The sequence below is a fragment of the Parvimonas sp. C2 genome (assembly GCF_035282405.1).
Classification (GTDB): domain Bacteria; phylum Bacillota; class Clostridia; order Tissierellales; family Peptoniphilaceae; genus Parvimonas.
In genome coordinates, this window is sequence record NZ_JAYKBP010000006.1 from 1 (window position 1) to 53,061 (window position 53,061).

At 28.7% G+C, this 53,061-nt stretch carries 47 protein-coding genes and 1 pseudogene; 11 read left to right on the forward strand and 37 right to left on the reverse strand.

The features are described from left to right. Positions 1-175 precede the first annotated feature (175 nt). From VJI95_RS07260 to VJI95_RS07280, 5 genes are read right to left on the reverse strand one after another with little or no spacing between them, the layout of a single operon-like run. Complete coding sequence (locus VJI95_RS07260; protein WP_324010893.1) at positions 176-1,546, reverse strand: ABC transporter ATP-binding protein; 1,371 nt, start codon at positions 1,544-1,546, stop codon at positions 176-178. Further along, positions 1,540-2,229: an energy-coupling factor transporter transmembrane component T family protein gene (locus tag VJI95_RS07265; protein WP_324010895.1), complete on the reverse strand. Its 690-nt coding sequence runs from the start codon at positions 2,227-2,229 to the stop codon at positions 1,540-1,542. The genes VJI95_RS07260 and VJI95_RS07265 overlap by 7 nt, the downstream gene beginning before the upstream one ends. Beyond that, positions 2,229-2,816 (reverse strand): MptD family putative ECF transporter S component, encoded by a 588-nt coding sequence (locus tag VJI95_RS07270; RefSeq protein WP_324010896.1) that lies wholly within the window; start codon positions 2,814-2,816, stop codon positions 2,229-2,231. The genes VJI95_RS07265 and VJI95_RS07270 overlap by 1 nt, the downstream gene beginning before the upstream one ends. A 19-nt stretch (positions 2,817-2,835) precedes the next feature. Next, positions 2,836-4,560, reverse strand: coding sequence for an ABC transporter ATP-binding protein (locus tag VJI95_RS07275; RefSeq protein ID WP_324010897.1), 1,725 nt, complete (start codon positions 4,558-4,560; stop codon positions 2,836-2,838). Positions 4,561-4,563: 3 nt separating this feature from the next. After that, positions 4,564-6,321 (reverse strand): ABC transporter ATP-binding protein, encoded by a 1,758-nt coding sequence (locus tag VJI95_RS07280; RefSeq protein ID WP_324010899.1) that lies wholly within the window; start codon positions 6,319-6,321, stop codon positions 4,564-4,566. Positions 6,322-6,575: 254 nt separating this feature from the next. Here VJI95_RS07280 and VJI95_RS07285 point away from each other — a divergent pair, with 254 nt between their 5' ends. Further along, positions 6,576-7,538, forward strand: coding sequence for a helix-turn-helix domain-containing protein (locus VJI95_RS07285; RefSeq protein ID WP_324010901.1), 963 nt, complete (start codon positions 6,576-6,578; stop codon positions 7,536-7,538). A 335-nt stretch (positions 7,539-7,873) separates the two neighbouring features. Here VJI95_RS07285 and VJI95_RS07290 read toward each other — a convergent pair whose 3' ends face one another. From VJI95_RS07290 to VJI95_RS07355, 14 genes and pseudogenes are all read right to left on the reverse strand, one after another. Beyond that, positions 7,874-9,220 carry a DUF4026 domain-containing protein gene (locus VJI95_RS07290; protein ID WP_324010903.1) on the reverse strand — a complete coding sequence of 449 codons (1,347 nt, stop codon included), beginning with the start codon at positions 9,218-9,220 and terminating at the stop codon, positions 7,874-7,876. A 330-nt stretch (positions 9,221-9,550) separates the two neighbouring features. Next, positions 9,551-10,933 carry a DUF4026 domain-containing protein gene (locus tag VJI95_RS07295; protein ID WP_324010907.1) on the reverse strand — a complete coding sequence of 461 codons (1,383 nt, stop codon included), beginning with the start codon at positions 10,931-10,933 and terminating at the stop codon, positions 9,551-9,553. Between the two features lie 306 nt (positions 10,934-11,239). Next, a complete protein-coding gene (locus VJI95_RS07300; RefSeq protein WP_324010909.1) occupies positions 11,240-12,004 on the reverse strand; it encodes a SigB/SigF/SigG family RNA polymerase sigma factor in 765 nt (254 codons plus the stop codon). A 4-nt stretch (positions 12,005-12,008) separates the two neighbouring features. Continuing rightward, positions 12,009-12,356: an ATP-binding protein gene (locus tag VJI95_RS07305; RefSeq protein WP_041953162.1), complete on the reverse strand. Its 348-nt coding sequence runs from the start codon at positions 12,354-12,356 to the stop codon at positions 12,009-12,011. A 2-nt stretch (positions 12,357-12,358) separates the two neighbouring features. Next, the gene (locus VJI95_RS07310; protein ID WP_293439793.1) at positions 12,359-12,664 is read right to left on the reverse strand and encodes an STAS domain-containing protein; all 306 of its coding nucleotides are present in this window, start codon (positions 12,662-12,664) and stop codon (positions 12,359-12,361) included. A gap of 9 nt (positions 12,665-12,673) precedes the next feature. After that, the gene (gyrA, locus tag VJI95_RS07315; RefSeq protein ID WP_324010918.1) at positions 12,674-15,103 is read right to left on the reverse strand and encodes a DNA gyrase subunit A; all 2,430 of its coding nucleotides are present in this window, start codon (positions 15,101-15,103) and stop codon (positions 12,674-12,676) included. A gap of 9 nt (positions 15,104-15,112) precedes the next feature. Continuing rightward, the gene (gyrB, locus tag VJI95_RS07320; protein WP_324010925.1) at positions 15,113-17,029 is read right to left on the reverse strand and encodes a DNA topoisomerase (ATP-hydrolyzing) subunit B; all 1,917 of its coding nucleotides are present in this window, start codon (positions 17,027-17,029) and stop codon (positions 15,113-15,115) included. Next, positions 17,022-18,122, reverse strand: coding sequence for a DNA replication/repair protein RecF (gene recF, locus VJI95_RS07325; RefSeq protein ID WP_324010930.1), 1,101 nt, complete (start codon positions 18,120-18,122; stop codon positions 17,022-17,024). Before recF ends, gyrB begins: the two co-directional genes overlap by 8 nt. Before the next feature lie 2 nt (positions 18,123-18,124). Beyond that, entirely contained in the window at positions 18,125-18,346 is a 222-nt protein-coding gene (locus VJI95_RS07330) for an RNA-binding S4 domain-containing protein (RefSeq protein ID WP_324010933.1), read from the reverse strand. Between the two features lie 9 nt (positions 18,347-18,355). Further along, the gene (dnaN, locus tag VJI95_RS07335) at positions 18,356-19,462 is read right to left on the reverse strand and encodes a DNA polymerase III subunit beta (RefSeq protein WP_324010938.1); all 1,107 of its coding nucleotides are present in this window, start codon (positions 19,460-19,462) and stop codon (positions 18,356-18,358) included. Between the two features lie 275 nt (positions 19,463-19,737). Next, positions 19,738-21,153: a chromosomal replication initiator protein DnaA gene (gene dnaA, locus VJI95_RS07340; protein WP_324010942.1), complete on the reverse strand. Its 1,416-nt coding sequence runs from the start codon at positions 21,151-21,153 to the stop codon at positions 19,738-19,740. A 489-nt stretch (positions 21,154-21,642) separates the two neighbouring features. After that, positions 21,643-23,190, reverse strand: coding sequence for an ABC transporter ATP-binding protein (locus VJI95_RS07345; RefSeq protein ID WP_324010947.1), 1,548 nt, complete (start codon positions 23,188-23,190; stop codon positions 21,643-21,645). A 332-nt stretch (positions 23,191-23,522) separates the two neighbouring features. After that, a pseudogene (locus VJI95_RS07350) lies at positions 23,523-23,633 on the reverse strand (KilA-N domain-containing protein); the annotation flags it as partial. An 89-nt stretch (positions 23,634-23,722) separates the two neighbouring features. Continuing rightward, complete coding sequence (locus VJI95_RS07355; RefSeq protein WP_041953177.1) at positions 23,723-24,268, reverse strand: GNAT family N-acetyltransferase; 546 nt, start codon at positions 24,266-24,268, stop codon at positions 23,723-23,725. 230 nt (positions 24,269-24,498) lie between these two features. Between VJI95_RS07355 and rpmH the strand changes: the two genes are divergently transcribed. From rpmH to VJI95_RS07390, 7 genes are all read left to right on the forward strand, one after another. After that, a complete protein-coding gene (gene rpmH / locus VJI95_RS07360; protein WP_004832453.1) occupies positions 24,499-24,633 on the forward strand; it encodes a 50S ribosomal protein L34 in 135 nt (44 codons plus the stop codon). 70 nt (positions 24,634-24,703) lie between these two features. Next, complete coding sequence (gene rnpA, locus VJI95_RS07365) at positions 24,704-25,045, forward strand: ribonuclease P protein component (RefSeq protein WP_324010951.1); 342 nt, start codon at positions 24,704-24,706, stop codon at positions 25,043-25,045. A gap of 8 nt (positions 25,046-25,053) precedes the next feature. Next, positions 25,054-25,254: a membrane protein insertion efficiency factor YidD gene (yidD, locus tag VJI95_RS07370; protein ID WP_416384092.1), complete on the forward strand. Its 201-nt coding sequence runs from the start codon at positions 25,054-25,056 to the stop codon at positions 25,252-25,254. A gap of 9 nt (positions 25,255-25,263) precedes the next feature. Next, the gene (locus tag VJI95_RS07375; protein ID WP_323999869.1) at positions 25,264-25,962 is read left to right on the forward strand and encodes a YidC/Oxa1 family membrane protein insertase; all 699 of its coding nucleotides are present in this window, start codon (positions 25,264-25,266) and stop codon (positions 25,960-25,962) included. Between the two features lie 16 nt (positions 25,963-25,978). Then, a complete protein-coding gene (gene jag / locus VJI95_RS07380; RefSeq protein ID WP_324010953.1) occupies positions 25,979-26,686 on the forward strand; it encodes an RNA-binding cell elongation regulator Jag/EloR in 708 nt (235 codons plus the stop codon). Positions 26,687-26,744: 58 nt separating this feature from the next. Continuing rightward, entirely contained in the window at positions 26,745-28,115 is a 1,371-nt protein-coding gene (mnmE, locus tag VJI95_RS07385) for a tRNA uridine-5-carboxymethylaminomethyl(34) synthesis GTPase MnmE (RefSeq protein ID WP_324010954.1), read from the forward strand. A gap of 630 nt (positions 28,116-28,745) precedes the next feature. Then, the gene (locus VJI95_RS07390; protein WP_324010955.1) at positions 28,746-29,990 is read left to right on the forward strand and encodes an MFS transporter; all 1,245 of its coding nucleotides are present in this window, start codon (positions 28,746-28,748) and stop codon (positions 29,988-29,990) included. A 56-nt stretch (positions 29,991-30,046) separates the two neighbouring features. Here the strand turns inward: VJI95_RS07390 and fni are convergent, their stop codons facing one another. Genes fni through VJI95_RS07405 form a run of 3 tightly spaced genes read right to left on the reverse strand, consistent with a single transcriptional unit; the run spans position 30,047 to position 32,678 of the window. Next, positions 30,047-31,063, reverse strand: coding sequence for a type 2 isopentenyl-diphosphate Delta-isomerase (gene fni / locus VJI95_RS07395; protein ID WP_323999865.1), 1,017 nt, complete (start codon positions 31,061-31,063; stop codon positions 30,047-30,049). A gap of 11 nt (positions 31,064-31,074) precedes the next feature. Continuing rightward, the gene (locus VJI95_RS07400; RefSeq protein WP_323999864.1) at positions 31,075-32,124 is read right to left on the reverse strand and encodes an LCP family protein; all 1,050 of its coding nucleotides are present in this window, start codon (positions 32,122-32,124) and stop codon (positions 31,075-31,077) included. An 11-nt stretch (positions 32,125-32,135) separates the two neighbouring features. Next, positions 32,136-32,678: an isochorismatase family protein gene (locus VJI95_RS07405; protein WP_323999863.1), complete on the reverse strand. Its 543-nt coding sequence runs from the start codon at positions 32,676-32,678 to the stop codon at positions 32,136-32,138. Positions 32,679-33,213: 535 nt separating this feature from the next. Here VJI95_RS07405 and VJI95_RS07410 point away from each other — a divergent pair. Then, positions 33,214-34,224: a choline/ethanolamine kinase family protein gene (locus tag VJI95_RS07410; RefSeq protein ID WP_324010963.1), complete on the forward strand. Its 1,011-nt coding sequence runs from the start codon at positions 33,214-33,216 to the stop codon at positions 34,222-34,224. 60 nt (positions 34,225-34,284) lie between these two features. Here the strand turns inward: VJI95_RS07410 and VJI95_RS07415 are convergent, their stop codons facing one another. From VJI95_RS07415 to VJI95_RS07485, 15 genes are all read right to left on the reverse strand, one after another. Further along, a complete protein-coding gene (locus VJI95_RS07415; protein ID WP_324010964.1) occupies positions 34,285-36,276 on the reverse strand; it encodes an FtsX-like permease family protein in 1,992 nt (663 codons plus the stop codon). Then, positions 36,266-37,030: an ABC transporter ATP-binding protein gene (locus VJI95_RS07420; protein ID WP_324010967.1), complete on the reverse strand. Its 765-nt coding sequence runs from the start codon at positions 37,028-37,030 to the stop codon at positions 36,266-36,268. The genes VJI95_RS07415 and VJI95_RS07420 overlap by 11 nt, the downstream gene beginning before the upstream one ends. 562 nt (positions 37,031-37,592) lie before the next feature. Further along, the gene (locus tag VJI95_RS07425; protein WP_324010968.1) at positions 37,593-38,243 is read right to left on the reverse strand and encodes an MmcQ/YjbR family DNA-binding protein; all 651 of its coding nucleotides are present in this window, start codon (positions 38,241-38,243) and stop codon (positions 37,593-37,595) included. Between the two features lie 455 nt (positions 38,244-38,698). Further along, positions 38,699-39,304 (reverse strand): ParB/RepB/Spo0J family partition protein, encoded by a 606-nt coding sequence (locus VJI95_RS07430; RefSeq protein WP_324010970.1) that lies wholly within the window; start codon positions 39,302-39,304, stop codon positions 38,699-38,701. A gap of 437 nt (positions 39,305-39,741) precedes the next feature. Further along, positions 39,742-40,020: a GIY-YIG nuclease family protein gene (locus VJI95_RS07435; RefSeq protein WP_324010971.1), complete on the reverse strand. Its 279-nt coding sequence runs from the start codon at positions 40,018-40,020 to the stop codon at positions 39,742-39,744. Between the two features lie 9 nt (positions 40,021-40,029). Further along, positions 40,030-40,932, reverse strand: a complete 903-nt coding sequence (locus VJI95_RS07440; protein WP_324010973.1) for a sensor histidine kinase — start codon at positions 40,930-40,932, stop codon at positions 40,030-40,032. Positions 40,933-40,934: 2 nt separating this feature from the next. Then, positions 40,935-41,615 carry a response regulator transcription factor gene (locus tag VJI95_RS07445; RefSeq protein WP_324008806.1) on the reverse strand — a complete coding sequence of 227 codons (681 nt, stop codon included), beginning with the start codon at positions 41,613-41,615 and terminating at the stop codon, positions 40,935-40,937. A gap of 38 nt (positions 41,616-41,653) precedes the next feature. Then, a complete protein-coding gene (locus VJI95_RS07450) occupies positions 41,654-42,154 on the reverse strand; it encodes a hypothetical protein (protein WP_324010974.1) in 501 nt (166 codons plus the stop codon). A 109-nt stretch (positions 42,155-42,263) separates the two neighbouring features. Continuing rightward, the gene (locus tag VJI95_RS07455) at positions 42,264-42,713 is read right to left on the reverse strand and encodes a GNAT family N-acetyltransferase (protein ID WP_324010976.1); all 450 of its coding nucleotides are present in this window, start codon (positions 42,711-42,713) and stop codon (positions 42,264-42,266) included. 399 nt (positions 42,714-43,112) lie between these two features. Then, a complete protein-coding gene (gene pta / locus VJI95_RS07460; protein ID WP_324010979.1) occupies positions 43,113-44,084 on the reverse strand; it encodes a phosphate acetyltransferase in 972 nt (323 codons plus the stop codon). Between the two features lie 9 nt (positions 44,085-44,093). Further along, positions 44,094-44,960 carry a diacylglycerol/lipid kinase family protein gene (locus VJI95_RS07465; RefSeq protein WP_324010980.1) on the reverse strand — a complete coding sequence of 289 codons (867 nt, stop codon included), beginning with the start codon at positions 44,958-44,960 and terminating at the stop codon, positions 44,094-44,096. 11 nt (positions 44,961-44,971) lie between these two features. Then, positions 44,972-45,460, reverse strand: coding sequence for a DUF4446 family protein (locus tag VJI95_RS07470; RefSeq protein WP_323999847.1), 489 nt, complete (start codon positions 45,458-45,460; stop codon positions 44,972-44,974). An 8-nt stretch (positions 45,461-45,468) separates the two neighbouring features. Next, positions 45,469-46,617, reverse strand: coding sequence for an aminotransferase class V-fold PLP-dependent enzyme (locus VJI95_RS07475; protein WP_324010982.1), 1,149 nt, complete (start codon positions 46,615-46,617; stop codon positions 45,469-45,471). 4 nt (positions 46,618-46,621) lie between these two features. Further along, on the reverse strand, positions 46,622-47,452 hold the full coding sequence (locus tag VJI95_RS07480) for a ParB/RepB/Spo0J family partition protein (RefSeq protein WP_323999845.1): 831 nt from the start codon (positions 47,450-47,452) through the stop codon (positions 46,622-46,624). Then, entirely contained in the window at positions 47,452-48,246 is a 795-nt protein-coding gene (locus tag VJI95_RS07485) for a ParA family protein (protein WP_324010984.1), read from the reverse strand. Before VJI95_RS07485 ends, VJI95_RS07480 begins: the two co-directional genes overlap by 1 nt. Before the next feature lie 364 nt (positions 48,247-48,610). Between VJI95_RS07485 and VJI95_RS07490 the strand changes: the two genes are divergently transcribed. Both VJI95_RS07490 and VJI95_RS07495 read left to right on the forward strand, forming a co-directional pair. Beyond that, complete coding sequence (locus VJI95_RS07490) at positions 48,611-49,813, forward strand: C40 family peptidase (RefSeq protein ID WP_324010986.1); 1,203 nt, start codon at positions 48,611-48,613, stop codon at positions 49,811-49,813. Between the two features lie 333 nt (positions 49,814-50,146). Continuing rightward, on the forward strand, positions 50,147-53,061 hold a 2,915-nt coding region (locus VJI95_RS07495), incomplete at its 3' end, for a VaFE repeat-containing surface-anchored protein (protein ID WP_324010987.1).

A 53,061-nucleotide genomic window follows, 5' to 3' on the forward strand; every position in this document is an offset into this window, starting at 1 on the left:
GCCGATGTAAAGCATCGTGGAAGGGTGGGGTTCTTATTGCGAAGCAACAAGGTTCCCGGGTACCCAGCCGATGTAAATCATCGTGGAAGGGTGGGGTTCTTATTGCGAAGCAACAAGGTTCCCGGGTACCCAGCCGATGTAAAGCATCGTGGAAGGGTGGGGTTCTTATTAATATCTACAAATATACAATATAATCAGCTATCGAATTTAAAAATTCTTGATCATGCGAAACAATAAATATTATTTTCTCATTGCTCTTGCATTCATTGATTAAGTGAGATATATTCATCATATTGTAATAATCCATTCCACTTGTTGGTTCATCAAAAAACAAGAGTTTGGAATTTTTATACAATACGGATGCTATTGCTACCCTTTGCTTTTGTCCACCTGACAAACTCATTGGATGACAGTCTTTTAATTCATACAAGTCAAGTTTTTTTAGAATATCTTCAACATAACTAATCTCAACATTTTTTATACCAAGACTTACTTCACTCATGACAGAATCCGTAAAAAGCTGATGATTAACATCTTGCATTACAAGTGATGATATTTTAATCCTATCTGTTTTCGAAAGTCTTTTACCATCTAAATATATTTCATCTTTAGATTTTCGTTCGCAACCTATAAGACAACGTAGCAATGTGGATTTTCCGAGCCCATTTGTTCCTACTATGCCATAAATTTTACCCATTTCAAATAAGATATTTTTGAAAAGCAACTTGTTATCTACCCCATTAAACTTAAATTCAATATTTTTCACATTGAAACTCCCGCTATTTTTAATTTCAGGTACTGTAAGTTTTGTTTTAATTTTATCTCTTAAACCTAATTCATTAAGTTTTCTTGTAGAAAATTTCATAAAATCTATTTTAGTATATTCACTTTGTATTTCTCCATCCTTAATTAAAAAAATCCTGTCTATAATATCCATAAGGTAAAAGATTCTATGTTCTGAAATTATAATAGTTTTTCCCATATCTTTAAGTTGAGCAAGCATTTCTTTTATAAGTTTAATATTTTCTTCATCAAGATTTGATGAAGGCTCATCTAAAACAATTATTTCAGTACCGGATATATAACTGGCAGCAATACATAAAATCTGTTTTTCCCCACCTGATAATTTAAAAATATCTCTATTCAAAAGATGCTCTATAGGGAATAACTTCAGCATTTCAGTTAATCTTTTATCCATTTCGTCTCTTGAAAGTCCTATGTTTTCCAAATAAAAAAGCAATTCAAGAGTAGTATTCACATTAAAAAAATGAGTCTTCGGATTTTGAAAAACACTTGATACAAGCATTGATATTTCGTAGAGCTTAAGGTTTTTTATATCTTTATTCCCTATCCTAATACTTCCATCTATAGAGGCTCCATCATATCTTACAGCCAATCCATTGATGGAATTTATAATTGAAGACTTTCCACTTCCACTTTTTCCGGTAAGTAATACACATTCACCTTTTTCTATATTTAAAGAAATATTTTTTAACACTTCTTTATTATTTCCATAAGATAGAGATAAATTTTCGATTTCTACCATAAAATCCCTCCTATAACCATCATCAGTACCAAGAGCACATATCCAAAATCAACTATTTTCATTTTGACTGATATATATCTTGTTTTTTTTACAGGATTTTCAATACATTTTGTCTCTGCGGCCTTTGCAATGTCATCAGAAATGTTAGATGATATGACGAGTAAAGGTACCATTACATACTCAATATACAAAATAGGATTTTTTAACGTAATTCCTCTTACCTTCATAGCGAGCTTTATATTATGACTTTCTTCTCTAAATGACGGAAAAAATCTAAAAATTACAGCAATTGGTATGGAAATACTATGGGGTAATTTAATTTTATCCATTGAAGATATTATGCTTCCTACATCTGATGTTTTTACAAAAAAACTACCGGAACAAAAAGGAAGATAAAACATCCTACATACTGCAAATAACATAAAGAATATCATCAAAATCACATTCATATTTCTAATTACATCAAGGCTAGGTATTACTAAAGAAAAAACACCGAAAAATAATATATTTTTCAATGCTTCTTTTTTAAATCCATTCTTATAAAAAAGGAATGAAATGAGAAGTATAATAGTCCATTCAAAATAGATATTTACCTTATGAAATACGGCAAAACCAAGTAAAAAAGTTACCATAAGTTTACTAATCGGATTCGGATTATAGGGATTATCCAAAAAAACAGGCATTATATAATACCTGCTTTTTCAAAATGCTTTTTCAAAAATACTTTCCCGATATAAGCACCGATAATTCCACCGACAATTGCCCCGATATATACAAATATCATATTTTGGAAATTTAAAAGAGCAATAAGTTTCATTATATAATCATATCCCATTCCCCTTGTTTCAGCCACTTCAATAACCTTATCTTTAGCCAATAATATTTGCATAAGAAATCCACAAATCCAAGTGTTGAATATGGTAAATGAAAGCATATTGTATTTAAAAGATTTATATCCACCTATTTTTCTTACAAATTCAGCAATCCCCATACTTATTACTGAATGTATTAATATTATATATGTGTTTCCCATTGCAATAACGATAAAACTACAAATTAAACCTAGTATAAATAATCCCCACAGTTTTTGAACTTTTGCCATAAAAAGCATAATAACTATGCCTGTTATAATACCTGCCACAGCAGGATATGCCAGGTATAAAATCGGTACTATGCCAATCATTCCTGAAAGAAACATAAGTACAAAATATATTACCGTAAATACACCTATTGTAACTAAATCCTTGATTTTCAATTTTTCCATTTCCATAATGTCCTCCTGTAAGTTTTTACTGAATATTTGCTTTTTCAAGCATTGCCTTATAAAATTCTGAGCTTTTACAAAGTTCGCTATCTGTACCTACCGCTTCTATTTTCCCGGCATTTAACAAAACAATTTTATCTGCATTTCTTATTGTTCTAAGTCTATGAGCAATTACTATAACTGTTTTTTCTTTTATAAGTTCAGAAAGAGCTTCCTGAATAAGACTTTCATTTTCGACATCGAGAGATGCTGTAGCTTCATCAAGCAGTATAATCGGTGCATCTTTCAAAATAGCCCTTGCTATTGATATTCTTTGTCTTTCTCCACCGGAAAGTCTTTGTCCGTTTTCCCCTATTATAGTATCTATTCCTTCCGGCATTTTATTTATAAAATCATCACATCTTGCTATTTTAGCTGCCCTTGTTATTTCCTCATCTGTAGCATCCTTTTTTCCGATTTTAATATTATCTTTTATGCTTGTATTAAAGAGGATAACATCTTGAAATACTATGGAAAAATTTTTAAGTAAAGTTTCGGGATCAACCTCACTTATGTCTTTTCTACCTATCAAAATTTTTCCTCTATCTATATCCCAAAATCTTGCAGCAAGTTTTGCAACTGTTGTTTTTCCGCTTCCGCTTGAACCGATTAGGGCTGTGATTTCACCTTGCTTTGCGATAAAACTAACCCCATTTATTACAGAATAATTATCATATCCAAAATAAACATCTTTAAATTCAATGTCATAATTTGTAATTTCCATATTCTTTTTGCCCTCTTGAATAGGCATAGTTTTTATTTCCTTTATTCTTCCAACCACAGCATCAAGCATAACTATCATGGACATAAAAGTAATTATTCCCTCTATTGGTAGATAAATACTTGTTGTCAGCATTAAAAATGCAATATAAACCAGTATATTTATCTCCCCTGCAATAAGCATATTTACACCAACAACAGCAACACTTATAATACCAAGCTTTAATATTGCAGTCGCTATTCCTGTAAGTGTTCCTGCAACAATTTCACCTTTAGTTTTTTGTTTTGTAGACATATTTAATTTCTTAAAAAAATCTTTTAGCATTTGTTCTTCTAAATTATAAGATTTTATTTGCTCTATCTGCTCAATCTTTTCCTGCAAATCATCAAAAACCTTGCGATTATCATCTATCCAGTTTTGCACTACTTTTTTCTGACTTTTTCTTGATAAAAATATTATTAGAAGTGAAATCGGAATCACCCACAATGCTGCAAAAGCCAATTTTGGATTATAGATAATAAGCATTAAAGCAATAACACCTGTGGAAATAGCAGTTGAATATATATGAGGAACGGCATGTGAAAATATAGTTTCATATAAATTCATATCATTCATCATTGTTTCTGCAAGATCTGCTAAATCTCTTTTTCCAAAATAAGAAAGAGGCAGTTTTTTTAATCTTTCTGCTAAATCAATCCTTGAATTTGCACTCTCATTATACACATTGGTATAGAGTCTTACATAATCCCACCTTGCAACTAAAAACATTAATATCATCATTACTATAATTAATATAAGATAATGAAATAGCGTAAAATTATAACTTCCAATGCCCTTCAAAACGCCTATATACTGAAACAAAAACATAAAGGCAATCATCGGTGCAAATAATTTTGTTAAATTAACAAAGGTATGTGAGATGATTGCTTTTTTTAAATTAATCGCTCCTTTTTCAGACATAGCATATCGTTTTATAAAATAAGAAACCATATCTTAACCTCCTATCTTCCAATTTACAGATTTTTGATATTCATCCCAAAGCTTTTTATAATGCCCATTCATATTTATTAAATCTGAGTGCTTACCTTCTTCTACAATTCTACCTTTATCTATAACAAGTATCTTGTCTGCATCTACTACAGTAGATAATCTGTGGGCAATCATTAGCGTTGTCTTGTTTTTTGATAACTTTTTAAAAGACTCCTGAATTAGATGTTCATTTTCAGGGTCTGCAAAAGCTGTAGCTTCATCTAAAATAATAATATCTGCATCTTTGAGAAAAGCTCTTGCTATAGAGAGTCTTTGAGCTTCACCACCTGAAAAATATGTGCCTCTCGTTCCGTAAACAGTATCAAGTCCATTTTTCAAACCTTTAATTATCTCTTTACAGCCTGAATTAATCAAAGCATTATCTATTTCTTCATCTGTTGCGTCGGGTTTTGCAATTAGAAGATTCTCCCTTAAACTCATCTTAAACAGTTTGGAATTTTGAAAAACAAAAGCTATTTTTTTCATTAAAGCCTCTTTTTCAAAATCTTTTATATTAATCCCGCCAATTAAAATTTCACCTGATTTAATATCATAAAATCTGGCAGCAAGCCTTGCTATAGTGGTTTTACCACTACCCGACATTCCAACTAAAGCAACTTGTTCTCCTCTTTCTACTTTAAAAGAAATATTATCCAAGACATTTTCTTCACCATAAGAAAAACTTACATTTTTAAACTCAATTCCCACTTCAGAGCTTGTCTTATCTCCATAAATAAAATCATCATATTCAAGTATATTTTCAATTTTATCCAGAGCAAGCTCCGCAAAATAACTAAATTGTTTAATTGTCGCCGTTCTCATAATAAAAACGGCAAATATCGGTCCTATCAGAAAATAAATAACAGAATTTGCAACCACATTAGCTAAGTTACCATTAAATTTTATTAACAATAAAGCTACAGGCACTAAGAAAAATGCTGTCGATGTAGAAATAGTCCCAAACCATGACATTTTATTCGTGTAACTCATAGTAAGCTTGAGCACAAGATCTTTTATTTTGATAATTAACGAATATAACTTATCAAAACTTTCAATACTTTGTGCGAATGTTTTTACCACCGGAATTCCCCTGACATATTCTACGGTCTGAGAAGATAAATCGGAAAGATCTTCGTAATATTCTTCTTTCATTTTCTTTGTTTCGGATGTCATCATTGATGACATTAATATCATGCCAATAATTATCGGCACCATACTTACAAGCCCCAATTTCCAATCAAACGTAAAGAAAAATACAAACAGAACTATCGGCGATATAACTGTCATTGCCATATCAGGAAGCTGATGTGCTAAGAAAGAATGTGTTTCAGAAGCTCCGGATATGATTACTTTTCTTATTCTTCCACTTTCTTTATCATCAAAATATCCAAGCGGTTTATTAATTAGTTTTTTTACCGAGCTCTTAATAATATTATCTTCTACTTCAAACGCAAAAACATGTGATAAAATGAGACCTATAAGGTATATAAATAAACCTAATCCCGCAAATGTCGCCGCATAAATTGAATTTTCCCTCACATAGACAAAATCTACCGTTTCATTTAAAATTAAACTATTTATAATCCTATGAATAAAAACCATAGGCATCAAGACCATAATACCTGAAATTGCAGACATAATCATAGCAATATAAAACAAAATACTTTTCTTACCGGCATAAGGCATTAGTCTTTTTAGTATTGATTTTTTCTTATTCTTCAATGAATAACTCCTCCTTTTCTTTAAATTAAACAAGCTTCATAAATATCCTGTTTGGACTGACTATAAAAATTGGTATTTTAAAAATTTTTAACATTATATAACTCTTTGATTGTTTTTATCTTCTATTTATTATATAATTTATATATCATATAATAAATTATATAATAAATGAGAAATTCAATCAATTAGGGATAGTTAACTATGTCTATTTGGAATAATGTCTATTTGGGATAAAAATTACAATGGAGGTATATATGAGCGACTTTTACAACTTTGTTAAAAACTTTTTTTCTACAAATGAATGTACTGATAATACAAAATACTCATCTGCAGGACATACATTCTGTTTCAATACATACGATGCGGAAGGCATATATTGGTTTTATGAAGGTAAAAATTTTACAATTGATATTCACGATGTTTTCATAAAAAAAGAAATTATCCACACAAGTTTTGCCGGTTTGGATAATTTCTATTCCCTTTACTCATCTTATTTAGTTACAGCAAATGGTGAAAGTTTTAATCCTTATCAAAATCTTTCTTCAAACTCACTCTATGTTATAAATACAAAAAATTCTAAAAACTATAGATTTATACTACATAAAAACTCTCCCTATCTAGGAATAGGTATAAATTTCAACCAATCTATGATAGAAGAGTGTCTATCCTCATACAAAAATAAAGTTTGTAACTATGAAAATTTATTTTTCAACACTAACACAATTATAAACAAACCTTTGGAAAGAATTGCAAAAGATATACTAAATTGTAAGATGATATCTCCTGCTGCTGAAATCTTTTTTGAATCAAAGGCAAAGGAGTGGCTTAGTATAACAATAGACGCATTTCTAAATAAGTATAACAATCCAATATCCATTGCCGATAATGAAGCTTTAAAAATTGTTGCTAATTATATAGACGATCATTATGCAACTTCAATTTCACAAAAAACTTTAGAAAAAATATCCACTATGAGCGGTACAAAACTTAAAAAATTATTTAAACAAAAATATCAATGTACAATTACCGAATACACTCAAAGGCGCCGAATGAACATGGCAGAAGTTCTTCTATTGAACTCCTCCCTTAAAATTCAGGATATTGCTGAAGCAGTAGGGTATTCTTCTCATAGTAAATTCAGTACTTGTTTCAAAAAATATAAAGGGATGTATCCAAAGGATATAAAAAAATATAATTCTAAAAAAACTTCCCTTTGATTGTGTATGTACCAAAAAAATTTTATAATTTCATTGGGTAGATACTTGGGAACCTTGTTGCTTTGCAATAATTATATCTTTAGATACAATTGCTCTGGAAATCTCATACTTATTCTTGTTTACAAGAATAAGTAAATGTATCGTAGATACATAACAACAACTTCCCCACAAAAAAATCAACGGAAACCCGTTGATTTTCAACTTTTCACTATTTTGGTCTTATATATTTTGTAGCTCTGCCTATTCCCTCTCTTTGGATTTCTCCTTAATAATCTTTTTATCCCTTAAAATACACCTTAATTTAAGGGATAAAAATTATTTACTTTTAACATATCTTATAAATCCAATAAATATACAGTTTCTGGAGTTATTATACCTTTTTCAGTTCGAATTTTCCAATCACTTACATAATTTTTAGAATATATACCCTCATCACCTTCATGCAAATTAGGAATATTATAAGGTTCTTGAGTAACTTTTCCTTTAATACTATCTCCTTCCATAGAAATATCTTCAAACCAAATATGCTCACGATTTTCTGTATCTATATTACCATTTTCATCTATTGTTTCAAGATCTAATTTAATAATAAAATCAATATCTTCCTTGCCTTCTTGTTTTTCCTTAAGCATTCTTTCAACATAAGAAAATCTTTCTCTCGCCAAAGAACTCTTTCTTTTAGTTTCCTCATCGCTTACAAAATATATAGATTCATTTTCAAGTTTTTCTGTAAACTCTGAAGGCTTTCTTAAACGCTTTTTATTATAGTCTTCTTCACAACCATAGAGGAAAATTATATTTGTTTTAGAATTATGTGAGTTCTTTCTATCATCAAAACCGCCGAGAATATCCTTAGGATAATACTTTAAACCATTTGTCCACTTTTTAGATGAAACGACTATCGGTTCTTCATCATAAAAAAATCCAACAGGTAATGTTTCTTCACCCTGTTCATTTGTTTTATCTATTAAAATAGCATCTTTTCCATTTAATAACCAGCTTGCATAATTTGAAAGCAACTCATAATGTGTTACCGAGTCTTCCATATTTGAGCCTAAAATTTCAATTTCTCGAAGATTACATCTACACAATCCACATGAATATAACCATACTTCATTTTTATCATAAACAGCATGAATTCTAAATAAATTTATTGGATCAGGAAGCAAATTTGATTTTACAGCTAACTCAACCCACTTTTTATTTAATAATTTTTTTGCACTTTCATCAAAAAGAGCAACCATTTCAGGAATCATAGCATAGATAAGTTTAAGCTGTAAATGATAACATTTTTGAGATTTTCCTTCAAACTTCATAAAAATATTTAAAGATTTCTTTACTCTTGAAATTTTTTCTTTATTCTCTTCCGTAAAATATTGTTGTTCCCAATGACGCATTTCATGAACAGGAAAATCTCCAAGAAAAAATCCTACTTCAAAGTCCTTTCTTTCATATGATATCACAAGTTTTCCTGCTGTTTTTTTATGTGGCAGTTTCTTATATTTAATTTTAATTCCATCTAAAGCCTCAATATTAACAAAAACTTCTTCTGTAAGTGAATAATTTTCAGGTACTAATGCTGACATACAAGAATACTCTTCCCAATAATAAAAAGGTGCTTCTTTATTATTTCCCTTTAATCCACTTAATAATCCATTAAATAAATTTTTAAAATAACTCATTTTTTTCTCCTTTGTAATTTATTAAAAACTTATAAGCAGTATATCACAATTATTGAGTATAATCAATCTATTTACACCTTAAAATAAACTATAATTTAAGGTATAAATGTATATTTATTAGAATGTATATTTATTAGAAAGTTATAAAAAAGGACTTGTTATTTCACTTTCTAATTAATATAAGTCAATTATTCAAATAATTTTTCTTTCGGAAATACTTGTTTGTTTACAAGTAAACAAGCAAAATTAAATATATCGAAAATACATCATAAAAAACACACTTTTTTTCCCAACAAAAAACCAACGTAGTTACGTTGATTTTCTTTTTCTTTATAAATCTAGCAAATATACAGTTTCAGGAGTTATTACACCATTTTCAGTATGAATCCTCCAATCACTTACATAATCTATAGAATATATTCCCTCATCACCTTCATGTAAATTAGGAATATTATAAGGCTCTTGAGTCAATCTTGCCTTAAAACTATCTCCTTCCATAGAAAGAGCCTCAAACCAAATATGTTCACGATTTTCACTATCCAAATTACCTTCTTCATCTACTGTTTCAAGACCTAACTTAATAATAATGCCAATATCTTTACCGTCTTGTTTTTCCTTAAGCATTCTTTCAACATAAGAAAATCTTTCTCTCGCCAAAGAACTCATTCTTGCAGTTTCTTCATTGCTTAAATAAAATATAGGATTATTCTCCAACTTTTCTGTAAACTCTGAAGGCTTTCTCAAACGCTTTTTATTAAAGTCCTCTTCACTTCCATAAAGGAAAAGTATATTTGTTTTAGAATTATGAGAGTCTTTTCTATCTTCAATCCCTCCGAGAATATCCTTAGGATAATACTTCAAAGCATTTATCCATTTTTTTGATGTAGCAACTATTGGTTCTCCATCATAAAAAACTCCCATATTTATTGTTTCTTCGCCAATTTCATTTCCATCATCCTCTTCAACAGGATTATTTTCATCTAATAATCGGCATGCATAATTTGAAATTAAGTCATAATGTGTTCTGGAGTCGTCCTTATTTGAATCCAAAAATTCAATTTCGTGTAGATTGCATCTGCACAAACCATGTGTATGAAGCCACACTTCATTTTCATCATAAACAGCTTGAACTGTATATAGACTTATCGGTGCAGGAAGAACATTTGATTTTACTGCTAACTCAACCCATTTTTTATTTAACATTCTCTCAGCACTTTCATCACAAAGAGCAACTATTTCCGGAATCATAGCATAGATAAGCTTAAGCTGTAAATGATAACATTTTTTAGGATTACCACTAAACTTCATATAAACATTTAAAGCCTTATTTACTTTTAAAATCTCTTCTTTTTCCTCTTCCGTAAAATATTGTAGTTGCCATTGATACATTTCTTCTGTATAAAAATCTCCAATATAAAATCCTACTTCAAAGTCCATTCCATCATAGGATATAACAAGTTTTCCTGGTAAATCTTCACTTGGCATAATTTTTTCTTTAATTTCAACACCATCTATAGCTTTAATATTAGCAAAAGTATCTTCTGAAATTGTGTAATTTTCAGGTGTTAAAGCTAACATATATGAAAATTCTTCCCAATAAGCAAGGGGTGCTTCTTTAATTAAAGTAGGAGAATACTCTTCATTAGAATGCTCTTCATTTTTTTCCTTTGAACCATTAAATAATCCGTTAACAACCTTTTTAAAAAAACTCATATTTTTCTCCTTTTATATTAATACAATCAATGTCAGTATATCATAATAATTGAGTAGATTCAATATTTTTTCCACTAAAATTATTATAATTTTAATTACATTAAAATAGACTATATTCATAATTATAGGGCTTTATGAGATTTCCAGAGTAATTGTATCTAAAGATACAATTACCCCTGTCAGACCTACTTTTATTTACAAGTAAACAAGAATAAGTAAATGTATCGAAGATACATAAAATTATTAAATTACATACTTACCAACAAAAAAATCAACGAGTGTCCGTTGATTTTTTATCTACTAAATTTACATATTCAATTCTTCTCTAAATTTTGCAAGGGCTTTTTTTTCGAGACGGCTTACTGTCATCTGTGAAATGTTTAGCTCTTTTGCAAGGGCAACTTGCGTTTTTTGTTCAAAATATCTTCCAAGTATTATTTGTTTTTCAACTTCGGTTAATTTGTCTAGAGTCTTTCTGATAAAATCTTGATTGTCAATAAAGTCGAATTCTTTATCTTCTTCTCCAACAATATCAATTAAGTTTGTGTCCTTGTCTTCACTATCTGAATTTTCAAAACTTTGATCTAATGATTGAGGTGTATAAACTTTACTTGCTTCCATAATTTCCAACACTTCTTCTTCAGAAAGTTCTACATAGTCTGCAATATCCTTAATTGTTGGAGTTCTTCCAAGCTCTTGTGTTAAATGATATTTTGCATTATTAACTTTTTTAGAGTTCTCCTGTATTCTTCTTGGAACCCGAATTACCCAACCTTTATCTCTGAAATATCTCTTTATTTCTCCGACGATAGTCGGCATAGCGAAACTTGAAAATTCAAAGCCTTTTGAGATGTCATATCTATCTATGGCATAGATTAATCCAAGACTTGCAACTTGGAATAAGTCATCGTAGTCAATTCCACGATTTACATATTTTTTAGCTAAAATTTCAGCCATATATAGATTTTTTTCTATTAATTTGTCTCTAAGTTCTGGTGTGGGATTTTCAAAATACTCTTTAAATAGAGCTTTTATTTGTTCTGAGTCCGGTTTGTTATATACCTTTTTCATTTTTTTATCCTTTATTTTTAACTAAAAGTACACTATTTTCTCTGAATTCTACTTTATCAACTAAATTTTCCAAAATTAGTAAAGCAAATTTATTTTCTTCTTTTTCTTGAATTCCTAAAAGGGAAATGTCAGGCATTACTTCAATTTCGATTTTATCATCAAAGACATCCATACTGATTTCAAAAAATTCACTTTCATCTACAAATAAATTTACAACTTCAGAAATTGAAACTTTTAAATCTTCGATATTTTCAATATCCATAGAGATTGTATTAGCTATGGAAGAGATTGAAAGTCTTAAAGTTGAAATGTATTTTTTTTCTGAAGGAAATTTTACAAATATTTTATCCATAATTACCCCTCGATTTCAAAAACTTTATCTAAGTCGGTTATAAGAAAGATTTTTTTGATATGTGGTTTTAAGCCTGTAATAACAAGTTTTTCTCCCTTTTCTTTTATATGTTTGTAGATACTTATAAAAGCACCGAGCCCCGTTGAATCAATATATGAAAGATTTTCACAATTCACTGTTATTTTTTTTACTCCTTGAACGGAATTAACTTTTTCTTTAAATTCTTTATTGGAATTTATATCCAAATCACCTTGTAAATCTACAAAAAGTTTTTCTCCCTCTTGTCTTAAATCAACTTTTAATTCCATAGCATCTCCTTATTCAACATCATTTACATATTTTGCAACTGCAACGATTTTATCTTCGTCTTTATTTACATCTTTTATTATAACACCTTGTGTATCTCTACCTTTTACTGGTATGTCTTTAACAAGAAGTCTTATAATTCCGCCACTTTGTGAAAGTACAATGACTTCATCATTTGGATTTACCATTTTAGATGAAACTACAAAACCAGTTTTTTCAGTTACTTTATATGTTTTAACACCTTTTCCACCTCTGTTTTGCACTTTGTAATTTGAAGCTAAAGTTCTCTTTCCATAGCCATATTCAGAGAATACAAGTAGATGTTTTCCTTCAGAGTCAAGATTCATTGAAACAACTTCATCATCTTTATCAAGTTTAATTCCTCTTACTCCCTGTCCAGTTCTTCCGATTTCTCTAAGGTCTGAAAGTGCAAATTTAATCGCAAGACCTTTTTTTGTAACTAGAATTGCTGAGTCCTCAACTGGTGAAACTCTAACTTGGATTAATTCGTCATCATCAACTAAATTAATTGCTTTCATTCCAACTTTTCTAATAGCCTTGAAAAGTTCAACAGATGTTCTCTTGATTGTTCCCTTCTTTGTAGCCATAATCAAGTATTCATCAGCTTCTGCATCTTTTACCGGAATTACTGCATTTACTTTTTCTCCATGCATTAATTCTAAAAGATTTATAATATTTTGACCTTTTGCTTGTCTTTTTCCTTCAGGAATTTCATAAGCCTTTAGTTTATAAACTCTTCCTTTATTCGTAAAGAATAAAATCAAGCTATGAGTTGAAGTTACGAAAAGACTGTCAACATAGTCATCTTCTTTTGTAGTAAGAGCAACAACACCTTTTCCACCTCTGTTTTGTACTTTGTAAGTATCAGAAGGAATTCTCTTGATATAACCTTGTTTTGTAAGAGTTATTACAACATCTTCTTCTTTGATTAACTCTTCAATTTCAATTTCATCAAAATTAGGTTTGATTTCAGTTCTTCTGTCATCACCAAATTTTTCTTTTATTTCAGTTAATTCTTCTTTGATTATATTTAAAATTAATCTTTCATTTCCTAAAATTTCTTTAAGTCTTGCAATTTCTTTAATTAAAGAATTGTATTCATCTTGTAATTTTTCTCTTTCAAGACCTTGAAGTCTTCTTAAACGCATTTCTAGGATGCTTTCAGCTTGAATTTTAGTAAAACCGAAACGTTCCATAAGTTTTTCTTGCGCGTCTGAGTAAGAAGCTCTAATTATCTTAATGATTTCGTCAATATGATCAATCGCTTTTAAAAGTCCTTCAACAATATGTGCTCTGTCTTCAGCTTTTTTAAGTTCAAATCTACAACGTCTTGTAATTACTTCTCTTTGATGTTCAACATAATGTCCGATTAATTCTTTTAAAGTTAAAACTTTAGGCTCACCATTTACAAGTGCAAGATTTATTACACCGAAAGTAGTTTGCATTTGTGTATGTTTATAAAGATTATTCAAAATAATATTCGGATTAGCATCTCTCTTTAATTCGATTACAATTCTAATCCCTTTCATATTACTTTCATCTCTTAAGTCTGAAATTCCTTCAATTCTCTTATCTTTGATAAGCTCAACAATCTTCATAATCAAATTAGTTTTATTAACTTGATATGGAATTTCTGTAACTATAATTCTAGTCTTATTATTGTATTCTTCAATATTTGCAACAGCCCTTACAGTAATTTTTCCACGTCCAGTATGATAAGCCTGTTTAATTCCTTCAAGTCCCATAATATTTGCTCCAGTCGGGAAGTCAGGGCCTTTTACAAATTTCATAAGTTCTTCAATGGAAATGTCGAAATTGTCGATATATTCGCAAGTTGCATCAATTACTTCATTTAAATTATGTGGTGGCATATTTGTAGCCATACCAACGGCGATACCAGCTGCACCATTTACCAAAAGATTTGGAAATTTACTTGGTAAAACAACCGGTTCTTTTTCATTTTCGTCATAGTTTGGAGCGAAGTCAACTGTATCTTTATTTATATCTCTTAACATTTCAAGAGCAAGTTTTTGCATTCTAACTTCTGTATAACGAGGAGCGGCAGCACCGTCTCCGTCAATAGTACCAAAGTTTCCTTGACCGTCAACAAGAGGATAACGCAAGTTGAAATCTTGTGCAAGTCTAACTGTCGCATCATAAATTGCAGAGTCCCCATGAGGGTGATACTTACCCATTACTTCCCCAACAAGTCTTGAAGATTTTTTATAAGGCTTGTCTGGTAAAAGTCCAAGACCTTGCATTGCATAAATAATTCTTCTATGAACGGGCTTTAAACCGTCTTTAACATCAGGCAAAGCTCTTGCAACAATAACACTCATGGCATATTCAAGGTATGACTTTTTCATTTCCTTTTCGATATCAACATCGACTACATTTATTTTATTTTCTATATCAGCCATCTATTCCTCCTATGCGTCAATATTTTCAACATATTTCGCATTTTGTTCTATAAATTCACGTCTTGGTTCAACCTTATCTCCCATAAGAGTTGAGAAAGTTTCATCTATTGACACAAGTTCTTCATCATCAATATTTACTTGTAGGAAAAGTCTGTTTTCAGGATTCATAGTTGTTTCCCAAAGTTGTGCAGGATTCATTTCCCCAAGACCTTTATATCTTTGAATTCTATGTGAATCACGACCAAGTTCATCTAAACTAGCTTGTAATTCTTCATCAGTCCAACAATATTTTACAACCTTAACACCTTTAATAATTCCATAAAGTGGTGGTTGAGCAATATAGACATGACCTTGTTCGATTAATTCTTTCATATAACGATAGAAAAATGTTAAAATCAAAGTTCTAATATGTGCACCGTCAACGTCGGCATCTGTCATTATAACTATTTTTCCATATCTCAAATTATCTAAATTAAAATCTTTTCCAATTCCTGTTCCAAAAGCAGTAATCATTGACTTTATTTCTTCATAACCTAAAATCTTGTCAATTCTTGCCTTTTCAACATTCATAATCTTACCTTTAAGTGGTAAAACCGCTTGGAATTTACTATCTCTACCTTGTTTTGCAGAACCACCCGCAGAGTCCCCTTCGACAAGATAAATTTCATTTACAGAAATATCACTTTCTTGACAATCGGATAATTTTCCAGGTAAAGTCGTATTGTCAAGAATTGATTTTTTACGAGTTAAATCTCTTGCTTTTCTTGCAGCTTCTCTTGCTCTTGCACTACTTTGTGCTTTTTCTATAATAATTTTACCAACTTTTGGATTTTCTTCTAAGAAAGTCATCAAATTATCGTATAAGAAAGTTTCAACGATACCACGACTTTCACTATTTCCAAGTTTTGCCTTAGTTTGTCCTTCAAATTGCGGATTAGGAAGTTTTATTGAAACTATTCCAGTAAGACCTTCTCTTGTATCATCCCCTTGAAGATTCGCATCCTTGTCCTTAATTAAATTGTATTTTCTTCCATAATCATTTAAAGTACGAGTTAGAGCAGTCCTAAAACCTACTAAATGACTTCCTCCTTCAGGAGTATGGATATTATTTGCAAAAGTTAAGACATTTTCGGAGTATCCGTCTGTATATTGCATAGAAATTTCAACTTGTGAATCGCCTCTTTGTCCTTGAAAATAAATAACTTCGTTATGAAGATTATTTTTATTTCTATTCATATACTCAACAAAAGATTTTATTCCACCTTCATAATGAAAAGTTTCTGTAAAATCTTCTCTTTCATCTGTAAAAATAATTTTAACACCTTTATTTAAAAATGCCATTTCTCTAAATCTGTTTCTTAAAATTTCTTTTTCATAAATTGTTGTATCAAAAATTTCAGAATCAGGTTTAAAAGTTATTATTGTTCCAGTTTCTTTTGAAGTACCTACAACTTCAAGTTTTGAAGTTGTATTTCCCCTTGAAAATTGTTGTTCATAAAGTTTTCCATCTCTTTTTACATTTGCAATAAGCCATTCTGAAAGAGCATTTACAACAGAAACCCCAACTCCATGAAGTCCCCCTGAAACTTGGTAAGCATTGTTATTGAACTTACCACCAGCATGTAGAATTGTCAAAACTGTTTCAAGTGTTGATTTTCCTGTTTGTGGATGCACTTCTACTGGAATACCACTACCATTATCTTCAACTCTTACAGAATTATCTTCAAAAATTGTAACTGTAATTGTATCACAAACACCTGCCAAAGCCTCATCTATACTATTGTCAACAACTTCATAAACTAAATGATGAAGTCCTTTTACTCCTGTCGAACCTATGTACATACCAGGTCTAAGTCTAACTGGTTCAAGACCTGTCAAAACTTTAATGTCTTTCGCCCCGTAATTTCTAATTTTTTCCTTACTCATATTTTTCCTTTCTCACTTTTTCCATTTCTATAACATTTATATTCCTAAAATTATTTACAAAAGATTTATCTGTAGTCGTTATAAAGACTTGATTATCCGTTAAATATTCCAAAATTTCATATCTTCTATCTTCGTCCAATTCACTAAATAAATCATCAAGTAGAATAATTGGCTTTAATCCCTTATACTCTTCAAAAATATTTTTTTGACACATTTTAATCGTAATTATAATATTTCTCTTTTGACCTTGTGAAGAAAAGCTCTTCGCATCATTGCCATTTAGAATAAATTTAAAATTTTCCTTATGAATACCAAAGTTTGTAGTCTTATTTTCACTATCCAATTTATAGGACTTTGAAAAATTTTCTAAAATTTCCTTTAAACATTCATTTTCAGACTTTTTATGATCCGATAAAATTGACTCATACTCAATAAAAAGAGTTTCTCCTGATAATTGTTGATGAATTGAATTTATTTCCATATTTATCAAATCAATCAGTTTTTTCCTCTCCATACTTATTTCATAGCACAAAAGAGCAAGCTTCTTTGTAAGAGCATTCATCTCCTGCTTATAAAAACTGGATAAATTCATTCCCTTTAAGAGTAAATTTCTTCTAAAAATTACATTTCTATATAAATTCAATTTTTGTTTATATCCTTTAGTCATCTTCATAATAAAGCTATCAAAAAAATTTCTTCTGAAATTTGGACTTTCTGTGATTATTTTTAGCTCATCTGGGAAAAATCCAATAACATTTGAAAAGTCATAAAGCTCATTTATACTCTTAAGTTTAATATCATCAATTTTAAAAACTTTTTTCTTATCATCGGTATATAAAAAAGAAATTTTATTTTCAAATCCCTTTTCATTTACAAAAGTATCAACTTTCGTAAAACTCTCTCCAAAACTTATAAAATCTTCTTGTTTTGCCTGTCTAAAACTTGACGCAACAAGAGAAATGTAAATTGCCTCCAAAACATTCGTCTTTCCGATTCCGTTTTTTCCGACAAATACATTTATATTCTCTTTAAAATCAAAAGAAATATCTTTTAGATTTCTAAAGTTGGTCAAATGTATTTTTTCAACTATCAACTCTACCTCTTTTTAACAATTAAACTTACTTCTTCGTCAGCCGATACCTTAACAGTCATTCCATCATAAATTTTTCTACCACGTCTTGTTTCAACTTCTCCGTCAACAAAAACTAATCCTTCAGAAATAAAGAATTTAGCATCTGCTCCTGTTTGAACAACAGCAGCATATTTCAACAACGAATCCAATTTTATAAATTCGGTATCAATAATAATTTCTTCCATTTTAAACTCCTAATATTGAGAATCTTGCAACAAAACTGGTAAAACTAAATAAGTATAATCTATATTTTCATCTTCTGGTCTTATGATACAAGCTCCTGCTCTACCATTAAATGTAATTTCAACAAAATCCTGTTCTATTGTCTTTAATCCCTCTAAAACATATTTTGAATTAAATGCAATCTTTAAATTATCTCCCTCTTTTTTGATGTCAATTATATCTTTTAAATCTCCAATTTCAGATGAACCCTCAACCAAAATACTAGTATCATCTATTGTAAAAGTAACTAAATCTCCTTTTTCAGCTTTATAGATAATATTTGCTCTTTCAATCGCATTTATTAAATCACGTCTTGAAACAATAACTTTTGTCTTGTGTTCATAAGAGAATAGTGCCTTATAATTCAAATACTCTCCGTCAATTACTCTTGTTGAAAAGATTGTATTTTCAAAAGTGAAAATCGCACTTCCTCTTACAAGTGAAACTCCAACAACATATCCCTCAGGAACAATTTTTGAAATCTCGTTTAAAGCTCTCGGTGGAATTATAACTTTTTTCTCAATATCTTCCTCTATTTTAAAACTTCTCTTTGCAATTCTATGTCCATCAAGTGCGACAAAATCTACATTTTTATTTTCAATTTCAACATCAACACCATTTAAAACTATTCTATAATCATCAATAGCTGCTGCAAAAATTGTTTGTTTAGTCGCAACTTTAAGTAAATTTTCTTGAACATAAAAATCCACTTTATTTTCAAAAGTTGGAAATTCAGGATATGAGTAAATATCCATTGCAATTATATTGAATTTTGCATTTTCACTTTGAATAAATACTTTTTCTCTATCAACTTTTATATATACCTCATCATTTGGTAATTTTCTTACTATATTAGAAATCATTGATGCATTAAGTAAAACTTCGCCTTCTTTTTCAATCTTACATTCAGTTGTAGTTTCAATTGCAAGTTCCAAATCAGTTGACTTTAAAGTTAATTTATTATCCTTTGCAATAAATAAAATTCCTTCTAGTATTGAAGTATTATTTTTTAAACTTATAGCCCTTAAAGATATATTTATCAAACTTAAAAGTTCATTTTGCATTATCTTTATTTCCATAATTTTCTCCTTTTTTTCACATATAAAAAATATATAATTTAGTAGTAATAGTAGTAGGGGCTGTGGATATCTTAAACAACCCTTTTAAATGTTGAAATAACAACAATTTCTAACTGTATAACTACTGTATAAATCACAAAATAATCCTAGACTTATAAACATATTAACAATAAAAAAATTATAAAAAGTTATCAACAACTTATCAACAGGCTTATGAACAGTATAAGTTGAATAACTAAAAATTTCTTTAAAATTAATATTACATTTTTGTAATATTAATCTTCCAACATTTTTTTTATGTTTTCTATATCCTGCTTTACAGATTCTGTCGTCTTTATCTTTTCGTCAATCTTTTTAACTCCATGCATTATAGTAGTATGATCTTTTTCAAAAGCTGAACCTATATTTCCCAAAGCACAGTCTAACATATTTCTACAAAGATACATTGCAACCTGTCTTGGATAAGCAATTGAATTGGCTCTATTCTTTGAACTTAAATCAGAAACTTCTATTTTAAAATACTGACTTACAGTTTCCTTTATTACATCAATGTCCAATTCTCTTCTATTAAGTTCATTAAGTTTTTGGGATAAAATTCCCTTTACATAATCAACAGTCATTGGAGCATCTTGTTTTAATTTATAATGAGCCAAAACATTAATTAAAGCTCCTTCGAGCTCTCTTATATTATTCTTAATATTCATTGCAATAAATTCTAGAACTTCATTTGAAAGAGCTATCGGCTCATATTTTACCTTATCTTGTAAAATAGCCATTCTCGTTTCAAAATCAGGTGGTTGAATATCAACAGTTAAACCCATATTAAATCTACTCTTAAGTCTGTCCTCAAGATTTTTAATCTCCTTTGGTGGCCTATCTGATGAAATTATAATTTGCTTATTTCTACTGTATAATTCATTAAAAGTATGGAAAAATTCCTCTTGAGTTGCAGTCTTTCCTGCAATAAATTGAATATCATCTATAAGCAAAACATCCACATTTCTATATTTTTTTCTAAATTCGGATTCTGAATTTTGATTTTTATCCCTAATTGAGTCAATCAAGTCAATTGTAAATTTCTCACTACTCAAATACAGTACTTTACAATCAAAATTCTTATGAATTTCATAGCCAATAGCTTTCATAAGATGAGTCTTTCCAAGCCCTGAATTTCCATAAATAAAAAGTGGATTGTAAGTACCAGCAGGATTTTTGGCAACTGCTTCAGCTGCAGCCATTGCAAATTCATTATTCTTACCCTTTATGAAATTGTCAAAAGTAAATCTATCTGAAAAAGTTAAGGAATTGTTTGAAGAAGAAATTTTCTTTAGTTTTCCTTTTTTCGTAGCTTTTTCACCAGATTTTGAAAAGAAAGAAGTTTGACCTCCTAAATTTTTAATCGCTTCCAAATAAAGTTCGTCAGTAGCAACAACAGGTAAAAGTTCAGATTTTTCTTTAATCAGAGGAAAAAGCTGATTATTTATCGCTTCTTCAATATAATCTTTAAAATGTCCATTTATAAAAGTTTTAATATAATTCGACTGACAAAGTACCATTAATTTATGATTCTCATAACAAATCGGCTTTAAAACTTCAATCCAAGTCGCAAAACGACTCTCTCCGAGTTTGCCTTTTAACTCATTGCAAACTTCAAGCCATAAGCTGTCAACCATTATTTCGTTCTCAAACATAAACTACTCCCCATACAAAGTTATCAACATATTTATCCACAGTGGACAAAATTTTAAAAAGATTAAAATTTAAACATTTTTAGAGTTAATAATAAAAAACATTTAAACAAATTAAAAAGTTATCCACATTTCTTAAAAACTTATATTGTTTATAAAATAAATTGCATTTTTTCAAATTTTTTTAAATCTAAAAATTATAATCAGAAATTAATAAACAACTTATCAACAAATTCATTCTACTTATCCACATATTACATTTTTGTAAAAAATAATTTGTAGATAATTTTCTAAAAAAATTTTTATATATAGAAAGATTTTAAACATCTTTTCACAGTTAAATTATACCAAAAATCCAAAAAAAACTCAAATTTATTGTATTTGATACATAAATAGAAAAATTATAAAAAATAGAGGCAAAAATATCATATTAAATAATTTTTTTGCACAAAAAAATCCACTTGCAAAATGCAAATGGATTAATTTTTAATTTTATATTAAAATTTCTTTATTACAAATATTATCTACAATATCATCATGAGAGATAATAAAAATAATTTTATCTTTTGAAATTTCTTTTATTCTGTTATAAATTTCAACAGAACTTTCTTTATCAATGCTTGAAGTAATTTCATCCAATAAAAGTATATCAACATCAGAATTAATTGCTCTTGCTAAAGCGATTTTTTGTTTTTCTCCACCTGATAAATCAGCTCCTAAGTTAAAAATATCAGAGTTCAAATCTTTAGATGAGAAGATAGTATTTAAAAGAGGATCTTGTTTTAAACTGTCAATTTTATCTTTATAATCTTCAATTCCGAAAAATAAATTATCCTCTAATGAGCCTTGAAATACATAAGCATCCTGTCCCATATATTCAATTCTATTCCTTAGAGCTAATAAATTGTATGAGTTTATTTCTTTTCCATTTATAAAAATTCCTTCATTTTCTCTAAAGCCAATAATTGATTTTAAGAATGTACTCTTTCCTCTACCGGAATCGCCCTTTATTCTAATTATATCTCCTTTTGAAAATTCCCCAACAATGTTTACATCAATACTATGTGTAGGAAGCTTTAATTTTGAAATATTAAAGGAAATATTTTTTATCTCTTCAAGATTATTTCCGTTATAAATTTCACTCATATTTTCTAAATTTTCCTTAAATTCTTTAGCTATTGTGAAATTTCTTTTATTTAGTTTTGAACCGACAAGAGAACTTAATGTATTAAAAAATGTTGGAATTAAAATCATAAGAATCATCAATGAAAAATAATCATGTCCAACAAAGGCAAAATTATAAACCCCATAAGTTAAAATAACAGTTTGAAAAATTGAATTAATACTGTGAATTAAGGTAGAAGTACTTACAGAATACATATTTACATCAGACATTGAGTTGTAAATAGTATCTACTGTATCACTTAAATAATTTTTAATAATATCAGGATTGGATTTTTGTTTTATATATTCAGTATTTGAAATGACGGATAAAACTTTTTGCCAGCCGGTAGTAACCTGTAATTCCATATTTCTAGACTTTCCCAATAGCACTTTATTTATCTTTGCAAAGCCTAAAATATTTATAGGAATGACTACTAAACAAGCGAAAAATATGTATTTATTAATAATTAAAATCCAAATAGAAACAACGACCATAACAAGTGAATTTGTTATTAATTTGATATTATCCCCTGTGATAAAGAGATAAATATTGTTAACACTCATTATTGTCTTATCCAAAATTTTCATTATTCCTTCGGAAATTATGTAATCATATTTTAAAGTTAAAATATCTTTTAGATAGTCGAAAAAATTCTCTCTATTTAATTTTCTTGAATAATGTTCTTTTATTACAATGAATAAAATATTTATTAGCATAAAAACAGCCATAATTATAGATAAAAGTAAAATTCTATAGATAGTAATTCCCTCTACACTTTTACTCCAAATTTGAACCATAATTGGTGCAATTAGGCTAAATACAACTGAAACTAATGACAAAATTATCATTATTACTAAAAAACATAAATAACTCAAAACAAAATCCTCCCTATTTATAAAAATTATTTTGAATATTATTGCATTATATGTAAACTATAAAATACAGTCAAAAATATAAAAAGAAAAAAGAGTATTCTTATTAATTTTCTAAATGTATAATTATTTTTCATTTTTTTCCTCCAAAAACTTTGTAAATATAATCTTTTATTTTCAATAAATTCTAATATCACTTTAATCTAATGGTATTATTTTTTTATTGAAATATAATAAGTAACTGATACTATCCGTTCGCCTATGTTTATATCAATCCTTGGATGACTTTCTTTAAAATTTTTTTCCATTTAAGTTACCACCATTTAATCATCTCTCTATTTCTTTGACTTATCCTCCAAACTCTTAATACCTGTATTGTTCAGCTTTTCAATTGACAGCAGCTGAGTTCTAGCAAGTTTTCTAAGTTCTATCATTCTTTCTTTTTGATTTTAAATTTTGATATAAGCTCTAAAACTCTTGTATTACCTTGACTATTTGCCACTGTGATTATTATGAAACGAAACCCAAAATTTTTTTAAATACCTTTTATCATTTTTATATTGTTGTATCGTGTTCCATCCTTCAAAATGAAGGCATTAGGAGTTTCTCCAACTTGTATGAATCCAATTTTCTCATAAAGAGCCCTTCCTCTTTCATTACCTGAGAAATAATCCAGTTCAATTTGGGAAAGATTCCATTCCTTAGCTTGCTTTTCAAGACAAATAAGCAACTTCTTTCCTATTCCTAAGTTCCAGAATTCTTTCAGCACAGAAACAGCAACATTCCCTCGATGGCACATTTTCTTTTTTGTCAGTCTTGTAATCATGCCATTTGCAATTAGTCTTCTATCCATTTCGACAACAAGCATAAGTGTATTATCAGATTCATTAAAGCCTTTTATCATTTTTGCTTCCTCTTCTGCAGACATAGTTATTTCTTCTGGATAAGAATACAAGAAATCAGATTCTCCCATAACAGTCTTCAAATATTCAACAGTTTCTGCAGCATCCTTTACTTGAATCTCTCTAATTTCACAGATTCTCCCATCTTTTAGTTCAAATTTTTCTGGTGTGTATTTCATATTTATCCCTCACATAAATCCCAATATAACTTTAACTTAATGATATCATCTTTTTTGTTGAATGTAAATACTTGTATTCTGAATTAAAAATTTTGTTCCATATCGGTGTAAAAATTTGTAATTTTTTTATATTTTTACTTGACAATTATACTTAAAATAGCTTATAATCTATGGTAGTGTTTTATTAAATAACCTAAAGGTGATTATAATAAGGAGGTGTCATCTATATTATGAAAAGAACTTATCAACCGAATAGAAGAAAAAGAAGTAAAATTCATGGTTTTAGAAAGAGAATGAGTACAAAAGCAGGTAGAGCTGTATTAAAGAGAAGAAGACTTAAAAATAGAAAAGTTTTATCAGCATAGGCCAACATTAGTGTGGCCTTTTCTAAAATTCAGCTTTTTGCTTTGTGTTTGAAGCATGGAAAGATGATATATGAATAAGGAAATTAGATTAAGAAAAAATAGAGAGTTTCAAACTGTTTACAGGCGTGGAAAAAATTTTTGGAATAAAGATTTTACCATTTTTATCCGACCGACAAATAGAAAAAAAGTTAAGTTCGGTGTTTCCGTTACTAAAAAGTTTGGAAAAGCAAATAAACGTAATTTGATTAAGAGAAGAATAAAAGAGATAATAAGACTTAATGTTTGTGATTTAGGATTAGGTTATGAAATGGTAATTTTACCGAGAAAAAACACTTTAGAAATTGATTACATTGAACTTGAGAGGTCTTTATTAAGACTTATTAATTTTGCTTTAAAGAAGGTTTTAAATTGAGAAGATTGATGATTTTATTGATTAAATTATATAGAAAATATATTTCAGGTCTTTATGGACATGGAAAATGTAAATTTACTCCGACTTGTTCGGAATATGCTATTTTAGCATATCAGAAATACAATTTTTTTAAAGCAACTTTTTTAGTTATTTGGAGAATTTTAAGATGTAATCCTTTTGGAAAAGGTGGTTATGATCCACTAAAATAGGAGGAATAAATGGCATTTTTAAGAAATTTAATGGGATCTGTATTGAAATTTATTTATGAAGGGGTTGCTTCAATTTTACCTAATGAACCTGCTAGTATTTCATATTTAGCGATTAGTATCATTATAATTTCAATAATTTTTAAGATTGTACTTTTCCCAATATTTTTAAGTAGTATAAAGAGTCAAAAGATTCAAGCAAAGTTTGCTAAAGAGCAACAAAAGATAAGAGAAAAATATAAACATGATCAACAAGCTATGAATCTTAAACTTATGGAATTTAATAAAGAGCATGGAATTAAACAACTTGGTGGTTGTTTACCTATGATTTTCAATTTAATTTTAGTTATAGCGATGTTTTCAGTAATGGGAGAGCCTTTGTTATATATTTTTGGGGATAAGAATGCGGATGTTATGAAAAATTTCCTTTGGATTAAAGATTTATCGGCACCGGACCCGCTTTTATATGGACTTCCTTTGATAAATGCAATTACTCAATATATTTATCTTGATTTGAGTAATAGAGATCAAAAGGATAATCCCGGTGCAAAGTCTATGGAAACTATGAAATATATATTCCCTTTGATAATATTTATTTCTGCAAAGAGTTTCTCTGCAGGTCTTGCACTTTATTGGGCTATGACAAATATTGTAGAAATTTTATTGAGATTAGCTTTGACTGCTTACGAAAATAAAAAAATGAGTAATTAGTAGAAAGGAGCAAAAAATGAAAGTTGTAAAATCAGCAAAAACTGTCGATGAAGCTGTTAAGCTTGCGTTATCAGAATTATCAGCTGAAATTTCAGATGTTGATGTTAAAGTAATTGAAAAACCTAAGAGTGGTTTTTTGGGTTTTGGTTCAAAAGATGCTTTGGTTGAAGTTTCGCTAAAAGAAGAAAAAGAAAAGTCTAAAGAGCATGTAGAAGAAGTAATAGATGAAGTTGTTGAAGAAACTTGTTGTAAGGAAGAAGTTCTTGTTAAAAGTGATGATGTAAAAAAAATTGAGGGTTTTTTAAAGGATTTAATTTTAGAAATGGGAGTTGACTGCGAAGTAACTTCTGATGAAGATGAAGAAGCTGTTAATTTGTATATAAACAAATCTGATGATTTTAAGACTTTAATCGGAAAATCCGGAGAAACTTTGGAAAGTATTCAATATATTGTAAGTATTTTTTCAAGAAGAAATACTTCTTTAGAAAAGAGAATTTTCTTAGATATAAATGGATATAAGAAGAGAAAAGAAGAAATAATCAGAGAAATGGCGATGACTTTTGCTAAAAAAGCTATAAGATATAAAAAGGTTATGCGACTTAGACCTATGAATGCTTACGAGAGAAGAATTGTTCACTCAACTTTATACAATATGAGGGGTGTATTTACTATGAGTGAAGGTGAAGAGCCACATAGAAAGGTTGTTATCAAGCCTAGGTTTTAATATGCAATGAAAAGAACGTTTAGGCGTTCTTTTTATTGTGGAACAACAAGGAGAAAATATGGAAAATACTATTGTTGCTATTGCTACTGCTACAAGTGAATCAGGTATTGGAATTGTAAGGCTTAGTGGTGAAAAGTCGGTAGATATTGTAAAAAATTTTTTCAAACCTTATGATAAAAAAAAGATAGACGAAAAATCCAATAAAATGATGAAATATGGTCATATTTACGATAAAGATGAACTCATTGATGAAGTTATGGTCTGCTTTATGTTTGCACCTCATACTTATACGAGGGAAAATATAGTTGAAATCTTTACTCATGGAGGCATTGTATGTCTTAAAAGAGTTTTGAATTTATGTCTTGAAAACGGAGCAGATCTTGCAGAAAAGGGAGAATTTACTAAGAGAGCTTTTCTAAATGGTCGTCTTGATTTGTCCCAGGCTGAAGGAGTTATCGACTTAATAAAGGCGAAAACTGAATTTTCTCATAAGAGTGCGATTAATCAACTTGAAGGTCATTTGAGTAAGAAGATTAAAGAATTTAGAGAAGATCTTTTAGATATTTTAAGTTTTGTTGAGTACTCAATTAATTTTACAGAAGATATGCAGGAAGAATTGCCTTTTGATAATGTAATTTTAAAGACTGAAAAATTGATGGCAGAGATGGAAAAATTGCTTGGAGAGTCTAATAAAGGAAAAATTTTAAAAGACGGAATAAATGTTTCAATAATTGGAAAGCCTAATGTTGGAAAGTCTTCCCTATTAAATAGAATTTTAAGACAAGAAAGAGCGATTGTAACTGATATTGCAGGAACTACAAGAGATTTAATTAAGGAAGACATTGAACTTTCAGGAATTAAGTTAAATATTAACGATACTGCAGGAATTAGAGATACTGCTGATGTCGTTGAAAAAATCGGAGTTCAAAAATCTATCGAAGCAAGTGAGAATTCAGACTTAAATTTGGTTTTATTTGACATTTCAAGAGAGCTTGATGAAGAAGACGAAAAGATAATAAATCTTGCAAATACAACTAAATCTATTGGAATTTTAAATAAGGTAGATTTGGATAAAAAATTGAATGAAGAAAAATTAAAAGAAAAGATAAATTTTGAGTTAATAGAAATTTCTGCACTAAAAAATGAAGGGATTTCAAAACTTGAACAGGCAATTATAGATATGTTTTTCGATGGCAAAATAGAGATTAAGGACAAGGCTTTAATCACGAATGTAAGACATGAAAACAGTCTAAAGAGCTCATTAGAATATTTAAAATCTTTCTATGTAGATTTAAAAAATATGGTGCCTATCGACTGTTGCGAAGTGGACTTAAGAAGAGCCTATGAAGTGCTTGGAGAAATAATCGGAGAAAATATTTCCGAAAATATCTTGGATAATATCTTTTCGAATTTTTGTATAGGAAAATAAAGACGGTGCACCGTCTTTTTTTGTGAGAAATTCACGTCATAGAACTTTGAATAGAGATATTCTTAATACGTCATCTCGACCGGAGTTGAGCAAAGCGAAACGAAGTGGAGAGATCGCATAAAGCCCCTTAATTCTGAATTAAGCATTTTTAGTCGATTCTAACATATTGCAGGTAGGATATTTCTGTAGTCTATGTATCTACGATACATTACTTTTGCTAAAGCAAAAGTATGAGATCTCCACAGTCGATTGTACTCAAATCAAAGATTTGAACAATCTTTGCGTCAGACCTACTATTGCTTGTAAACAAGTAATAGTGTGAGATTTCTCCGCTCCGTTTCACTCCGGTCGAAATGACGTATATGGGAAATTGCTTTGTTTAAGAGCTAAACGTTAAAAGTAGATAAACTTTAAATTTCTTAATAATTAATAATTGACAATTAAAAAAATTTATTTATATAGTAGATAATTTAATATTAATATTTCATAGGAATAACCCACTTTAAGTACTTTACAAAGAAATACTCCCCAACAAATCCACCATTATATAAAAAATCATAAAAAACTATTGACATATTATATTATACGTTGTATAATATAATCAAAATAAAGTATTAAGAGGTGAAAACCATGAATATCTTAAAAGAATCAAGAAAACAGATGATAAAATTAATAATGACGACTATAACAGGAAACTTTGGTAGTTCTATTTTGTCATTTATTATTGGACTTTTAATTTTGAAAAAGACAGAATCAGCTTTAAATTTCGGTATTTCTCAAATTATAGGCCCTTTGGTTGCGCTTGTTTTAGTTCCTTTTGTTGGAGCTGTTGTAGATAAGTACAATAAGAAGATTGTAATTGTAATTGCTCAGCTTTTTAGCATTGTAAGTTTGATTTTATATGCTTTAAGTTTAAATTCTAATGCTGAAACAAATTTAATCAATACCTATATGTTATTAATTTGTTTAAGGGTTGCTGATCAATTTTTAAATAATTCTTTTTCATCTTCTACAAAGAAACTTGTATGTGAAGAGCATATTCAAAAGGTAAAATCTTTTGAGCAAATGGCATCTTCAGGGGTTTATATAATTTCTCCAATTTTAGCTGTTTTTTTACTTACAAAATTGGATTTAATTCATTTTGTATTTTTGGAAGCGGTAATTGAATTTATAACTATATTGATTGTACTTTTTATAAATTTTGATTTTATAAAGACAGAAGTGATAGAGAATAATGAAGAACAAAAAGTTTTAAAGATGTTTGTTGAAGGTTTAAATTATATGAAAGATAAAAAAGCTTTGGTCTTTATTATCTCTTTTGCAATGTTTATAAATTTCTTTTTTTCATCGGTTTCAATCGGCCTTCCCTATGTTTTGATTAATGAAATTAAGATTTCAGATTATCTTTACGGGATTATAAATGCAACTTTTCCGGTGGCAGTAATAGTTTCATCAATAATTTTATCAATGATGAAGGACATTAAAGCTCCTTTGGAATTTTCTTTTAAATGTATTAGAGGGCTTTCAGGATTCTTGATAATTTTGGGAATTGCATTATTATTTAAATTTAGTATCTTTTCATATTTTATAATATTTATGATATTTGCTTTTGGAGTTAATTTTATTGCAAATTTTATAAATACTCCGGTAATGGTTTGGTTTACAAAGGCGGTTCCCCTTGAATATCAAGGAAGAGTTTTCAGTATTTTGGGAACAGGTTGTCAACTTCTAATGCCACTTGGAATATTATTTTATTCGTTTTTATTTGATAAATTTAAAAGTGGATATATATTTATATTTTCAGGAATAGCTTTAATGGTACTTATAGTTCTTCCATATATGTTAAAAGTAGATTTAAAGATAAATAAATTTTAAGAAGTCCCCCTTAAAATAATTTACAAAAAAATGAGAGTTAGCGAAACTCTCATTTTTTAATAATTTAATATATCTTTTAATTTTCCAAATATTTTGTATTCAGCTTTTTTAAGTTCTTCAATATTTCTTACTCCAAGAAGCAACATAATCATCTTAGTTTGATAGATTAGAGATTTTAAATAATTTTCGGCGAATTTGTATCCGCCATGAACTAAATATCTTAAAACCTCTCCTGCAATAGCAGTCATATCGCTACCTAGTATAATGGCTTTTGCAATATCTTCTCCGGTTTTTATTCCACCGGAACCGATTAGAGTAAAGTCTTTTGAAATATTTCTACAATCTATTATACATTTTGCAGTTGGAATTCCCCAACCATAAATATTCGTAAAATCTAAATCCGTTCTTCTTAAATTTTCAATTTCAATGAAATTTGTTCCGCCAAAACCGCTGATATCAATGTATTTTACACCTACATTCAACAACTTTTCACAAGTTTTTTTAGAAATACCGCAACCTGTTTCTTTTACGATAACGGGAACATTCGAGTTTTTAACGATATTTTCAATATTTTCTAAAATTCCGGAAAAATTTCTATCTCCTTCAAACTGAACAATCTCTTGAGCAGGATTCAAATGGAGAGAAATTGCATCGGAATTTAACATTTCAACGGCTTTTTTTACATCGTCAAGGCTTGATAATGCTGAAAGATTTGAAATTACTATATTTTTTTTATCTAAAATATCTTTTACCACTGTAAAAGTTTCTACAAGTTCTTCATCTTGTAGTGCAACTTTTTGACTTCCAACTTCAAATGCTATATTAAAATTTTTGCAAAGTCTTGCTAGGTCTTCATTGATATCATAGGAAGTTTCTGCCCCACCTGTCATTGCATTTATTATAAGTGGAAAAGAAAGTTTTTTCCCCAAAAAATTTACAGATGTATCAATTTCATCAAAATTTAAATCAGTTAATGCAAAATGTTCAATATACACATTTTCAAATAGAGTATTGGATTTGAAATTGCTCTTTAAAAAATTTTCTAAATGTTCTTTTTTTCTCTCGTTTTCCATATTCACCCAAATTATCTGTTATTGTTCTTTTTGTTATTTTTATTAGTATTATTTTTATTTGTATTGTTATTTTTATTATTGTTATTGGTGTTATTGTTTTTAGTATTTGTTTTCTTTTTATCGTCTATATCTACTTGTGTGTTGTTATTTTGACTCAATAGATAATCACCGAACATCTCTTTAACAAGAGCATTTAATTTTGAACGATTAGGAACGAAATAACTTATATTGTTTATATAAGCAGATTCTCCTGGCACTATTTGAGTATTTATATTATCTTCATTTAAATTTTTTACTTTTAGAGCTAATTTAGTAATTGTTGAGAATGGAATATTTGTATTTACAGTCTTTTTAACAACTTCTAAAATTTGAGGAATTTTAGCAATATTTTTAGGCTTAGTTAATTCTTTAATCATTGCCTTTATAAGTAATTGTTGAGCTTTAACACGACCAACATCACCTTCTGTATATCCTGCTCTAAATCTTGCAAATTGTAGAGCTTGTTTTCCATTTAAAATTTGTTTACCTGGTTTTAAGTGAACATTGTCTTCTGCAACATCAACTTTAACAGGGACATCAACTTCTACACCACCAAGTGCATCTACAATATCCTTAACAGAGAAGAAATTAACTCTTACATAATAGTCTATATCTAAATTCAAGAAATTTCTTGTAGTTTTCATAGCAAGTTTAAGACCACCAAAATGGTGAGCATGGTTTATCTTATCTAGTTTTCCATTAACCATAACTCTAGAATCACGAGGGATTGATAGAATATCAATTTTTCCAGTTTCAAAATTAACTTTACACAAGATCATTGTATCAGTTCTGTTTTGTTCGGTTGTAGCTCCACTGAAATCATCACTGTCTAAACCTAAAACTAAAAATAAAAGTTCATTTTCAACACGTTGTTCAATATTATTTCCTTCGCCTAAATCGCTACCTACAAATTCTACTTTTGAAGTTAACTCCATAATATCCAAAACTTTATTTGCAACCCAAAAAATTCCTCCAAATAGAGCTAAGGATAGAATAAAAGTTATTATAAATTTCTTTTTCATATAAAACTCCCTTACTTTATCAATTTACTGATTAGTTTGAAACTACTGTGTTCTGATGTTTTAATCAAATCAAAAAGTATAGTTTCGACATTAGTAACACTTGCTCCCATTTCTCTAATTAAGTCCAAGCCATTCGTATAATTTTCAGGATTTCTTGAACCTACAGTTTCAAAGGGAACATAAATTTCAAAGTTACTCTTTAAATCTCTTATAGTTTGATATACACAAATATGTGTTTCCACACCTGCAACAATAATTGAAGTTTTTTCTTTTTCTTTAAGTTTTAAAACTTCTTCCTTAATAAGTGGATAGGCTGAAAAACTGTTCTTTTCAAAATACTTTGCTTTTGAGTCTTTTAAAGACTCTTTAATTTCCAAAACAGTTTCGCCAAGTCCCTTTGGATATTGTTCCGTATAAATTATAGGAATATTAAGTTCTTTGCAGGACTTAATTAAAATATTCGTGTATTTTATAATGCTTTCTTTGTTTTGTATAACTGGCATTAATTTTTCCTGAATATCTAATACCAGCAAAATTGTATTTTCAATTTTCATAAAAATCTCCAAATTTAAAATTGAATAACTATTTTATCACAATTATTCTTAAAAATCAAATTACTACTTATAATTAAATTTATAAATTGCACTATAAGTAGTTAAATATATTAACCATTTTTTAATAATTTTCTTAGTAATTAAAAAACTAGTTCTATTAAAATTAAGCTTACCATAAACTAAACTAAAAAGAAAACCTAATTTCATCATACTTTACTTTTAAAAATTTTTCTAAAATGGAAAGTATGATTTATCATAATTCCTTTTTTATAATTAAATTAATGTAATTATGGTAAAATATATCTAATTTTACCATTGTGCGTAAAACTAGATAATTAAATCATAATTCCTTTTTTATAATTAAATTAGAGTAATTATGATGAAATATTAATAGTTTTACCATCTGGCGTAAAACTATTAATATTATACACTTTATGGATATTTTTTTCAACTTTATAAACTATTTTTCCTTAAATGTTGATTTTTTAAAAATATTAATATATAATGTTCAAGTAGAGATTTACAAGGAGGTATTATGAACAAAATAGATTTAGATGTACTGAAGAGTCTTTACATAAACAAATATAGTAACCAAATAGATTTATCTAAAATAAATGAGTATTCTCAAGAAGAGTTAGAAGAAATTAGAAAGGCTATTAACAACACACATATAAAGGCAATTTCAATTATCTGTGAGGCTTTAAATGTGGATATTGATGATATTCAAGCTATTGAAGTTTTAAAAAAGGGAATGACAAATAATTCCTTTGTTTTTACTGTAAATAATGTAAAGTATATTATGAGAATTCCGGGAGAGGGAACATCTGAGCTTATAGACAGAGTTCAAGAAGCAGAAGTTTATTCTCTTATTAAAGATAAAAATATTTGTGATGATTTGATTTATATTAATGCAGATAATGGATATAAGATTACAAAATTTATTGAAAATTCAAGAAATTGTGATGACAAAAATGATGAAGACTTAAGAAAATGTATGGATAAAATAAAAGAATTACATTCACTAGGTTTAGAAGTAGGTCATGAGTTTGATGTTTTTGAAAAAATTAATTTCTATGAGTCTTTGTGGACGAAAAAAAATTCAATTTATTCTGATTACAAAGAAGTAAAAGAGAATATTTTATCATTAGAAAAATTTATAGAAAAAAATAGAAAGCCAAAATGTTTAACTCATATAGATGCAAATTGTGATAATTTTTTATTTTCAACAGACGGAACACTTCGTTTAATTGATTGGGAATATGCTGCAATGCAAGATCCGGATATTGATATAGCAATGTTTTGCATATACTCTCTATATGATAAAAATCAAATTGATAATTTGATAGATATTTATTTTAATGGAGAAGTTGACGAGATTACAAAAATAAAAATTTATGCCTATATTGCTTGTTGTGGACTACTTTGGAGCAATTGGTGTGAATATAAATTAGACTTTGGTATTCATTTTGGAGAATATGCTACAAAACAATATGAATATGCCAGAGATTATTATAAAATAGTTAAAGAATGGCTAAAGGAAAATTAAAAATAGATAAAAAAATCACTGCGTAAAACAGTGATTTTTTTATTAGTATCATTAGTATTTCTATCTTATAATCTTATAGTAAACTCTTGAAGTTATTGAGTATATTATAAAGTAAATTACTGAAAAGCATAGTACAATTGTGGCAAAACTAATTGTGAAAATTCTTATATTTTGGAAACCAAGTCCTCCAAGTATATTGTATAGGATTGGGAAAGCAAATATTGAGTGAATTGTTGCTATAACAAGTGGTAGGAAAAAAATCCACAGTATTTGTACTCTAAGGCTCTTTTTGATAATTGAGTCTGGAAGTCCTACATTTTTCATTATATGGTAACTTTGTTTATCTTCAAAGCCCTCAGAAATTTGTTTATAATATGTGATTAAAACAGTTCCTGTTATAAAAATTAATGCAACTATCATTCCAAAAAACAATAGACCGCCATTTAATTCATAAGCAAAAGCATCAACTTCAGCTTTTGAAGACAAAGAATGACTAAATACATCTTTTTGTTGAACAAATATGTTATAATCTGTTTGTAATCTTGAATAAAAAGCTTCTTTATCAGCAGAGTCTAAATCAAAATTATAATCTAGGTTATATTTTAATTGTTTTTCATTATAATTAAAAGTATATTCTTCTAACATTTTGACAAAAGTTTCATTATCTTTTACAATAATTATCATTCCTTCAGCAGATATGCTCATAGGAAATAAGTTTTTTACTTTTACTAATTTATAATTCTTTCCGGCAAAATCCATACTGTCATAATTATTAAGCTTTTTAGAGTTAGTTGAATATAACAACTCACCATCATTAAGAGTATAATTAGTATTGTGGTTTCTATTATAATCTTCCAATGTTTCAATAATTAAAAATGATGATAATGCACGTCTTTTACCCAAAGGAGTAATCTTTCCATTTTCATTTATTACAGGATTCATTATAGTCTTTTTGACTGTTAAATTTTTAATTTTTTCATCTTCTTTTAATGCTTTGTTTAAAATATTTAAGATTTCTTTTTTTCTTTCTTCTCCATTTTCGAGTATATCTTTATTATTTCCTGTTACTGAGGATGATAAATAAAAATCATTAGGATGGATAGAATCTGTAAGATCTTTTATACTTGAATTTATAGTCAATGTTGTTGCTAAAGTAACTATAATTGAAGTTGAAAGAAGTGTAATACTTGCAAGTGAAACTGCATTTGATTTCATTCTGTATAACATTCCTGATATTGAAAGGAAATTTTTTGCTTTGTAATATAAATTTCTCTTTCTTTTTAGCATTTTTAAAATCAAAATACTAAATGCAATAAATACTAGATAAGTTCCAATTATTACAGCAATAACTGCAGGAAAAAATGTAAAAAAGCTACTGAGATTCCCCTTTGAAGTAACTGAAAGATAGTATCCTACACACAGAATTATAAAGCCTAAAGTTCCAAGGATAAATTTACTCTTTGGCTCTCCTTCTGCCTTTTTTTGCTTTGAAAGAAGTTCTATAGGAGTTGATTTTCCAATCTTAAATACCATTGTTAAATATATCAATATAAATATTATAGCTAAGAATATTAAAGTCAATATTGCAGAAGAAATTGAAAAATTATAGTCCATTATTTTTGCGGTCATATTTTTAGTTATTCTATTAAGCAGAATAAAAGCCAATTTTCCAAGAACAAATCCACCTGTTATTGAAAAGAAACTAACTGTCAAAAAGTTTAGTATATATTCTATTGAAATAATTTTAGCAATATGTTTTTTCTCTAAACCTAAAATACCATATAGGGCAAATTCCTTATTTCTCCTCTTAGCTAAAAAGCTGTTGGCATATAGGATAAATATAAATGTGAAAATTCCAACTATAAAAATTCCAAATTTTATAAGGATTGCTACATATTCATGATTTTTTTCTATATAATGATTTTGTCCAAGGGAAGCCATTACGAAAAATAGAGTTCCCATAATACTACTTGCTATTAAAAATGGAGTTAAAAGCAAAGCATTCGCCTTCATATTTCTAAAAGCAAATTTTGAAGCCATTTTACTTTTCATAGTTATTCACCCCGTTTAACATGACTTGAGCTTGATTTATTTTTTCAGCAAAAGTTAAGTTGTCGTCACTTCCTTTATAAATTTCGTGATAAACTCTACCATCTTTTATGAAAATTACTCTTTTTGCAAAAGCAGCACATTTTACAGAGTGAGTAACCATTAAAACTGTTTGTCCACTGTTATTTATATCGCAGAAAGTTTTCATAACTATATCAGCAGATTTTGAGTCTAATGCTCCTGTAGGTTCATCTGCAAGAAGTAAATCAGGTTTAGTTATAATTGCTCTAGCGATTGCAACTCTTTGTTTTTGTCCACCTGAAATTTGGTAAGGATATTTATCTAAAACTTCACTTATCTTTAAAAGAGGAGCAATCTCTCCCACTTTTTCATTCATTACTGCTGGTTTTACATCTGATAAAACAAGTGGAAGATAAATATTGTCTCTGTTTGAGAAAGAGTCCAATAAATTAAAATCTTGGAAAACAAAGCCTAACTTTTCACGTCTAAAACTTGCAACTTCTGAATTGCTTAAAGAATTTACATTCTTTCCTCCAATAAAAACTGATCCTTCAGTTGCCTTATCCAATGTTGCTATTATATTTAAAAGAGTAGTTTTACCACTTCCTGACTCTCCCATAACAGCTATAAATTCTCCTTTTTCAACGGAAAAATTCACATCTCTAAGGGCTTCAGTCTTTACACGTCCCATTCCTCCATAAATCTTTTTTAAATTTTTAACATCTAATATATTCATAATTACCTCCAAAAAATATTATTTTCGTTTACAATAATATTTTAGCAAAAATTTTTACGCCAAACATTTATCTAATATTACAAAAACAAAAATAACCTTACAATTTTGTAAGGTTATTGAAATGTTTGATAAAAATCCTTTATTTAATGTATCTACAATACATTTACTTTTGCTAAAGCAAAAGTATGAGATTTCCAGAGCAATTGTATCTAACGATACAATTACCCCGTCAGACCTATTTTTGTTTGTTTAGTAGCCAGACGTTAAAAGTAAACAAACTTCAAAAAGTAAAAAAACATTATTTAATAAAATAGAAATTATTAAAAATGTTGTAGAAAAATATATTTCACGTCATAGTACTTTGGAGAGAAACACCCCCAACACGTCATCTCGACCGAAGTTGAGCAAAGCGAAACGAAGCGGAGAGATCTCATTACAATTATTTGTTTAAAAATAATTGTAAGTCCTGTAAAGGACTTCTAAAAAAATATAATAATTAAACACAATTACTATGTAAATCTCCTAAAGCCCATTAAATAATGAAATTCCTAGTATTCATACATTATTTTTCAACTAATTTAAAACTCTCATCAATTAAGCTCTTGACCAAATTCAAATCCACATCTGAATCCAAAACAATTGAAATCCAGTATTTTTTATTCATATGGTAGGCAGGGAAAAAATGCTTTTTATCAATCAGATTTTCTATAAGATCAGGATTAAGTTTTACATTTAAAACATCAATCTTTCCGCTTTTCTCCAATCCCAAAGTCTTATAAGGAATGGACATAAAAATTCCATACCATTTTTTACTATTCGAAGTCTTTATCGTCGCATGATTATTATCTTCCCAAGGCTCTTCAGGAATTGTTCTGTATTTTTCCTTTACATAGTCTAGTAATAATTTTCTATAATCCAAAGATGAAAAACAGCTATTTACAATATCCCCAATGAGTTCATTAACTTTTTTTCTAATTTTTGAAACAAATTTACCCTTGCTGTCTGAAACATTAAATAAAACATATTCTTCATTAAAAGGTAATTCAATAACATTTACCTCAAAAGAGTCCTTGCCTATTTTAACAATCACATTAAAATTTTCTACATCAATATCCGATTGTAAAACATAATAATTCCCAATCTTCGAAAAACCATATGCAATTGCAAGTTTAGAATTAAAAATATTTTTATCGAATATTTCATTATAAAACATAATTTTCTCCTAAATAGTAGTTAAGTAACAAATGTAAGATGTCTATATTGAATGTATCTACGATACACTTACTTTTGCTAAAGCAAAAGTATGAGATTTCCAGAGCAATTGTATCTAACGATACAATTACTCCGTCAGACCTACTTTTGTTTACAAGTAAACAAAGTTAGGGCTAGATTCACTGCACTTCGCTCTGCTACGTTTCGGTCGAAATGACGCATAGGGGTTAATCGTTATTTAAGAGCTAGACGTTAAAAGTAAATAATCTTCGAAATTTATTTAAAAATTGCATAGAAAATTAAATATTTCACGTCATAGAACTTTGAAGAGAAACACCCCTAACACGTCATCTCGACTGTAGCGTTAGCGGAACGGAGAGATCTCAACTATTGCTTGTTTACAAGCAATAGTAAGTCCTGTGAAGGACTTATATATACATAAAACATAATTTTCTCCTAATCTATATTAAAATAGCTATCACAAAAATCAATCCACAAATTTTTATAATCACTATGAGATACAAGTTTTAAGTCTTTTATTGTAAAGATATTTCTTTTCTTTGCTTGAGAAACAAAGTAGTTGGTATCATCGTCAAACTCAGTTTCTATGGCATGAACAGTTTTAAAATTATTTAAAAAAGCAATAAATAGCCTTGTATGCCCATCAACACAGATATATCCCTCATCGGATTTTACAACTTGAATTACAATATCCTTCGAATTTTTAATAAAACTTTTAAGGGCATTTAATTTATCTTCATCAATGTAAAATTGAGAAGGTTGAATTTTATCCACTTCTAAAGTTAAAACCGGCTTCTTTTCAAAAGAAATAATTTTTTTATCATTCTCATCAAAATAATTTAATATATGTGGAGAATAATATCTAAAATACTCAATAAGTTTTTTAAAATTTTCTCTATTTTTTCCTCTAACTAAGGCACTATCACTAGAAATTATTTCAATTTCATAAAGCTCTTCGTCAATTAAAAATGCTCCTCTTTGTTTTAAAACAATCTCTGAAAATAAGGAATTATTGTATTCTGTAATTCTTTTAATTTCCATTTGTTTTTCCTATATATGCAAATCTCTATTTTTTAATATATTTTTTTCACCAAGTAATAAATTTCTTAAAAATTTTTAAGAAACATAATATTATTCAAATACAAATAATATTAGGATATTTATGTATTGAATGTATCTTCGATACATTTACTTTTGCTAAAGCAAAAGTATGAGATCTCTCCGCTTCATTCGTTTCACTCATTTCGGTCGAGATGACGTATAAGGAGAAAGCTTCGTTTAGTAGCTGGACGTTAAAAGTAAACAAACTTCGAAATTTATTTAAAAGTTGTATAGAAAATAAAATAATTCACGTCATAGTACTTTGAAGAAGAATACCCTCAATACGTCATTTCGACTGGAGCGTAAGCGTAATGGAGAAATCTCAACTATTGCTTGTTTGCAAGCAATAGTATTTCTGAAAGAAATCTCAAACAAAATCACCAATCGTCTGATAAATCTCTTAATTCAGGATTTATAGATTTAATCAAGTCAAATTTTTTCTTTCTACTCCATTTTTTTAATTGTTTTTCTCTAGCAATTGCATCTAAAGCATAATCTGTAGTTTCATAAAACAATAATACATTCAAATTATATTTTTTAGAAAAGCCATCAATTAATTTGTTTTTATGTTCATATAATCTTCTTTCAATATTTCTTGTGACACCAATATACAAAACATTTCTAAAATTATTAGAAATTATATATACATAAAACATAATTTTCTCCTAATCTATATTAAAATAGACTTTTACACTTGTTCCTTCGCCTAATTTTGATTCCAATTTAACTTTTTGTCCGAGTTTATCCAAAATTTGTTTAACTAAAAACAGCCCTATTCCCGTTGATTTTTGATTTTGTCTTCCGTTAAATCCTGAATATCCCTTGTCAAAAATTTTCGGAAGATCTGAATCCTTAATTCCAATTCCATTGTCTTTTATTTCAAGATAGTTTTCTTTTTCGTTAAAAGATATTGAAACAATCCCATTCTTAGTATATTTTATTGCATTTGATAATAGCTGTTCAATTACCACCATACACCATTTGCTATCTGTAATTACTTTTACATTCAGCTTTTTGTATTCAAGTTTTATATTATTTGAAATAAAAAGAATGGCATATTTTTTGATTAAAGGATTAATAATATCATCTAAATTCACAAGTGAAATATCCATATCCGTATTGTGATTGGCCATTTTAAGATAGCTTAAAGCCATATTTGTATAGTCTTCAATATAAATCAACTCTTTTTTTATATTTTTTACATTTTCATTTTCAATATCGCCATCGCAGATTAATTTACCTGCAGTTATTGGAGTTTTAATCTGATGAATCCAAATTAAAAAATACTCTTGTAATTCTTTTTCCTTTGCTAAAAAGTCATTTCTTAAATTTAAATTAGCTTCTTCAAGCTCTAGTATCTGACTTTTTAGTTTTTCCTCTTTTTTAGTTAAAAATGCCATGAATACCAGATATATAATATAGAAAAAGATTACTATTTCTAAGGCTAGGAAGTAACTTTCGAATTCTAAATTCATAAGTAAAAAAACAACCCAAAATACTGATAATATAAAAAATGTTACTACCGTAATAGGTAAAATTTTTGAAATATAATTTTTAAACTTATCCATTTTTACTCCGTTTTAGAATTTAGATAATATCCACTTCCCTTTTTGGTTTGGATAAAATCATTTAGTTTAATATCTGCAAATTTCTTTCTAAGTCTTGTTATATTGACTGCCAAAGTATTGTCGTCAATATAATCATCTCCATGCCAACATTTTTCCATAATTGATTCCCTTGAAGCAACTCCGCCTTTGGCTTTAAAAAGAGTTTCTAAAATCATTGTTTCCGTATTTGTAAGGGAAATTTCGTTGTCATTATATTTAATGATATTTTTATCCATATATAAAAATACATTTGCAAAACTTAAAAATTCAAAGTCTTTTGTAAAATCATAACTTCTTCTCAAGATTGCTTTGATTTTTGCCAAAGTTACATTCAAATCTATTGGTTTTGTTATATAATCATCCGCTCCGAATTGAATACCCATTACAATATCGATATTTTCACTCTTTGAAGAAATGAAAATAATCGGAACATTTGAATGTTTACGGATTTCCTCACACCAAAAATAACCATTATTATATGGCAACATAATATCCATTAAAACCAGATGTGGTTGGTATTCCACAAATTCTTCGACTATTTGATTGAAATTTGAAATCCCCTTTACTTCATAATTCCAAAGCAAAAGTTCCTTTTTCAGCATTTCAAATATATTTTCATCATCTTCGACAATTAAAATTTTCAAAAATATCACTCCTTTGAGTATTTTTTAAACTATTAATATTAATAGAAAAATTTATTAGCTCTTAAAAGGTTAATTGTATTAAGTATTCTTTGAATATTGCTTTTTGAAGAATTCAATTCAAAATAAAATGAAAAAGCAATATCTTCCTCTGAAGAGTTTTTAATTTTGTTTTTTATTGTTTCCTTTTCATCAAAAAATTCATTTTTAAAATCCAATAAAAAATTTTCTACACCATAGACATCATATTTTAAATTAAGAGATTCAAGACTACTAAAATTATATGACAAGGCTTGTTCCTTTTTTAATTTTGAAGTTATGGCTATATTAAAAAATCCAATTTCAATATCACATAATCCATTCAAAGTTAGGACTTTTATCGGATAAGCTTCCCTAATCCAATTTCCATGTTCTATATGATAATGGTCATTATACCAACCAGAGTCTATAGGTAAATTTTGATTTTTTAGTGATGAAGCTAATACTTCTGCAATTTTTTCTATATTTGAATAAAAATTTTGTAAATCATTTAAAAATTCCATAAAACTCTCCACTTGAAAATTTAAAAAATAGTTTGTTTTTTATTATTAACTAGATAAATTGAATCTAAAATAATTCTTTCAAATAAGTATAGCATAATTATTATTTTAGTTAAAGTAAAACAAATTTATAAATGCATTTATGAGTTTCATTGTCGTTTATTCTCATATCATTATCTTCGGGCAATTCAAAGATGCCTAAAAACTCTCCATTTAGGTATTCACATATCTTATTTGAAGCGTGGTTATCGGGATTTGTAGTGATATACAAATATTCCATATCATGCTTTTTTGCAAGTTCAAAAAGGAGTTTACAGGCTTTTGCTGAATAGTGATAACCTCTATATTCTTCGTAAATTGTATATCCTATATTTCCACCATAATATAGACCTTCACTATGCCCAATTCTCAAATCACATTTTCCTAATTTTTGTCCTTTTAAGTTACATATATAAAAGCTATAGGCAGGAACCCAATTGATAGCTAAATTTCCAGCATAAGTTTTTTCTAAAACTAATTTTATTTCATCATTTTGTAAAAAAGAAGTATCTAAAAATTCCATAAACTCACCTCCAAATTGATTTATTACATTTTACCAAATTTTAAAGAAAAACTCTACTTGTTAAAATAAATATTTGATTTATGTTTATGAGTTCAATTTTAATGTATCTACGATACATTTACTTTTGCTAAAGCAAAAGTATGAGATTTTCGCAGTCGATTGTACTCAAATTAAAGATTTGAACAATCTTTGCGTCAGACCTACTTTTGTTTACTTGTAAACAAAAGTAGGTCTGACGGATAATTGTATCGTTAGATACAATTGCTCTGGAAATCTCACACTTATGCTTGTATATAAGCATAAGTGAATGTATCGTAGATACATTAAATAATTAAATCTTCAATACTCATTTCCCCACAAAAAAACAAAACCGACATGGTTTTGTTTTTCAAAAATATATTAAATACTTTGTGCAGCGGTAATTACTGCAAGTTTGTAAACATCTTCTTCATTACAACCTCTTGAAAGGTCTGAAATAGGTTTGTTAAGTCCTTGTAGGATTGGTCCTATTGCTTCAAAGCCACCAAGTCTTTGTGCAATTTTGTATCCGATATTTCCTGATTGTAAATCCGGGAAGATAAATACATTTGCATGTCCGGCAACTTTTGAACCTTTTGCCTTTTGTTCCCCTACTGATGGAACTATTGCAGCGTCAAATTGTAATTCTCCGTCCAATGCTAAATCAGGTGCCAATTCTTTCGCCATTTGTGTAGCATCTGCAACTTTTTGAGAAAGTTCATGTTTTGCAGAGCCTTTTGTTGAGAAGCTAAGCATTGCCACTTTTGGATCTATTCCGAATAATTCAGCAGTTTTAGCAGTTTCAACGGCAATTTCAGCTAATTCTTTTGCTTCTAAAGTGATATTGATAGCAATGTCTGCAAATACATATCTTTCGCCATTTTTTCCAAGCATTACCATTGCTCCACTTGTTCTTGAAACATTTGGTTTAGTCTTTACAATTTGTAGAGCAGGTCTTACTGTATCTCCTGTTGAGTGAACAGCACCACTAACCATTCCGTCAGCTTTTCCAACTTGTACCATCATTGTTCCATAGTAATTTACATCTTTTAAAAATGTTTCAGCTTCTTCTTTTGTGTTTTTGCCTTTTCTACGTTCAACAAATTTTTCAACTAATTCATCAAAATCTTCCGCTTTTAAAGGATCGATGATTTCAATATCATCGGCACAAACATTTAATTCTCTTGCAGTTTTTTTGATTTCTTCAACATTTCCTAAAATTATTGGAGTTACTAAACCGTCTTTTTTTAATCTAACACAAGCTCCTAAAACTCTCTTATCTTCTCCTTCAGGAAATACAATTCTCTTATTCGTTCCTTTAATTTTTCCTGTTAATTCTTCAAAAATATTCATAATTACCCCCTACATTATTAATTCTACTTTTTTATCATTTACTATAAATTCAACATCATCAACTCCGGACATATATTCTCCGTCAAAGTTAATCTCGACATTCTTTGAAATAACTTTGATTTTCTTTGCTTTGAAGCAAGAAGTTATATCCTCATTTACATGAGTTGCATTTACAATTGTCTTTATCTTTTTAATTATATCAAATTTTGATTTATATCTAATAGCACAGATATCCAGAAGTCCATCTTGCATATCGGCATATGGCAAAATATTAATTTTTCCACCATATTTACTTCCAATACCTATGGCTATTAGAAAATAGTCATCCTCATATTCAACATCGTCAATAATTAATTTATATCTCTTTCTCTTGTGATGAAATAGAGCTAAAGCTATTGCTATTTTATAAGCAAATCCACTTTTAATGATTTTTTTTACTTTTACGGCATATTCATTAACTTCTGCATCAAAACCTACAGATGCAATGTTGAAAAATGACTTGTCTAAAAATGAGCCATAATCAACAAGTATTGTACTTCCCCTTATAATTCTCTCCATACAAATTACAAAATTACAGGATTCATTTAGGCTGTTCATATAGTCATTTCCAGTACCTGCAGGAATTACACCAAGTTTTAAATTATTTTTTATAGCCACATTGCCAACTTCGTTGATAGTTCCATCTCCGCCAACTGCAATTAATTCATTAAAACCGTCTTTAACTGCATTTTCAGCAATTAAAATGGATTCACCCTCTTTTGTTGAACATTTAATTTCATAATCAAAATCTAAGTTCTTATCTTTAAGATAGTTTTCTATACCTTCTTTAAAGTCAAATTTTTTAAAACCTGATGCATTCGGATTTAAAATAAACATCAATTTTCTCATTATTTTTCTAATGCCATCCTTAATGCCTCAAATTCTTCTTTTGACAATTCTTGCTTTACAGAGCCTGATTTTACTTCTTTTGCATAAGTTATACAGCTTTCTCTACCATAAATAGTAGTTAGTAATAAACCATCATTAAAACCATCTAATAATGCTATTGAATAAGACAGTTTATTTTTTAAATCGTGGAAAGCATCATATTTTACGAAACCAATTTTTTGAATAGGCATGGCAAAATTATTCTTTGCTTTTTCCACTTCATAAGCAAGTTCTTGCACTTTCTTATCCATTTCAGAAATATCATTAGATTGAGCTTGAATTAATTCTCCCATATTCAAATCACCTCTACCCCTCAAAAGCATATCATATTTTCTCTTTTGAAAGCTAAGTTTTTTATTTATTTGACTGAATTGATAAGATATAAAAATTAAGCCAAATAACACTATAATTAAAAATATTCCTGAATGTGAATTTAAAAATTCTATCATTGAAGTCACTACTTTTTAATCCTTTCTATTATTATTTTTAAAGCATTTACACATTCTTCAACTTCTTTTATTGTATTAAAATATCCGAAGCTAAATCTTATCGCTCCAAGTTCATCAGTACCTAAGCTCTTATGAGCAAGAGGTGCACAATGAAAACCAGGTCTTGTATAAATGTCAAATTCATCACTTAATATATAGGAAACTTCCGAGCTATCCATATCCTTTACATTTAAACTTACAACAGCACCTTGTCTATCATCTAAAGTTCCATATAGTATAATATCATCATTATCCTTTAGTAAATCTATAAAATGATTTTTCAAACTAATTTCATGATTTCTTATATTATCAATACATACTTCATTTATAAAGTCAATTCCTTTCCTTAAAGCAATTATTCCAACGCCGTTTGGAGTTCCACTCTCTAAACTGTCCGGATATAAATCGGGTTGGTCGATGCTATGAGAATAACTTCCTGTTCCACCTTGCCTTAAAGGTTTTACTTTAATTCCTTCCTTTATATATAGAGCACCTGTTCCCATTGGTCCAAAAAGAGCCTTATGACCTGGAAATGCAAGCAAGTCAATATTCATATCTTGAACATCAATATCCAAAACACCTATGGATTGAGCTGCATCTACAAGATAAAGAATATTATTTTCCTTACAAAATTCTCCAATACTCTTTATATCTACAATAGTCCCAAATACATTAGACATATGAGTTGTAACAATTAGCTTTGTTTGAGGTGTTACTGCATCAAAAATCTTTTGTGGCTCTACATAACCTTGTTTATCTGCATATACAATGGATAAATCAATTATTCCGTCTTTTCTTAGTTGATTAAGTGGTCTTAGAACAGAATTATGCTCCATTGATGTTGTTATTACATGATTTCCTTTTTCTAGAACTCCCTTTATTGCTATATTTAAACTATCTGTAGCATTAAAAGTGAAAATTACATTAAGAGGTTCTGTTCCATTAATTAGTTTACAGATCTTTTCTCTCGTCTCATAAATTTCTAAATCCATTTTCATAGCAAGTTTATGGCCACTACGTCCGGGGTTTCCAGCATAACCTAAAGAACATTCCATTATCTTGTCAGTTACTATTTTAGGCTTAGGAAAAGTGGTAGCAGCATTATCTACATAAATCATATTATTACTCCAAATTATATATATTCATTAAACTATCTATTATTCGTTGTAAATCTGCTTCGTTTAAATAGCTTATTTCTATTTGACCACCTTTTTTCTTTGAATGGATTTTAACTTTTGCATCCAAAACTTCTGTTAATCTTTCACAAATATCTTTTATAAAAATATCATCATTCTTATTTTTACTTTGCTTAGCCTTTTTCTCAACATCTCTAATATTAACCTCTTTAACAAGTAGTTTATCAAGATATTTTTTTCTTTCTTCTTCGGTTTCTAAAGAAAGTAAAGTTCTTCCTTGACTAGGACTTAATTCTCCACGAATTAAATATTCTTTAATATAATCTGATAGATTTAACAGTCTTAGATTATTTGCAATATAAGATCTGCTCTTTCCAATTATATCTGAAAGCTCCTGTTGTGTAAGCTTATATTCTTCCATCAGAGTTTTTAAAGAAATAGCTTCTTCAATTGGATTTAAGTCCTCTCTTTGAATATTTTCTACCAAAGCAAGTTCTCTTGCTTTTCTATCTGTAACATTCTTTACTACTACAGGTACTTTTTCTAATCCTGCTAATTTAGATGCTCTAAATCTACGCTCACCAGCAATTATTTCGTATTTATCATCAACTTTTCTAACTACAATCGGCTGAATAACTCCGTCTGTCTTTATGGAATTAGCTAATTCTTCCAAACTTGCATCGTCAAAGTTTTTTCTAGGCTGATCCTCCCTAGCAATTAACTTATCTAAGTCGACGGTTAATAAATTTTCATCAGTAATAAAGTCTTCTTCTCTTAAAAGAGAACCAAGACCTCTACCAAGACCTTTCTTTTTCATTATTTTCTCCTATTCTTAATCAATTCTTTAGCTAAAGATAAATAAGCAATAGCTCCTTTAGAATTTTTATCATAATATATTATACTCTCTCCAAAACTTGGTGCCTCAGCTAAACGAATATTTCGTGGAATAACTGTATCAAAAAGTTTGTCCTTAAAATAATTTTCTGTTTCAATTTTTACGTCTTCAGATAAATTATTTCTGGAATCATACATTGTAAGTAGAACACCTTCAACTTCAAGATCTGGATTTAATCCTTTTCTTATTAGATTAACAGTATTCATCAGCTGACTCACACCCTCAAGAGCATAATATTCACATTGTATTGGAATTAGTACACTTTGTGAAGAAACTAATGCATTGATACTAAGAACTCCCAATGAAGGGGGGCAGTCAATTAGAATAAAATCGTAATTAGTTGGTATCTTCCCTATTTCACTTTGTAACAGGTATTCTTTTTTATCCACACTTAAAAGTTCGATTTCAAGACCGCAAAGGTCTGAATTAGCGGGAATTATATCAACATTTTTTGATTTTGTCTTTTGAATTGTATCATTTATATCTTTTTCATGGGTTAAAACATCATAAATAGTTATATCGGTATCTTCAACCCCAAGACCAGAAGTAGAATTTCCTTGTGGATCTATATCTATAACCAAAACTTTCTTTCTATTAAAACCCAAAGCTGACGCTAAATTTACAACTGTAGTTGTTTTTCCAACGCCACCCTTTTGATTAAACACTGAGATTACTCTCATTTCTCTTTTCTTTCTAAAAACGTCAAAAATTTTCATATTTATTTCCTTATTATTTGTGTTTTTTTCTTTTTTACCATAATTCCTTTCTAATATGTATCTTAATACAACTATATTGTTTTATTACTATTTTTATCATCAAGTATAAAACTACTATTATTATATCATAATTTTAGATATAATATTTAAAATTATAAAAAAAATTATAAAAATGTTTCACGTGAAACAAAGAATTAAATAAAAAACAGTAAAAATGTTTCACGTGAAACATATCATGCGAAACATAAATGAACCTAAAAACATTTTTGTAACTTATTTGTAACCTTTTGTAATTTTTTTGTAACTTTTTGTTGACTTTTTTCAATACTTGTTGTAAAATGTCCTTGTGAGTTAGGAGGTAATTATGAAAATTAAGAAAGTTTTAACAACTTCTATGTTGTGTGCATTGGTTTGTACTGCATTACCAGTATCAAAATCTTTTGCAGATGAAACAGACAAGACAGAAGTTAAAATTGAAAGGACAAGTATTGAAGAAGTAAATAAATCATTAATCAGTAGTTCAGATAAGATATTTGAAGTTCCTTCCGCTTTAGAATTAGCAAAATTAGAACAAGATAATAATATATACTCTTTAGTTAGTGAAGAAGATACTAAAATGCCTGAGTTAGAAGAAAATTCATATTATGTAAAAGAATCTACTGAAATGAAACCAGTTTTAAGCGAAAACGAAGAAGAAACTATTAAAGTAGAAAAAGGTTCTGTCGTTAAAGTTGAAATGAGTGGTGATAAGAAGGCTATTGTTTCTGTGAATGATAAAGTTGGAACTATTGATGTTGAACTTTTAACAAAGGAAACAGTTGAACCTGAAAAAAATGAAACTGAAATAAAAGCTGCTGAAGAAAAGAAAGCAGAAGAAAATAAAGCTGAAACTCTAAAGAAGGCTCCTGTTAAAAAGGTTAGTCTTTACGCAACAGAAAATTTGAATGTTAGATCAGATCGATCATCTAGTTCATCTAAACTTGGCGTGTTATCAAAAGGAGAAAAAGTAAATGGTATAGATAAGGGTGAATGGGTTGAATTCAACTTCAATGGAAAGACTGGTTATGTTATGAAATCATATCTTTCTGAAAAGAAACCTGAAGTTCAACAACCGAGAGAAGAAAAATCTAAGAAACAAAACAATTCAAGTTCTTCTAATAATTCATCTAGACAAGAAAGCCAATCAAGTAATGCTGATGTAGATACAGTTGTTAATCTAGCTTTAGCTCAAGTAGGGAAACCATATGTTTGGGGAAGTGCTAATCCTAATGTAGGTTTTGACTGCTCAGGACTAGTACATTATGTTTACAAACAAGTAGGAATTACTTTAAGTAGATCATCATATAGCCAAATTAATTATGGTACTAGAGTTAAATCTTCTGAATTAAGAAAAGGAGATTTAGTATTCTTTAATAATGGTGGTGGCAGAATTAGTCACGTAGGTATTTACATTGGAAACAACAAGTTTGTTCATGCATCAACTCCAGGAACTGGTGTTATTGTTAGTAAACTGTTTGGAAGTTATTTCGGAAATACATTCGTTGGGGCAACTAGACTTATTAAATAATTTATAAAATTAAGGACGGTTTTTGAAACCGTCTTTTTTGTTGCTTGCTTAAGCATAATTTTTTTGAAAAAACGAATAAAAATTGACTAGTTATGTTAGTGAATGCAAAAGATTAAACCAAAAGAAAATCCCTATTTGTGAAAAAACATATTAAATATGCCAATTATAGTGTAAAAACAAAGAGGAATTTTTAAATAAGATGTATAGACAATATTTTAGAATTTTGATATAATAAAAATGTATGCATAAACATATATTGAAAAATATAATGAATATCAAATTGTTTTTTAGATGTGTTTAGATATAATAATTTTATTTAAAAGGGGGATATTTATGAAAAAAAGAACGAAAGGTTTTATAGTATGTTTTTTGATTTTATCAATGGTATTTCAAACGATTAGTTCAGCTTTTATTTATGCACAAGGTGAAGTAAAGCCGAATGTTACCGTTACAGATTTTTCTATTGTTGATAAAAAATCTGAGTATTATGGCTATGAGAAAGTTAAACTTGAATTGAAATGGGATGCGTCTCATTATAATAATACTCTTAAAGAAGGGGATTATTTTGAGGTTACTTTACCTGAAAATATGACTTTTCCTACAACGAGCGAGGCAACTAACTTTGACTTGCTTGATAGTGAAGGAAAAGTTGTTGCCAAAGCGGTGGTTACGCCAGGAGCAGGTGGTGGTGGTAAGATTAAAGCTACCTTTACAAGTTATGTTAAGGATAAATATAATGTTAAAGGTACAATGCACTTGGAAGCACATTTTTCTGAAGAGAAGCTTAAATATGGCGAAGAAAATATTTTTAAAGTTGTAGTTGGAAATACAACAAAAGAACTAAAAGCAAATATTAAAAAAGTTATCGGGAAACCTACAGAACAATTTGCAAAATGGGCTGAAGAAATTCCTGGTAATAGTAATCAAGTTAAATGGTCTTTAAGAATTAACTTCAGCGCAGGAAAATTAACTAATCTTAAAATTGAAGATAAACTTTCAGGTGATGAAACAATTATTGAAGGGTCTTTGAAATTATACTCAATATCTTTAAACAAATTTGGTCAAAATAAAGGTAAAATAGAGATACCTAATGTTGATTTTAAGTTATCTGCAGATAAGAAGAGTTTTACTGTTGACTTGAGCAAGGTAAGACCACAAATTCCAGAAAGTTTTGATGCAAATGGGAATGTTAAAAGCTGGAAGGAAAGTGATAAACCTGTTGGAGATTTAACAGGAGCTCAATTATTTATAACTTATAAAACAACTTATACACCAGGAACTAAAGTTACTAATAATGCTAAAGGAACTTCACCTAATTGGGATTCTCCAAAACATTTATCTTTCCAATACCAATCAGCTTCTTCAGGAGGAACTGGAGAAGGAAATAAGGGGAAAGTTAAGATTGTAAAAGTGGATGCAGTTAATCCTAATATTAAACTTCCTCAAGCAAAATTTGAAATTAGAGTTAAAGATACAAATGAATTAGTTGAAACAATGATTACAGGAGCAAATGGAGAGGCTATTTCCACAAAAACATTGGATCCAACTAAGAAATATATATTAAAAGAAATTAGTACACCACCAGGATATGAAGTTGAATCAACAAGTCAAAACTTGGAATTTACACCGAATGCAAATAAGTTAACAGGTATAGATATTAAAAATAAACGTATTTTAACAAGTGTTTCTGGTGAAAAGACTTGGGTAAATGATGAGGGATATAATGTTCGTCCTGAACAAGTAACTATTCAATTAGTTGCTGATGGAGTTGATGTACAAGGAAAGACTTTAACAGTAAAACCAGATCAAAACGGACAATGGAAGTATGAATTTAAGGATTTACCTAAATACAGAACAGATAAGCGAGATGAAAATGGGAAGGATATTCCGATAGTTTATACTGTAAGAGAAGTAAATGTACCTGAAGGATATACTTCTGAAGTTACAGGCATGAATGTAAAGAACACATATAAACCTAAGGAATTTGATTTTAAATTTAGAAAAACTGATATTAATGGAACAGAATTACCAGGAGCAACTATTAAATTAAGTTCAGATGATGGTAGAAATCTAATTAAAGAAAATGGAGTTAAAGTTCCATCGGTAGAATGGGTTTCAGATGGGAATGCTAAACAATTAACTCTTGAGCCTGGTAGTTATACACTTAAAGAAGAAAATGCACCAGAAGGATACACTTTCGCTACAACAATTAAGTTTACAGTAAAGCCTGATGGAACAGTAGAAGGAACTAATGTAAAAGTAGAAGGCTCTACAACTATTGTAACAATGGTAGATGATTACAAATATCATCCAGTAAAGGTAAGTAAAGTAGATTTAGGTGGAAAAGAATTAGTTGGAGCAAAGATAACAGTTAAGTCAGCAGATGGAACAAACTTAATTAGTGAAAATGGTAAGAGTGTAAATTCAGTTTCTTGGGAATCAACAGATACAGCTAAGGGATTAAAATTAAGAGCAGGAAAATATGTATTCCACGAAGAAGCAGCACCTGAAGGATATTTAACAGTAACAGATATAGAATTTGAAGTTGATAAAGACGGAAATGTAAAAGTAACAAAAGTAGCAGAAGATGATATAGTAAAATCAGAAGGTGGAAAAGTTACAATTACGGACCGTAAGAAACCAACAGTAAAGACAAAGGCAACAGTAAATGACAAGAAAGAAGACGAACCAACTGACAAGGTAGTATTAACAGATGTAGTTAAGTATAATAACTTAATAGTAGGAAAGAAATATACAGCTAAGTTAGTATGGATGGATAAGGAAACAAATAAGCCATTCATGGTTGACGGAAAAGAAGTAACAGTAGAAAAAGAATTCGTAGCAGAACAAGAAAATGGAGAAGTAGAATTAAGTACAACTGTGGATGCTAAGCATTTTGAAAAAGATACAACATTAGTAGCTTTTGAAGAAGTGTATAAGGATAATACTTTAGTAGCATCACATAAGGACATTAATGATGCGGATCAAACAGTAAAGGTTAAACAACCAAAACCAGAGCTAAAGACAGAAGCAAAAGTTAATGGAGAAAAAGAAGCAAAAGCAAAAGATGAATTAACATTAACAGATAAAGTAAGCTATAAGAATTTGGTAATTGGGAAAGAATATACAGTTAAACTTGTTTGGATGGATAAGGAAACTAATCAACCATTTTTAGTAGATGGAAAAGAAGTAACAGCAGAAAAGACATTTGTAGCTGATAAGAGTGAAGGAGAAATAGAATTAAGTAC

Excerpts from the sequence above, each read along its gene's own strand:
- dnaN (WP_324010938.1), bottom strand. The coding sequence starts at position 19,462 with ATGGAAATAAAGATAATGCAAAATGAACTTTTAAGTTTGATAAATATA.
- VJI95_RS07470 (WP_323999847.1), bottom strand. The coding sequence starts at position 45,460 with ATGATAGAATTTTTAAATTCACATTCAGGAATATTTTTAATTATAGTG.
- dnaA (WP_324010942.1), bottom strand. The coding sequence starts at position 21,153 with ATGTTTGAGAACGAAATAATGGTTGACAGCTTATGGCTTGAAGTTTGC.
- yidD (WP_416384092.1), top strand. The coding sequence starts at position 25,054 with ATGATTTTATTGATTAAATTATATAGAAAATATATTTCAGGTCTTTAT.
- VJI95_RS07415 (WP_324010964.1), bottom strand. The coding sequence starts at position 36,276 with ATGAAAAGTAAAATGGCTTCAAAATTTGCTTTTAGAAATATGAAGGCG.
- jag (WP_324010953.1), top strand. The coding sequence starts at position 25,979 with ATGAAAGTTGTAAAATCAGCAAAAACTGTCGATGAAGCTGTTAAGCTT.
- VJI95_RS07440 (WP_324010973.1), bottom strand. The coding sequence starts at position 40,932 with ATGGATAAGTTTAAAAATTATATTTCAAAAATTTTACCTATTACGGTA.
- VJI95_RS07490 (WP_324010986.1), top strand. The coding sequence starts at position 48,611 with ATGAAAATTAAGAAAGTTTTAACAACTTCTATGTTGTGTGCATTGGTT.
- VJI95_RS07310 (WP_293439793.1), bottom strand. The coding sequence starts at position 12,664 with ATGGAATTAAAAGTTGATTTAAGACAAGAGGGAGAAAAACTTTTTGTA.
- VJI95_RS07430 (WP_324010970.1), bottom strand. The coding sequence starts at position 39,304 with ATGGAAATTAAAAGAATTACAGAATACAATAATTCCTTATTTTCAGAG.
- gyrB (WP_324010925.1), bottom strand. The coding sequence starts at position 17,029 with ATGAGTAAGGAAAAAATTAGAAATTACGGGGCGAAAGACATTAAAGTT.
- VJI95_RS07420 (WP_324010967.1), bottom strand. The coding sequence starts at position 37,030 with ATGAATATATTAGATGTTAAAAATTTAAAAAAGATTTATGGAGGAATG.
- VJI95_RS07290 (WP_324010903.1), bottom strand. The coding sequence starts at position 9,220 with ATGAGTTATTTTAAAAATTTATTTAATGGATTATTAAGTGGATTAAAG.
- VJI95_RS07305 (WP_041953162.1), bottom strand. The coding sequence starts at position 12,356 with ATGGATAAAATATTTGTAAAATTTCCTTCAGAAAAAAAATACATTTCA.
- VJI95_RS07405 (WP_323999863.1), bottom strand. The coding sequence starts at position 32,678 with ATGAAAATTGAAAATACAATTTTGCTGGTATTAGATATTCAGGAAAAA.
- pta (WP_324010979.1), bottom strand. The coding sequence starts at position 44,084 with ATGAATATTTTTGAAGAATTAACAGGAAAAATTAAAGGAACGAATAAG.
- VJI95_RS07300 (WP_324010909.1), bottom strand. The coding sequence starts at position 12,004 with ATGAAAAAGGTATATAACAAACCGGACTCAGAACAAATAAAAGCTCTA.
- mnmE (WP_324010954.1), top strand. The coding sequence starts at position 26,745 with ATGGAAAATACTATTGTTGCTATTGCTACTGCTACAAGTGAATCAGGT.
- rpmH (WP_004832453.1), top strand. The coding sequence starts at position 24,499 with ATGAAAAGAACTTATCAACCGAATAGAAGAAAAAGAAGTAAAATTCAT.
- VJI95_RS07480 (WP_323999845.1), bottom strand. The coding sequence starts at position 47,452 with ATGAAAAAGAAAGGTCTTGGTAGAGGTCTTGGTTCTCTTTTAAGAGAA.
- VJI95_RS07285 (WP_324010901.1), top strand. The coding sequence starts at position 6,576 with ATGAGCGACTTTTACAACTTTGTTAAAAACTTTTTTTCTACAAATGAA.
- VJI95_RS07410 (WP_324010963.1), top strand. The coding sequence starts at position 33,214 with ATGAACAAAATAGATTTAGATGTACTGAAGAGTCTTTACATAAACAAA.
- rnpA (WP_324010951.1), top strand. The coding sequence starts at position 24,704 with ATGAATAAGGAAATTAGATTAAGAAAAAATAGAGAGTTTCAAACTGTT.
- VJI95_RS07355 (WP_041953177.1), bottom strand. The coding sequence starts at position 24,268 with ATGAAATACACACCAGAAAAATTTGAACTAAAAGATGGGAGAATCTGT.
- VJI95_RS07270 (WP_324010896.1), bottom strand. The coding sequence starts at position 2,816 with ATGGAAATGGAAAAATTGAAAATCAAGGATTTAGTTACAATAGGTGTA.
- VJI95_RS07295 (WP_324010907.1), bottom strand. The coding sequence starts at position 10,933 with ATGAGTTTTTTTAAAAAGGTTGTTAACGGATTATTTAATGGTTCAAAG.
- VJI95_RS07485 (WP_324010984.1), bottom strand. The coding sequence starts at position 48,246 with ATGAAAATTTTTGACGTTTTTAGAAAGAAAAGAGAAATGAGAGTAATC.
- VJI95_RS07475 (WP_324010982.1), bottom strand. The coding sequence starts at position 46,617 with ATGATTTATGTAGATAATGCTGCTACCACTTTTCCTAAGCCTAAAATA.
- VJI95_RS07390 (WP_324010955.1), top strand. The coding sequence starts at position 28,746 with ATGAATATCTTAAAAGAATCAAGAAAACAGATGATAAAATTAATAATG.
- VJI95_RS07275 (WP_324010897.1), bottom strand. The coding sequence starts at position 4,560 with ATGGTTTCTTATTTTATAAAACGATATGCTATGTCTGAAAAAGGAGCG.
- VJI95_RS07435 (WP_324010971.1), bottom strand. The coding sequence starts at position 40,020 with ATGTTTTATGTATATATAATTTCTAATAATTTTAGAAATGTTTTGTAT.
- VJI95_RS07400 (WP_323999864.1), bottom strand. The coding sequence starts at position 32,124 with ATGAAAAAGAAATTTATAATAACTTTTATTCTATCCTTAGCTCTATTT.
- VJI95_RS07265 (WP_324010895.1), bottom strand. The coding sequence starts at position 2,229 with ATGCCTGTTTTTTTGGATAATCCCTATAATCCGAATCCGATTAGTAAA.
- VJI95_RS07375 (WP_323999869.1), top strand. The coding sequence starts at position 25,264 with ATGGCATTTTTAAGAAATTTAATGGGATCTGTATTGAAATTTATTTAT.
- VJI95_RS07450 (WP_324010974.1), bottom strand. The coding sequence starts at position 42,154 with ATGGAATTTTTAAATGATTTACAAAATTTTTATTCAAATATAGAAAAA.
- VJI95_RS07425 (WP_324010968.1), bottom strand. The coding sequence starts at position 38,243 with ATGTTTTATAATGAAATATTCGATAAAAATATTTTTAATTCTAAACTT.
- fni (WP_323999865.1), bottom strand. The coding sequence starts at position 31,063 with ATGGAAAACGAGAGAAAAAAAGAACATTTAGAAAATTTTTTAAAGAGC.
- VJI95_RS07260 (WP_324010893.1), bottom strand. The coding sequence starts at position 1,546 with ATGGTAGAAATCGAAAATTTATCTCTATCTTATGGAAATAATAAAGAA.
- VJI95_RS07455 (WP_324010976.1), bottom strand. The coding sequence starts at position 42,713 with ATGGAATTTTTAGATACTTCTTTTTTACAAAATGATGAAATAAAATTA.
- VJI95_RS07330 (WP_324010933.1), bottom strand. The coding sequence starts at position 18,346 with ATGGAAGAAATTATTATTGATACCGAATTTATAAAATTGGATTCGTTG.
- VJI95_RS07465 (WP_324010980.1), bottom strand. The coding sequence starts at position 44,960 with ATGTTTATTTTAAATCCGAATGCATCAGGTTTTAAAAAATTTGACTTT.
- gyrA (WP_324010918.1), bottom strand. The coding sequence starts at position 15,103 with ATGGCTGATATAGAAAATAAAATAAATGTAGTCGATGTTGATATCGAA.